Origin of the sequence: Seminibacterium arietis (assembly GCF_042675725.1) — a bacterium.
Taxonomy (GTDB): domain Bacteria; phylum Pseudomonadota; class Gammaproteobacteria; order Enterobacterales; family Pasteurellaceae; genus Seminibacterium; species Seminibacterium arietis.
This window is the reverse complement of record NZ_JBHTJN010000028.1, coordinates 1-57,671: the sequence shown is the minus strand read 5'-3', so window position 1 is coordinate 57,671 and position 57,671 is coordinate 1. Positions and strand designations below refer to the sequence as shown.

Sequence of the window (57,671 nt, the reverse complement as noted above, 5' to 3'; positions counted from 1 at the left end):
AACAATTCATCAACAGATAAAAAAGTATTAGATTTCGTAGTATTTGTTACTTTAGTACGACTAATCCAAACTTTACCGCTGGCAAGTTCAGGAGAAGCTACAGCAGCAAACAATGGCATCGAAGACACTTCTTGACGACGACGCTGATTATTCACACGCAAATGACGTGGCAAACGACGAGGGCGATTTTCACGAAGTTTTTGCGGTGACATTTCAACTACCGAGTTATCCTCTACTATTTCATTTTTTACTGAATTACTTTCGTTTACTTGTTCAGGTTCTGGTTGTTTTTGAGCATCTAAAACTGGCTGAGATTTAGTGTTTTTCTCTGAGTTATCAAGTAGTTTTGTAGGTTTAACATCAACAAGTATTGATTTATTTCCCTCAATATCAACTACTGTATTAACAACAGTTTGATCAGCCAATAATTTTTCTGCTACTTCTTCTTTAGGTACGGAAGTAACATTCTCTGATTGATTAACACGGACTTTCTTACGTAAATCACGTCGTTGGCGACGCTGCTGAGAAGCTGGCTGTGTTGCAGGTTGTTCAAAAGACTGAGCCACTACATCATGTTTTCCAACTTCTGCATTATTTTTTCTTTGCCGTTTATTACGTTGTTCATTACGTAAATTATTTTCATTTGTATCTTTATTATTCGTATTTGCTACATCAGTATTACGTCGATTCGAATTACGTCGTTCTTGATGACGGCGATTACGATTATTCTTTTTACTACTGGTTGGCACTTCTTCCTTAGTTTTTGGTAAAATCCACTCCCTGACTTTTACGATGATACGAGATAACAGTGATTTTTTTTCAACTTTGCTTATTGGCATAGGTGCTGGTGTACTAATAGCCAACGAAACAGCGGCATTTTCCACCGCACTTTCTGGAATTTCACTAGTTTCTTGATTACGATTAATCAGTGAATCCTCTGAAATACTACTATTTTCTTCACTATCGTGTAATTTAGCCAAATTATAACTTAGTTCATTAGTATCTTCTCCCTCACGAACTCTCAGTACACTAAATTGTGGTGTCTGCATAGTTTCATTCGGTGCAACAACAATATCAACATTATGTCGTTTCTCAATACCTTGAATTGCTTTACGTTTTTCATTTAATAAATAAGAAGCGATCTGTACTGGTACGATAGTCTGTACTTGTTTAGTATTTTCTTTTATTGCTTCTTCTTCCAGTAAACGCAAAATAGAAAGAGAAAGAGATTCATTATCACGAATTTTGCCAGTACCTTGACAACGCGGACACACATGATGGCTAGATTCGCCTAAAGATGGACTTAATCGCTGACGAGACATTTCTAACAAGCCAAAACGAGAGATCCGACTGATTTGAATCCTTGCACGATCTTGACGAACTGCATCACGCATCCGATTTTCTACTTCTCGTTGATGTCTAATAGGTGTCATATCAATAAAATCAATGACAATTAGTCCCCCTAAGTCACGTAAACGCAGTTGGCGAGCAATTTCATCTGCCGCTTCAAGATTAGTGTTCAGTGCTGTTTCTTCAATATCACCGCCTCTAGTTGAGCGAGCCGAATTTATATCAATTGCTGTAAGGGCCTCTGTGACATCAATTACAATAGATCCACCTGATGGCAACCGCACTTCTCGCTGAAATGCCGATTCAATTTGGGACTCAATTTGGTAATGACTGAAGAGCGGAACTTCACCTTGATAAAGTTTTACACGATGAATAAAATCTGGACGCACCAATTTAATATGAGCTTTGGCTTTTTCATAAATTTTCGGGCTATCAATTAAAATCTCACCAATATCTCGACGTAAATAATCACGAATTGCTCGAACAATAACATCACTTTCCTGATGAATTAAAAATGGTGCGGGGCGACTTTCAGATGCTTGTTTTATGGCTTCCCAATGATGTAAAAGGACTTTTAAATCCCATTGCAATTCTTCTGGTGATTTACCCACACCAGCCGTACGAACAATTAGTCCCACTCCATCTGGAACATCTAAAGAGCTTAATGCTTCTTTTAATTCTAAACGTTCTTCACCTTCAATACGACGGGAAATACCACCAGCTCGAGGATTATTTGGCATTATCACTAGATAACTACCAGCAAGAGAAACAAAAGTTGTTAGTGCAGCACCCTTATTACCGCGTTCTTCCTTGTTGACCTGAACGATAACTTCTTGTCCTTCAGTAAGGATATCTCGAATATTTGGGCGACCTTGAAAAACATAATCTTCGGGAAAATATTCACGTGCTATTTCTTTCAAAGGAAGAAATCCATGTCGATCAGAACCATAATCGACAAAGGCTGCTTCAAGACTTGGCTCAACACGAGTAATTCGTCCTTTGTAAATATTTGCTTTCTTTTGTTCATGTCCTGGACTTTCAATATCCAGATCAAACAAACGTTGCCCATCTACTAGAGCAACTCGCAACTCTTCTTTTTGAGTCGCATTAATTAACATTCTTTTCATTAAAAAATTTCTCTTCTTTTCATTATAATTTTGATAAAAACTACCGCACTTAGCTTCACAATTAAACTCATGCCTGTCGAAAAAAGTCTGCCTCTCGGCTGTCTGTTATAAAATGGAGCAACTGTGTTACCTTTCCAAACCATACTAAAAAGGAAGTTGGTAAAACAAAGTCAGATAAATATGAATTTGCAAGCTTAGTGGTATTATCAGTTAAAATTTTATGAATTATTAATGTCTTATGCCATATGCCGCATTAAATTCCACATATTAAATTTTTGAGAAATTAACCACTCAAAAATACCCTTTATTATCTAATGATACTTTGCCTTTGGCAAGGTAAATTGATCAATTTTGTGCTATGATTGACATATAAAAATATCTGTAATTAAAAGATGAAGCCAAATGACTAAAAGATGCGATGAAAAAACAATCTCTACTAATGTGCAATTAGTTACGATTAATGATGAACAAGTGGGACAGAGAATTGATAACTTTTTATTGACCAAATTAAAAGGCGTTCCTAAAAGTTTAATTTATCGTATTATTCGTAAAGGTGAGGTTCGAGTTAACAAGGGGAGAATTAAGGCTGAATATAAACTACAAAATAACGACATAGTTCGCATTCCTCCTGTACGTATTACTGAAAAAAATCAACCAGTTTTGTCAAAAAAGCTGAATAAAGTGTCTCAATTGGAACAGCAAATCATTTTTGAAGACGATTATTTACTAGTACTAAACAAGCCCTCTGGTATAGCAGTACATGGTGGTAGCGGAGTAGATTTTGGAGTGATTGAAGCTTTGCGAGTGTTGCGTCCTGAAGCACGTTTTTTAGAACTCGTTCATCGTTTGGATCGTGATACATCTGGTATTCTATTGATAGCCAAAAAACGTTCAGCTTTACGCCATCTACATCAGCAATTACGTGAAAAAACGATACAAAAAAATTATTTAGCTTTAGTAAGAGGTCAATGGCAACCTCATTGTAAAGTTGTCAAAGCACCTTTATTAAAAAATGAATTATCTGGCGGTGAACGGTTCGTAAAAGTAAGTGAAAATGGCAAACCATCAGAGACTCACTTTGCTATTAATGAAAAATATCAAAATGCGACCCTCGTAAAAGCTTCTCCTGTAACAGGAAGAACCCATCAAATCCGTGTGCATGCTCAGCATGCGGGTCATCCTATTGCGATGGATAGCAAATACGGTGATAAACATTTTGATCAACAGATGAGTTTACTCGGGCTTAGTAGACTGTTCTTGCATGCCCATTCAATCTATTTAGAACATCCCAAAACTGGGGAAATGCTACACTTACAGGCTCCATTAGAAAAAAAATTGAAAGAGATACTATCATTATTACGAGAGCATAAAAAGTAGAAAATATTAAAATACATTCCGTTATGATCGCTAATCCCAATAATTTTTCAAAAAACAACCGCACTAACTAAGAAGTGCGGTTGTTTTTATACGAAAACATTAAGTCATTACTTAACTAATCCGCCACTAGCTTGTAGATCAGCATGATAAGAAGAGCGAACAAACGGTCCACAGGCAGCATGTTCAAATCCCATTTGTTGAGCTTTATTACGAAACTGATCAAATTCTTCAGGGGGAACATAACGGGAAACAGGCAAATGATGTCGACTCGGTTGTAAATATTGTCCTAGTGTTAACATAGTTACTCCGTTATTACGCAAGTCCTGCATCACAGTTAAAATTTCTTCGTTAGTTTCACCAAGTCCTACCATTAAACCAGACTTAGTTGGAATATGTGGAAACATCACTTTAAATTCACGTAATAATTTCAACGACCATTCATAATCAGCTCCAGGTCGAATTTGACGATATAAGCGTGGTACATTTTCTAAGTTATGATTGAATACATCTGGTGGATTAGATTTTAATTTTTCTAAAGCCTGCTCAATACGCCCACGAAAATCAGGTACTAAAATTTCAATTTTAATATTAGGATTTAATTTACGAATCTCCGCTACACAATCAGCAAAATGACCTGCACCACGATCAGGTAAATCGTCACGGTCAACAGAAGTAATCACAACATAACGCAAGTTCATATCTTGAATAGTTTCTGCTAATTTTCTAGGTTCTTCAGGATCTGGAGGTAATGGTTTACCATGAGCCACATCACAGAATGGACAACGACGAGTACAAATCGCCCCTAATATCATAAAAGTTGCAGTACCGTGATTAAAGCACTCATGCAAATTAGGACAAGAAGCTTCTTCACATACTGAGTGCAATCCATGCCGTCTCATTCCATTTTTTATATCATTAATTCTTGCCGAATTCGCAGGCAATTTAATTTTCATCCATGACGGTTTTTTTAATAACTCCTGATTAGGATCTATATTTTTTACAGGAATAATTGAAGTCTTAGCGGCATCACGATATTTTACACCGCGTTCCATTTTAAAAGGAGTTGTCATTATTTTTACACTATTTTATTTAACACTTGTTAATAAGTTGTTATTTTATTATAGCCTAATATTCGCGTAAAGTATGTAACTAATTTTGCTGAAACTAAACTACATTTAGCTTGATCTTTCGTAATAAAATCAGCTAACTGACACATTTCAAGTCCCGCATAGCCACAGGGATTTATAATTGAGAAGGGTGAAAGATCCATTTGAATATTTAATGCTAAACCGTGAAAAGAACAACCTTTACGGATTCGTAAACCAAGCGAACAAATTTTTTTATCCCCTACATATACACCTGGTGCTTCAGGTTTTGAACAGCTCCTGATACCATAATCCGACAACGTTTGGACAACGGTCTGTTCAAGTGCTGTCACTAACTGCCGAACGCTGAGTTCTTTTCGTTGTAACTTAAACCGTTTTACATCAATTAGCACATACATAATTTGCTGACCAAGACCATGATAAGTAATCTGTCCCCCACGATCTGATTTCAGTACAGGGATACTTGTATTTTGCAATAAATGTTCAGGTTTACCTGCCACTCCCTGCGTAAATATAGAAGGATGCTCCACTAACCAGATTTCATCCACAGTATCCTTGTCACGATTATCAGTAAAATTTTGCATTGCATGCCAAATTTCTTGATAATCACGAACGCCTAATTGACGAACAATAACTTCAAAATCCATTTAAAGCACCATTTTCACACCATCAATTTTTGCCAACTCCACATAAAGGATTTCAACCTGCTCAATATTTTCCGCAATAATATCCACTGAAACAGAATTATATGTGCCTTTTGAACTAATATTTTGGCGTGGATTATAATCTCCTTTAGCGTATTTTTGAATTACCAAAAGAGTATCATCTATCAATCCATCACGATTTTTCCCAACAACTTTGAAAGTAAAAGCACAAGGAAATTTCAATAAGTCTTTTAATTTCTGTTGAGGAATTTCGTCTAGTTTTACTATTTTTTCCATTCTACATTTCCAATATTCAGCAAACTCAAACCGCACTTTAAAGTGCGGTTAATTTTAATCAATTTCAAGTTCAATTAAAGAAATTTTTTACTGTTAAGACTAACCAATCCCAAGCTTTACCAAAAAAACTGCCTTCTTTAACATCATTCATGGCTTGCAAATTAATATCAGCGATCGTTTTGCCATCTAGTTGGTAAATTACTTTTCCAACTGTTTGTCCTTTAGTTAAAGGTGCTTCCAAATATTTATTTTCTAGTTCATAACGAGCTTTTACATCAGCTTGGCGACCTTTTGGCAAAGTAATAAAAGCATCTTGCAGCACACCTAGCTCAACTTTGCTACTGTCACCATAATACACTTTTTGTTCCAAAACTATTTTACCCGCTTCCAATGCTTTAAAAGTATCAAAATTTGCAAATCCCCATTGTAATAATTTCTTACTTTCAATTTCACGTCCTTTATAAGTTGGCACGCCCATTACTACAGAAATTAATCTCATGTTATCTTTATTAACTGCCGAAGCCACTAAATTATAGCCTGCCTTATCTGTATGACCCGTTTTCATGCCGTCAACATGAATTGTTTTGTCCCATAATAATCCATTACGATTTGGCTGTTTAATTTTATTAAAAGTAAATTCTTTTTCTGCATAAATTTTATATTCATCAGGTAAATCACGAATAATATGAGAACCAATGATTGCCATATCCCGTGCTGAAGAATACTGTCCTTCGCTATCTAGACCATGTACAGTTTCAAAATGAGTATTTTTCAAATTAAAATCAGCGACATATCTATTCATCGTATCAATAAAATTTTTCTCTGATCCTGCAATATACTCAGCCATTGCAACACAAGCGTCATTACCAGATACGATAACAATTCCTCGATGTAAATCTGCTACAGAAACCTGCTGATTTAGATTCAAAAACATCTTAGATGAACCTGGGAAATTTTTCCCCCAAGCACTCTCTCCAACCGTCACAATATCAGAATTATTAATTTTTCCTTGCTTTAAAGCATCACCGATCACGTAACTAGTCATCATTTTGGTCAGTGATGCTGGATATTGACGCTGATCTGGATTTAATGCTGCCAACACCGTTCCAGAATGATAATCCATTAAAATATAAGTTTGAGCATTTAATTGTGGCGTGCTAATACTATGTTGAATCTCTTCTGCCATTAAGTTAGTAGGTAATATCAACATTGAACTTATCAATGCTAATTTTGTTTTTCTGTAAACTTGTTTAAACATAATACTTCCCAGTTATTTAACTTTAATTAAAAACAAACACAATAACCTGTGCTGATCTATCAATTTGTCTAAGCTGTAATTTTAATTGATTAGCTTGTTCTTTGCTCATGATTTGACTGAAATAAACATCATATTTCTTACCTCTTTGTATAATTTCAGTCTGAATTTGATTAAGTTTCAACTGACTAATCATATTTTCTGCTTGTTTCTTACTATCTAAGTTCATCAAATGCACTCTATAGTGGTAAACTTTTTCTGTACCATTAGCATTATTTTTAACTGTTGCTTCTTGACTGTTCGTTAAATTTTTCAAGTCAAGTCTTTGTTTAGCATCATTATTTTTTGCATATTTTGCTAATACTCTTGCTGCTGGACCTGAAATTTTCCCTGTCGGATGAATATGTAAAATTTCTAACCGCACTTTTCCAATCCCTTTACCAATAATACCAATTTCTCTCGCTGCAACTTTGGAAAGATCAATAATACGATCCTTAACAAAAGGTCCCCTATCGTTAATTCGCACAATTACTTTCCGCCCATTTCTTAAATTAGTAACAAGGACATATGAATTATGTGGCAAGGTTTTATGAGCCGCAGTAAAAGCATTCTGATTATGACGCTCACCAGAAGAATTTTTTCTACCATTGAATCTATTATGATAATAGCTCGCAATACCTTCTTGAGTAAAATTTTTTACTTCTTTTGCTGTTTTAGTATAGTAAACAACACCTTTGATTTTATAACTATAAGATTTGTTGCCTACTTTCATGTAAATTAACGGATGCCCTGCAATACCGTACAACTTTTGTGGTTCGACTTTTGCTTGTACAGAAAGTCCCAGCCCCATTAGTGCAAATGATAGCAATACTCGATAGAAAACTTTCCATATGGTCCCATTCCGCTTTGCTGTGACATTATTAAATAAAATTTGTTCCATATTATTTAGTTCCCTTGAAAAAATGCTCTTTATGAGTATGAATGGACATAATCAATCCAAACCCAGCCATTAGAGTAACAAAAGAAGTCCCACCATAACTAAACAACGGTAGTGGAACACCAACTACTGGTAAAATACCACTTACCATCCCAATATTAACAAACACATAAACAAAAAATATTAAAGTCAATGCACCAACTAAAATTCGACCAAACGCAGTTTGAGCATTAACGCCAATAATTAATCCTCTTGCAACAATAAATAAATAAATTGCCATCAGCACACAAAAACCAATCATGCCATGTTCTTCACTTAACACAGCAAAAATGAAATCAGTATGAGGTTCAGGTAAAAACTCTAGCTGTGATTGTGTCCCTAGCATCCAACCTTTTCCCCATAATCCCCCTGATCCGATTGCGATTTTAGACTGTAAAATATGATACCCTGCTCCAAGAGGATCTTTTTCAGGATCAAGTAATGTTAATACCCTTGTTCGTTGATAATCATGCATCAAATAAAACCACATAATAGGAGCAAATCCCGCTAAAAGAACACCTGCTGCTAAAATCAACCACCAACTCATACCCGCAAGAAATACCACAAATAACCCTGATGAGCTTACTAAAATAGCAGTTCCTAAATCAGGCTGAATAGCGACTAGTAGGGTTGGCACAACAATAAGTAATAAAGCAATAAAAGTTTCTTTTAACTTTGGTGGTAATGCCCGTTTTCCTAAGTACATTGCTACTAGTAACGGTACAGCAAGTTTCACTATTTCAGAAGGTTGAAAACGGATTACGCCTAAATCAAGCCAACGCTGGGCACCTTTGCTAGTTGTACCAATCAAATCAACTAAGATTAGTAAAATAATTCCTACACCAAATATATAAGGTGCAATTCGTTGATAAAAACGAGGTGATAACTGAGCCATTACAAACATCGTAATAAATCCTAGCACTACTTGAATCAAACGATTACGGAACATAACTTCATTTGCTCCTGAAGCACTATATAGTACAATCAACCCATAAATAGAAATCACGACCAAGCCAATGAACAAAAGCAAATCAATATGCAATCGTAACCATAAAGAATGCCATAGATTTTTTTTCTCTTCTATCACTGCAATTCTCCTTTTGGTCTTGATTGTGATTGTTGTATAGTAGAATTTTCTACCGCACTTTTTGACATATTTTCTAACTGTGACACTTGAGGCAAACGTTCGTTCAAATAATAATCCATAATACTCCGTACAACAGGTCCAGCATTGCTACCTCCTCCGCCTGCATTCTCTAGAATTACTACTACAATGAGTTTAGGATTTTCGTAAGGAGCATAAGCAATAAACCATGCATGATCATGTAGTTCTTTTACTAAATTTCCTGCGTCGTAGTTTTGATTTTCTTTCAAACTAAAAACTTGAGCAGTACCAGATTTTCCAGCCACATGATAATTAGTCCCTATAAAAGGTTTTCTTGCTGTGCCGTTGGAAGCATTAATTACATTATACATACCTTGTTTAGCTACATTCCAATAGCTTTGCTTTGGTTCTACAATATCTTCATACAATAATGGATCTTTATAAGGAATAGCTGTTGAACCTTCTATTGATTTCATGAGGTGAGGCGTATTTACTTTACCATTATTTACTAATATTGCTAAAGCTTTTGCTACTTGTAATGGTGTCGCAACCCAGTATCCTTGTCCAATGCCAACTGAAATTGTGTCACCTTGTAGCCAAGGCTTTTTATGGCGTTTTTGTTTCCACTCTCTACTTGGCATAATACCATCTGTTTCTTCTTGAATATCAATCCCCGTCGACAGCCCAAAGCCAAATTTTTTCATCCAACCAGATAAACGATCAATTCCCATGTTGTATGCAAGCTGGTAAAAATAAGTATCTGATGATTCTGCGATAGCTTTATTTAAATCCGTATAACCATGTCCAACTCTTTTCCAATCTCGGAAACGTTTAGTAGAATTTGGTAAAACCCAATAACCTGGATCAAATACAGTTGTAGATGGCGTGATAATCTTTTCTTGTAGTCCTGCTACAGCAATAAATGGCTTCACTGTAGATGCTGGAGGATAAGCACCTTGCGTAACTCGACTATATAGTGGACGATTGGGATCATTTAATAAACGTTTATAATCTTGGCTAGAGATACCCCCAACAAATAAATTGTTATCATAACTTGGTACAGAAAGCATTGCTAAAATACTACTATCTTTTGGATCTAACACAACTACTGCACCTTTACGATCACCAAGTAAATTCATAATATAACGTTGTAATTCAAGATCAATTGTTAAATGAATACTTTTACCTGCAATCGCTGGCTGTTCTCGTAATTTTCGAATGACCTTACCTCGATTATTTACTTCTACTTCTTCAAACCCTACTGTACCATGCAATTGTTCTTCGTAATAACGCTCAATACCAAGCTTTCCAATATCATGTGTACCTGCATAATTAGCAAATTTTTCTTCCTTTTTTAACTTTTCTACATCTCTATCATTAATTTTTGCTACATAACCCAAAATATGTGTAAGAGATTCTCCATATAGATAGTGACGTTTAAAATAAGGTTTCACTTCAATGCTAGGGAATCGATGCTGATTAACTGCAAAACGAGCTATTTGTTTCTCTGTCAGATCGGCTTTCAATAAAATTGAAGTATAACGGGAAGAACGACGTCGCTCTTTTTTAAAGTTTTCAATATCTTCTTGAGTCAACCCAACAACATTAACTAACTCTTCAAAAGTGCGGGCTAAATTTTCTACTTTCTCAGGTACAATATAAAGACCAAAAAAAGTAAGGTTCTCCGCTAACAATTTGCCGTAACGATCATAAATCAATCCACGTGTAGGAGGTAGTGGCAATAATTTAATACGATTTCCATTAGAACGAGTTCGATAACCATCAAAATTAGTCACTTGCAAGTGATAAAGATTAGTAAATAAAATTGTCGATAATCCTAATACTCCCAAAAAAGAAATTAATGCCCGTCGTGCGAATAAATTGCGTTCTGCTTTTTTATCTCGAATAGGCTCATGACTAGGTTGTGACAACCATTTTCTTAAATTCATTAACTCTCTCTTTCGGTATTCTTTATATTACTATTGATATTTATTCTCTATGATAGGGATGATTTGCTGTCAATGACCATGCACGGTACAAGCTTTCAGCTACAATAATTCGCACTAAAGGATGTGGTAAAGTTAATGGTGATAATGACCAACTTTGCTCCGCTACAGCTTTACACTCAGGAGAAAGTCCCTCAGGGCCTCCAATCAATAAGCAAATATTACGTCCATCATTTTTCCAAGATTCTAACTGCTGAGCTAATTGATAAGTTGTCCAAGGCTTCGGTGGAATGTCAAGTGTGACTATTTTACTTTTTCCACAAGCCGCTAACATCGCTTTTCCTTCTTGTTCTAATATCCGTTTAATATCTGCATTTTTACCTCGCTTTCCCGCTGGAATTTCTATTAACTCTAACGGCATATCTTTCGGGAAACGACGTTGATAATCTTCAAATCCAGCCGTCACCCATGCAGGCATTTTTGTTCCAACAGCAATTAATTGGATTTTCATTTAGCTCCAAAGTTTCTCTAGTTGATAAATATCACGACTCTCACGTTGCATAATGTGTACCATCGCTTGCCCAAAATCTACTACAACCCAATCTGCTGTAGTTCGACCTTCTTCACCAAAAAACTGAAATCCCGCCTCTTTACTTTCATTAATTAATTTTTGTGCCAAAGAGGCAATGTGGCGATTTGATGTTCCCGTACAAATGATCATGTGATCAGTTACGGAAGATTTTTCTCTTACATCAAGAGATAAAATATCTTGAGCCTTCAAATCTTCTAATTTATTAATCAAGAAACAAACTAAATCCATAATGTCTACTATTATAGTATTTGATAAAGGAGTAGATTTTAACACGAGATGAGTAAGATATAAACTACGTTAATTATCACCGCACTTCATACTAATAACGACAGTAACGATTTATACTATTTTCTATAATGATGTTGATTAAATTTCTTACAGACTGGTGTTGAATTAACTTTTCCTTGCTTAAGACGATAAGGCTTTGGTAAATCTGTTAACAGCGAATCACTGTCATATTGACTAACTGGGATATTGTGTCCAATATAATTTTCGATATTTGGAAGATTCATCGCATATTCTTCACAAGCAAAACTAATTGAGATTCCGCTTTCTCCTGCTCTACCAGTTCGTCCAATACGGTGAACATAATCTTCACAATCATCAGGCAAATCATAATTAAATACATGGGTCACATCTGGAATGTGTAGTCCTCGAGCAGCCACATCTGTTGCTACTAAAATATCTAAATCACCATCAGTAAATTGCTTCAATAGCGTTAAACGCTTTTTCTGTACAACATCACCTGTTAGTAACCCAACTCGATGACCATCAGCAGCTAAATAACCCCAAATTTCTTCGCAACGATGCTTAGTATTAGCAAAGACAATACAACGTTCTGGCCATTCCTCTTCTAATAGAGTCATTAATAATGCCATTTTATCCTGATTAGAAGGATAAAATAGTTCTTCTTTTATACGATGCCCCGTTTTTTGTAAAGGCTCAACCTCGATATATTCAGGTTCATTCATATCTTCAAAAGCCAGTTCTCGGACTTTGTAAGAAAGCGTGGCAGAAAACAGCATCGTCAAACGTTGTGAAGGAGCTGGACATTTGCGTAATAAGTAACGAATATCTCTAATAAAACCAAGATCAAACATACGATCTGCTTCATCTAATACTACAACTTCAATAAAATCTAATTGCACGATACCTTGTTTAATATAATCGATGACTCTACCTGTCGTTCCTATTAAAATATCAACACCTTGTTCGATTACTTTCAGTTGTTTATCATACCCATCACCACCATACGCTAAACCTGTCTTTAATCCAGTAGAGTTCGATAAAAATTTTGCATCTTGCTCAATTTGCACTGCTAATTCACGCGTAGGAGCTAATATTAAAGCTCTTAACTGTTTTGATTTTCCAGTCGTATTTTCTACTAAATGATGAAAAACTGCGGTTAAAAATGCGATTGTTTTTCCTGTACCTGTTTGTGCTTGTCCCGCAACATCGTTTCCTCGTAATGTAATTGGCAAGGAGAGAGCTTGAATTGGCGTGCAATAATGAAATCCATTTTGTTGTAAAGCTGTCAAAACTGTTGAATTCAAAGGTAAATCAGAAAAAGTTGTTTGTGTTAAATGATTGTTAGTTTGCATAGTTTTCTATTATTTTGATTTTAAATAAAAATTTACTTAGCATAGCATGAACTTATATTTTGAAAAAGAACTAAAATATGAATAAAAAACCCTCGTTGTCAAAACGAGGGCTAATATTAAAAGCTATAATAGGTAAGAGCAAATGGAATTACATCATTCCACCCATACCGCCCATGCCACCCATGCCAGCACCTAAATCTGCTTTATCATCTTTTGGTAACTCAGTAACCATACATTCTGTAGTGATCATCAGACCAGCTATAGAAGCAGCAAATTGAAGAGCTGAACGAGTAACTTTAGTTGGATCTAAAATCCCCATTTCCACCATATCGCCATACTGTTCTGTACCAGCGTTGTAACCAAAGTTTCCTTCGCCATTTTTTACCGCACTTGCAACTACTGATGCTTCTTCACCTGCATTTGCAACAATTTGGCGGAGTGGAGCTTCCATTGCACGTAATGCTAGTTTAATACCTACATTTTGGTCTTCGTTATCACCTTTTACAGTATCAATAACTTTTGTTGCCGCACGAACAAGAGCGACACCACCACCTGCAACCACACCTTCTTCAACAGCTGCACGAGTAGCATGTAATGCATCTTCGACACGATCTTTTTTCTCTTTCATTTCTACTTCAGTAGCAGCACCTACTTTGATTACAGCTACACCGCCAGCAAGTTTTGCAACACGTTCTTGCAATTTTTCCTTGTCGTAATCAGAAGTACTTTCCTCAATTTGTTGACGAATTTGTGCTACACGTCCTTTAATTTGGGACTCATCACCAATTCCATCAATAATAGTTGTATTATCTTTATTAATTACTACACGTTTAGCTTGACCAAGCTCTTCTAAAGTTGCTTTTTCTAGCTCCATGCCAATTTCTTCAGAAATAACTGTACCTGAAGTCAAAATTGCAATATCTTGTAGCATTGCTTTACGGCGATCACCAAAACCAGGAGCTTTTACTGCTGCTACTTTTACGATTCCACGCATTGTATTTACTACTAGAGTCGCTAACGCTTCACCCTCTACATCTTCCGCAATAATCAATAATGGTTTACCTGATTTTGCGACGGCTTCCAATACTGGTAATAATTCACGAATATTAGATATTTTTTTATCTACTAACAATAAAAATGGATTTTCTAATTCTACTGTTGCTGTTTCTGGCTTATTAATGAAGTAAGGAGATAAGTAGCCGCGGTCAAATTGCATACCTTCAACTACATCCAATTCATCTTCCAAACCTGTTCCATCTTCTACAGTAATTACGCCTTCTTTACCTACTTTTTCCATTGCTTGAGCAATCAATTTTCCAACCACACTGTCAGAGTTAGCTGAAATTGTACCAACTTGTTCAATTTCTTTTGATGTTTCACAAGGTTTAGATAGATTTTTTAATTCTGCTACTACTGCATTCACTGCTTTATCAATACCGCGTTTCAAGTCCATCGGATTCATGCCAGCTGCGACAGCTTTCAATCCTTCATTGATCACTGCTTGAGCTAATACTGTTGCAGTTGTTGTGCCGTCACCTGCAGCATCATTTGCTTTTGATGCAACTTCTTTAACCATTTGAGCTCCCATATTTTCGAATTTATCTTCTAATTCGATTTCACGAGCTACTGATACACCATCTTTAGTGATTGCTGGAGCACCAAATGCTTTATCTAAAATTACATTGCGTCCTTTTGGACCTAAAGTTACTTTTACTGCATCTGCTAATACATTAACCCCTGCTAGCATTTTTGCACGAGCTTCATTACCAAATTTTACATCTTTCACTGCCATTTTTTAATCCTCTTGTAAATTTGTAAATTGACTGAAAATTAGGGTGTTTTTCCACCGCACTTTACGTTCAAAATTATTCCACGATAGCTAAAATATCGCTTTCAGAAACAATTAGTATTTCTTCGCCATCAATTTTTTCTGTTTTCACACCGTAACCTTCGTTAAAAATTACAGTATCGCCTATTTTTACATCAAGAGGCTGTACAGTTCCGTTTTCTAAAATACGCCCTTTACCCACTGCCAATACTTTTGCTCTAGTAGATTTAGTTGCTGCTGAACCTGTCAACACAATACCGCCTGCAGATAAGGTTTCTACTTCTTCACGTTTGATGATCACACGATCATGTAATGGTCGAATATTCATATCAATGTCCTTTTTTAAATTTAATAATGATTTAAAATCAGACTTTATATGGGGTTCATATTTTATGTTTCAAGTAAAAAAATAAAATTATTTTTTTATCTTTATTAAAAAACTAACTCATTAATAAATTTACTAAAATTTCTATTGCATACTAAAACATAAAATGTTTTCAACTTTACTTAACAATTGAGATAAGCACAGCAACAACTAACTACTACTATAAGTTAACTAAACAGCATTATTTCGTCAAATCAATTCGGTACAGAGCAAAGCCTAGCTCATCATTTGCTGTAAATTCCATTGGATATTGTGCATTTTCCTTAATGAAAGCTTTGGCTTTATCGCTTGGTGATGTTTCGAACAAAATGTTAAGTTTAACTTTACTGTTAATCTTCGCTAGTCGCCAATTTTTATCAGATTTTGGATTAACATGCCCATTTATCTTACTTTGCTCACTAATGTAGTTTGCTAAAATTTGACGATTTTCATCTGGTGCAGCGAAAACAATATGACTATCTCCAGTTCCAGGGAATTTATTACCATAAGCTCGATAATTGTTAGTCGCAATTAAAAACTCAGCTTTTGGATCAACGGGTTTTCCCTGATAAGTCAAGTTCACTACTCTTTCAGTCTGTGGATTTATCATTTTACACTCACCGTTATAACGAGGAGGTTTCGTAATATCAAATTGATAATTTACCCCATCAATGACATCAAAATTATAAGTTCGGAATTCTTCCCAATCTAACAAACTTTGAGGCTTATCTGTATTTGGATCAATCTGCTTAAACATTCCCGCACTACACTCAAGCCATTCTTTTAGTTCTGCACCACTTACTTTTACTACAACTAAAGTATTTGGATAAAGATACAAATCTGCTGCATTGCGGAAAGTTAATTTACCTTTATCTACTTCAGTATAGCTTGTCGGATCATTTTTACGACCACCTGCCTTAAATGGAGCTCCTGCACTTAAAATAGGAATTCCTGCAAGATGTGGCATTGCTTTAACAGCCTGTTCTACGTATGCTTTTTGTGCCTGATTCACAATTTGAATTGTTGGATCATCTTGTACTAATGCTAAATAGCTATACATATTATCAGTTGCATTACCAATTGGCTGAGCAACAAAATTACGAGTTGCTTCATGAACTGGCTGCAAAAGTGCGGTGATTTTTGGATGACTTTTTACAGTAGCGGTTTTTGATGCACCATCATAAATTGGTCGTAAAACTGCTTTACCATCTGTAACAATCCATTTTCCATTTTCTTTTACAATAGTTAGATCCACTACACTAATATTATTTCCCCAATATCCTGCCATACTTTCTGGTATACCTTTCACAGTCCCTTTTTCAACATTGGCATTGGGTGATTTTATAAATTCTTTATTTGGAAATAAACGGTGTGAGTGTCCAAAAATTACCGCATCAATACCTTTGACATCTGCTAGATAAAATGCAGAATTTTCTGCTCCCTCGTGGTAAGGTTCATCTGATGGACCTGTATGGGCAAGAGCAATGATAATATCTGCTCCCGCTTTTTTCATCATTGGAACGTATTTTTTAGCTGTTTTGACAATATCACGAGTTTCTACTTTTCCATCTAAATTTGCTTTATCCCATACCATAATTTGTGGTGGTACAAAGCCTACATAGCCAATATTAACTATATTTTTAACACCTTTTTCATCAATGACTTCTTTTTTCTGAATAAAATAAGGCTTAAACATTGGCTCTTCTGAGCCAATTTTTACGACATTTGCATTCACAATTGGAAATTGTGCTTGTTTAATACAATCATCAAGATATTTCAAACCATAATTAAACTCATGATTTCCCAATGTACCTGCGTCATAATTCATCTCATTTAATGCTGCTATTGCAGGATTTTCTTTACCTTCTTTATAGCCAATCGCATATTGATAATCAGCGATTGGATTCCCTTGAATCAAATCACCGTTATCGACTAAAACAGAATTCACTGCTTCTTTGCGAGCTTGATCGATTAATGTAGCTGTTCGAGCAAAACCAAATTTTTCTGTTGGGGCATCTTTATAGTAATCAAAATCAGTTAAAAAACTATGCACGTCTGTTGTCGCAATAATACGTAAAGTAGTTGGATTTTTCGCTACTGCACTCGCGTAACGCCCTGTAGTCAACACTAGAATTCCAGCAGCACCCAATTTCAAAAAATGTCTTCTGTCCATTTTTTATTCCTTTGTTGTAGAGAGTAAAAAGTCTTCGTTTGTGAAAAACTATAATATAAAATTTACTGCGAAATAGATAAAAAACATAAATTTGTGAAATCCATCACAAAATATTTTTAAGTAATCGATTGCTCTTTAAGATTAGGAGAAATAATATGATAGGTTTTGATGAGAAAAGTTATTTTATTAAAAAATTTCAATAAAATAACCGCACTTTAACACAGAGATTCTGTCTTTTAAGTAACAAGTGCGGTTATTTTTTCTTATATTTATTACTGTTTTGCAACAATTTTATTATCAAAATAACTAATAGTAATCAATTTTCCTGGTAACAAACTGCCAGATAAAATTTGTTGTGCTAGAGGATTTTCAACTTCTTGTTGAATCGCCCGTTTTAATGGTCTTGCCCCGTAAATAGGATCATATCCAACTTCACCAAGGTGATCTAACGCCGCATCACTGAATTGAATCTGATAACCATGACTTTCCATTCGTTTAATCAAACGTTGCAACTGAATTTGTGCAATAGCTCGAATATTTTCTTTTCCTAGTGGATGGAATACCACTGTTTCGTCAATACGGTTAATAAACTCAGGACGGAAATGCATTCCTACTACCGACATTACTGTTTGTTTAATTTTATCGTACCCTTCTGATTGATGTTCTTGGATTAAATCTGATCCCAAGTTTGATGTCATAATAACAACTGTATTACGGAAATCGACTGTACGACCTTGCCCATCAGTTAAACGTCCGTCGTCTAGTACTTGTAACAAGATATTAAATACATCTGCATGTGCTTTTTCTACTTCATCAAGTAGCACAACAGAATATGGACGACGACGAACAGCCTCCGTTAAATATCCACCTTCTTCATAACCTACATATCCTGGCGGTGCCCCAACTAAACGAGATACACTATGCTTTTCCATAAACTCTGACATATCAATGCGAACCATTGCTGTTTCATCATCAAACAAGAAATTCGCAAGAGTTTTACATAGTTCTGTTTTACCAACCCCCGTAGGTCCCAAAAAGAGGAATGATCCAATTGGACGATTTGGATCAGATAATCCTGCTCGGCTACGACGAATCGCATTTGCAACCGCAACTACAGCTTCTTGCTGACCAATTACTCGTTTATGTAATTCTTGCTCCATTCGCAATAATTTTTCTTTTTCTCCCTCCATCATTTTCGCAACAGGAATACCCGTAGCACGAGATAATACTTCTGCAATTTCTTCTTCCGTCACTCTATAACGAAGTAATGTCATTTCCTTGTTTTCTGCACTTTCTGCTGCTGTAAGTTGTTTTTCAAGTTCTGGAATACGACCATATTGCAATTCCGACATTTTGCTCAAATCTCCAGCACGACGAGCTTGTTCCATTTGAGTACGAGCATTTTCTAGCTCTGCTTTAATGTGCTGTGTACCCGATACAGCTGCTTTTTCAGCTTTCCATACTTCTTCTAATTCAGCATATTCTTTTTCTTTCTCTGCTAATTCTTGTTCTAGCATTTCTAACCGTTTACGACTGGCGTTATCATCTTCTTTTTGCAATGCTTGTTGCTCTAATTTTAATTGAATAATGCGACGATCTAAACGATCTAACGGTTCTGGCTTAGAATCAATTTCCATGCGAATACTTGAAGCAGCCTCATCAATCAAATCAATTGCTTTATCAGGTAACTGACGATCAGAAATATAGCGATGAGACAATGTTGCCGCAGCTACGATAGCTGGATCCGTAATTTGTACATGATGATGAATCTCATAGCGTTCTTTTAGTCCACGTAAAATTGCAATCGTGTCTTCCACTGATGGTTCATCAACAAACACCTTTTGGAAACGACGTTCAAGTGCGGCATCTTTTTCAATATATTGACGATATTCATCAAGAGTTGTCGCCCCAACACAATGTAATTCACCGCGAGCAAGAGATGGTTTCAACAAGTTCCCAGCATCCATTGCTCCATCTGTTTTACCTGCCCCTACCATAGTATGAATTTCATCAATAAATAAAATCACTCGCCCTTCTTCTTTAGCTAGCTCATTTAATACTGATTTTAACCGCTCTTCAAATTCTCCACGATATTTTGCTCCTGCAATTAATGCTCCCATATCAAGGGAAAGGACACGTTTATTTTTTAATCCTTCAGGTACTTCACCATTGACTATACGCTGTGCAAGCCCTTCAACGATCGCTGTTTTCCCCACACCAGGCTCACCAATTAATACTGGATTATTTTTAGTTCGCCGTTGTAAAACTTGAATAGCACGACGGATCTCTTCATCTCGCCCAATCACAGGGTCAAGCTTACCACTTTCGGCACGTTCAGTTAAATCAATCGTGTATTTTTCTAGTGCTTGACGATTTTCTTCTGCATTTTGATCATTCACTTTTTCACCTCCACGCACTTGCTGAATTGCTTGTTGCAAATTTTCTTTTTTCACACCGCACTTACGTAAAATATCACCTAAACTACTTTTTTCTTCTACCGCTGCTAATAAAAATAATTCAGATGAAATAAACTTATCTTGCTTTTGCTGTGCTAACTTATCACACAAATTTAATGCATTTACTAGATGCCGTGATATTTGTACATCTCCACCATTTCCTGAAACTTGTGGTAAACGATTTAATTCCGTGTTTAATTCATTGCGTAATAACACAACATTCGCACCACTCGCAGTCAAAATTGATGATACAGAACCACCTTGCTGATTTAAAAGTGAAATCAGTAAATGAACAGGCTCAATAAATTGATGATCTTTGCCTAAAGCCAAAGAATGTGCTTCTTGCAATGCTTGTTGGAATCTAGTAGTAAATTTACCAATATTCATAAAATCCTCCGAGTTTTGTATTAAAAACATACATTCACCCTATGTAAGTAATAGCTAATTTGAGAATTTCAAGCAGAAACGTAAATTTTTTTAGAGAAACCTATTAAAAAATAAAATTTAATAGGTTTCAAGACAGCCACTAGTCAGAATATGATGCTGTGTAGTTCTCATAACCGAGCATTAAGTGAAACCAATCAGTAGAGCAAAATTGAATCCCCAAGCGACAGATTTCTTTTTGGAAAGAACGATGTAATCGTTGTAAGTTTTTATGCTTCCAATGATTACCGTTTTTCTTACTACACTTGTCAAAATCTAATAACCAGTAATTTTCAGCAGATGTTCCCCCATGTTGCACTAAAATATTATGAGCGTTCAAATCTGTATGGCAAATCTGCAACTGATGCAAACGGCTAATCAAGTTACCAATTTGTTGCCACCCCTGAGAAGATATTTTTTGATGTTGTAAAAATGCAGTAAGATCCTGTGCATCTTCAATCTTTTCCGTTAAAATATCCGCACGATAATAGTTAAATCCACATTTTTCAACTTTTGCACCAATAGGTTTAGGGACAGGAAAGTTTTGTCGATACAATTCATCAAGCAAATAGAATTCAGCAAAACTGCGAGTTTTTGTTAATCCGTTAAATTGATAACGATCTTTATTTAATTTTTTCCAGAACCCACCTCTATAATAATGACGTAAAGCACAATTTATACCAAATAAATCCAAAGTTTCAATAAACCACGTTGTGCCTCTCCCCTTTGCTGAGCCAATAATGCGGTTCTCAGCTTGCCAAAAGTGCGGTGTAAAAAATTGCTGTTGATTTTCAAGTTGATGATTATAATTAAAAATGAAAAAGCAATTTTGTTGTTTTAATTCAAGCATGTTGGATTAATTTCTTATAGAATAATAAAAATATTCTACTTAAAAATCATCACAATGCCACTATTTATTAGTGAACAGGAAACATTATGAGCCTTTTTTCTTCACAGCAGCCACCAGAATCTTTATGTATTTTACGCCTATCCGCAATTGGTGATGTTTGTAATGTATTGGCAGTTGTACAGCAAATTCAACGTTATTGGCCACAAACAGAAATCACATGGATTATCGGTAAAGTAGAATATCAGCTTCTGCAACACGTTAACGGTATAAATTTTGTCATCTACGATAAAAAGAGCGGTTGGAAAGGAATATGGAATTTGTGGAAGAGCCTAAAAAGAAAAAAATTTGATGCTTTGTTGAATATGCAAACTGCAATACGAGCATCTATCTTATCACTTGGCATTAAAGCAAAATATAAAATAGGTTTTGGTAAAAAACGCTCTAGAGAATGGCAATCACTGTTTGTAAATCAGCAAATTTCAGATCCTGAACAACTTCACGTACTAGATGGTTTTATTGAGTTTGCCAAATTTTTAGGTGTACCAGTAAATAATTTGAGCTGGGATCTAGCTACACAGGAAGCAGACAAAGAAAAAATGAAGGTTTACTTAAACCCGAAATGTAAGAATTTGCTCATTTCTCCCTGTTCTAGCAAAGCAGAGAAAGATTGGTTACCAGAACGCTACGCCGAAATTGCAAACTTAGCTCATCAACAACAAATCAATGTCATATTTTGCGGTTCGCCGTCATCACGAGAAATGAAAACAGTACAACAGATTATTGATTCATGTAACTTTATTCCTAAAAACGCTTGTGGCAAAACAACTCTTCAAGAATTGACCGCACTTATTAGCTTGGTCGATTTAGTTATCGCACCCGATAGTGGTCCTTTACATATAGCGAATGCACAAAAAACAACTGTGATTGGATTATATGCCTATCATAATCCTCTACGTACTGGTGCGTATTGCCAGCTACAAAATATAATCTCAGTTTATGAACAAAACGTGATTAAAGAATTCAATAAGCCGTCAATTGAACTTCCTTGGGCAACAAAATTAAAAGGAAAAAATTTAATGGCTCAAATCCAAACTCAAGATGTTATTTATAAAATGAAACAAATTGGATTCTTATAAAAAATAGAAAGACTATTGTGTAATCAAAGATACTAAAGCAGTGGCTATTGTTGAATATCACTCTCTGGAAAAAGAAATTAAAAAATATATTGTAGTAATCTTATCTTTTGTCTCGAAACGATTTCGGAGTAAGATTTAATTCTTTTTTAAATACCGCATAAAAATATTGTAGCGATGGATAACCACAGACTTCAACAATTTCTTGAATTGGCAAATTAGTAAAATGTAATAATTGTTTAGCTCGTGCCAATTTTTCTTCATGAATAACTTGGTGGATAGTTTTATTCATTTCTTCTTTAAATCGTTGTTCCAAGTTAGAACGAGAAACTCGTAGGTGATCTAAAACTTGTTCAGTTTTAATCCCTTGTGTTGCATGATTGCGAATAAAATGCATTGCTTGGATAACAAGTGGATCCAATAAAGAACGATAATCTGTTGATCGCCGTTCTTCAATTTTAACTGGTTGAACTAAAATAGGTTTATTGGGAACTGATTGACCAAGCAAGCGTTTATGCAACAATTTTGCAGCTTGGCAACCAATTTGTTTGGTACCTTGCACTACAGAAGAAAGGGAAACACGAGATAAGTATTGAATCAATTCTTCGTTATCAATACCAATGATACAAAGTTGATCTGGTACAGCAATTTTTAAGTATTCACACGCTTGTAATAAATGTCTTGCACGAGCATCTGTAACTGCAATAATACCAGTATGAACAGGTAACGTTTTAATCCAATTGCAAAGTTTTTCTTGTGAGATTCCCCAATTGTAAGAATGAATTTGATCGCCTAAGTAAAAATTTGGTTTGTGTTCGTACTTTTCCATTAATTGAATAAAGGCGTTTAAACGCTCCACTGACCAATGTTTTTTCTGTTCAGTAGGATAACCATAGAAAGCAAATTGATTAATACCTTTTTGTTTAAGATGCAAAAAAGCTTTTTCAACTAAGGCATTATTATCAGTGGCAATATAAGGAACATTAGGATAGTCTGAAAGATTTTGATAAGAGCTACCTACACCAATGATCGGAACTTCAATAGTTTCGAGCAGTTCAATGGTCTCAGGGTCATCGTAATCCGCAATAATGCCATCAATAGATAAATTTTTGATAGTATCACTATGGTAGATAAATTCATCTTCCATAAAAATATCCCACAGACATTGTGAGGCTTGAATATATTGTCCGATTCCTTCGATAACACCACGGTCATAAATTTTATTTGCATTAAATAACAACGCTACTTTAAATCGTTGATCCATGTGTATCCCCTCTTTTTATCAAACTATAATTAGCCGATATAATTCCAACGATATAAAACTATTAAAGTAATACATACCCCAATGAAACTACTAATACGGTAAAAAATCATAAATAAAAAGGAAAGTCAATAATTTCTTTATAAAAAAACAAGTGACCAGATTATTACAATAGTTTGTAAAAATCTGATCACTTTTCAATCTAATCTAATTTTTTTTCTTATTCATGTTATCTACCCATACAGCAAGGAGTAAAATAGCACCTTTTACAATATATTGCCAAAAAGTAGGAACATCAAGCATACTCATTCCATTATCAAGTAATGCAATGATAAACGCTCCGATCACTACGCCATAGATAGTACCAATACCACCAGCTAAACTTGCCCCACCAATAACACAAGCAGCTATAGCATCAAGTTCAGCATTTTGCCCTGCTGAAGGTGCTCCTGCACCTAAACGTGAACTTAAGATCAACCCAGCAACAGCAACAAGCAACCCGTTAATCGCAAAAATCATTAATTTGACTTGTTCTACTGCGATACCAGATAAACGTGCAGCATCAATGTTTCCACCAATCGCATAAATATGGCGACCAAAAGCGGTTTTCCGTGCGATAAATGTGCCTGCAATAGCAAGTATAGCTAGTAATAAAACGGGGAAAGGTACACCACGGTAATCATTCAGCAAATAAATTGCACTTAATACCACAATCGCTACCAAACCGTACTTAATTATTTCTTTGCCTATATTTGGAGTTGTTAAATTGAGATGTTGCCGAATTTTACGTTGATAACTTCCCCAAAGAATGAAGCAGAACATTCCAATTGTGCCTAATAGCATTCCAACAGTATTAGAAAGATACCCTTGACCAAGGATAATCATATCTTGACTAATAGGGGAAACTGTTGTTCCATTAGTTAAGCCAACTAAAATACCTCGAAAAGCAAGCATCCCTGCAAGCGTGACAATAAAAGATGGTACTTTTTGATAAGCAACCCACCAACCATTCCACGCACCTAGCATTAAACCTAATACTAAAGTAACAACAATCGTAAGTGATAATGGCCAGCCCCACCAAACATTCGTAATCGCTGCAAATCCACCGAGTAAGCCCATTATAGACCCTACAGATAAGTCAATTTCTGCAGAAATAATCACAAAAACCATACCAATCGCTAAAATTCCAGTAATAGAAGTTTGACGTAGCAAGTTAGAGATATTTCTCGCACTTAAATACCCGCCATCAGTAGCAAAATAAAAAAAAGCCATAATAACGATAATAGCAATTAACATAATATGCATTTGTAAATTGATTGATTTAAACTTATTCATGAGTCATTCCTTAAGTGCGGCTTCCATCACTTGTTCTTGAGTTAAATTATGATTGATTAAATCAGCCTTAATTTTACCTTGATGCATCACAAGCACTCTGTCGCTGATACCTAACACTTCAGGTAATTCTGATGAAATCACGATCACCGCCAAGCCTTGTTGAGCAAGCTGGTTAATTAATTTATAAATTTCGTATTTCGCCCTCACATCAATTCCTCGAGTCGGCTCATCTAAAATTAAAATGTGCGGATTTAGCAACAAACATTTAGCTAAAATAGCTTTTTGCTGATTACCGCCACTTAACCGCCCGATAGCTAATTCTGGTGACGATGTTTTCACTTTCAGCTTGTCAATAGATTGCTGAATAATGGTTTGTTCCAAAGGTTCATTAATCACTTTCTTGCCGAAACAAAATTGTGGCAAAGCAGACAAGGTAATATTTTTGCCTACGCCCATGATCGGCACGATACCGTGTTTTTTACGATCTTCTGGCACCATCACAATTTGTTGTGCAATGGCATCCGCACAATTGTTGATGTTCACTTTTTGATTACGAATAAAAATCTCGCCTTGGCGTTTCCCTTGATAAGATCCAAACAGACATTGTGCCATTTCAGTTCGCCCAGAACCAACCAAACCTGCAACTCCTAAAATTTCGCCTTGACGCAAATAAAAAGAGGCATTATCCACCCGTTTAATATGAGTATTGGTTGGGTGCCATGCGGTTAACTTTTCAATCCGTAAAATTTCTTCGCCAATATAGTGAGGTTCATGTGGATAAAGTGAGGTAATTTCACGCCCCACCATCATAGTTATAATATCATCTTCGCTCATGCTAGTAGCTGAGCGTGTACCAATATGCTCGCCGTCACGAATCACGCAAATTTGATCAGAAATGGCTTTTACTTCGTTCAATTTATGGGAAATGTAAATACAGGCAATATTATGTGCTTTTAGGTCTTTAACTAGCTCAAGCAGAATAGCGGTTTCTTTTTCTGTCAAAGATGCGGTCGGTTCATCTAAAATCAATAAACGCACTTGTTTGTTTAAGGCTTTGGCAATTTCCACTAACTGTTGCTGCCCTAAACCTAATTCCGCTACTTTGGTATTCGGGTCAATATCCAACTGCACTTGTTCTAATAAAGTTTTGCAACGCAGATACATTTCGTTATCGTTAGTCAAACCAACTTGAGTGATTTCATTGCCTAAAAACATGTTTTCCAACACAGTCATATTTTTCACCAAAGTTAATTCTTGATGAATAATAGAAATCCCTTTTGCTTCAGTCTCTCTAATATTTTTTGCTAGCAATTTTTCACCAGCAAAATAAATATCACCTTCATAATCTCCTACTGGATAAATACCACAAAGTACCTTCATTAAAGTGGACTTTCCCGAACCGTTTTCGCCACATAAAGAAAGAATTTCACCCCTTGCCAAAGAAATTGAAATTGCATTCAATGCGGTAACATCGCCAAATTTCTTAGTGATATTCTTCATTTCCAATAATTGCACCATGATCACAATCTCCCTTTGATATTTGCTAAAAGTGCGGTCAAAATTCACCGCACTTTGCTAATCACAACTTATTTATACACTGCCTCTTTGCTGTGGAAGCCGTCTTTGATCACGGTGCTGTCAATATTGTCTTTTGTCACTACAATAGGATCTAATAAGAAAGACGGCACCTCCTTCATACCATTATACAGTTTCGCGTTGGAGGTTAATTCACCTTTTTTACCTAATGCCACTGCAATTTCCGCTGCTTTATCCGCTAAGTTAGTGATAGGTTTATACACAGTCATAGTTTGTGTACCATCCACAATACGTTTAATCGCTGCTAAGTCAGCATCTTGCCCAGAAATAGCCACTTTGCCAGATAAACCTTGAGCAGTAAGGGCTTGAATAGCACCGCCTGCAGTGGCGTCATTAGAAGCGACTACTGCGTCAATATTGTTTTTGTTAGCTGTCAGAGCATTTTCCATAATTTGCAAGGCTTTCTCCGCTAACCAACTATCTACCCATTGATCGCCAACTACCTTTATTTTGCCACTATCAATTAAAGGTTGTAACACTTTCATTTGCCCTTTTCGGAACAATTTTGCATTGTTATCCACAGGAGATCCACCCATTAAAAAATAGTTACCTTCTGGTTTTTGCTCAATAATCGTTTTAGCTTGTAATTCACCAACTTTTTCATTATCAAATGAAACATAGAAATCAATATCAGCGTTGTTAATTAAGCGGTCGTATGCTAACACTTTTACACCGTCTTTTTTCGCTTCTGAAATCACATTGCTTAATACTTCACCATTAAAAGGAATAATAACAAGCACATCAATATCTTTATTCAACATATTCTCAATCTGAGAAATTTGTGCAGTAGCGTCACCATTCGCTGATTGAACAAAAACTTTTGCACCAAGAGTTTCCGCTTTTTTAACGAAAATATCACGGTCTTTTTGCCAACGTTCCAAACGTAAATCATCAATAGACATACCTATTTTAAGATCTTTTGCAACAACAGATTGTCCAAAAAACATTAGTGTTGCTACTGTAACTGCTAATAAGGTTGATTTGATTTTCATAGTTCACCTCAATGAATTTAATAAAGATTATTGAGCGATAACTTTTTGCTCGCCTCAGAATTTACATTCCTTAATTGAATAGTTCAATTATTAGATTTCATAATAGTATTACGTTTTCTCACTTTTGTGATCTGATACACATTAACTAATAATCTAAATTGAAAAACGAAATATCGTAATTGAAGGCATTTGTAGTTTTCGTCATTATGCTATGGATTTCAGTATTTACTACATAGAGGAGAATGAACTATGTCTAACTATTTCAACAAAATAGGAAAAGTACAATATGAAGGTGCAAATTCAACCAATCCGTTTGCGTTTAAACATTACAATCCACAAGAAGTGATTTTAGGTAAAACCATGGAAGAACATCTGCGTTTAGCAGTATGTTATTGGCATACTTTTTGTTGGGAAGGCAATGATATGTTTGGGGTCGGATCGCTTAACCGTAGCTGGCAAAAAGTCTCCAATCCGTTAGAGGCGGCAAAACAAAAAGCGGAAATTGCCTTTGAATTCTTGCAAAAATTAGGCGTGCCATATTATTGTTTCCATGATGTAGATATCGCTCCAGAAGGGAACTCTTACGTAGAATATATGAAAAATTTTAATACAATTGTGGATCTTTTAGCACAAAAACAAGCGGAAACTGGCGTAAAATTGTTATGGGGAACAGCGAACTGCTTTAGTAATCCACGTTATATGTCAGGTGCAGCAACAACCCCCAATCCAGAAATTTTTGTGCGAGCTGCCGCACAAGTATTCAATGCCATGAATGCAACCAAGCGTTTAGGGGGGGAAAACTATGTGCTTTGGGGTGGACGTGAAGGTTATGAAACTTTACTTAATACGGATTTACGTCGTGAACGGGAGCAAATTGGTCGTTTTATGCAAATGGTGGTGGAACATAAACATAAAATCGGCTTTAAAGGCACGTTGTTGATTGAGCCGAAACCGCAAGAGCCAACAAAACATCAATATGATTATGATGTTGCCACCGTTTATGGTTTCTTAAAACAATTTGGTTTGGAAAAAGAAATTAAAGTAAATATTGAGGCTAATCACGCAACATTAGCAGGTCATACTTTCCAACACGAAGTTGCAACTGCTGCGGCACTTGATATTTTGGGTTCTATTGATGCAAACCGTGGCGATCCGCAATTAGGTTGGGATACTGACCAATTCCCGAATAGTGTAGAAGAAAATACGCTTGTACTTTATGAAATTTTAAAAGCTGGTGGCTTTACAACTGGCGGTTTCAACTTTGATGCAAAAGTCCGTCGTCAAAGCACCGATCCTTATGATCTTTTCCACGGTCATATTGGAGCCATTGATGTACTTGCGTTGTCATTAAAACGTGCCGCGAAATTACTTGAAGATAAAACTTTAGAGAAGATCGTTGAACAGCGTTATGCAGGCTGGAGTAGTGAATTAGGTCAACAAATTTTAAGCGGTCAATCATCACTTGAAGCGTTGGCAAAAGTGGCGGAAAATTTAGATCCGCAACCGGTTTCAGGACAACAAGAATATCTTGAAAATATTGTCAATCATTATATCTATCGTTAATCTTAAAAGTGCGGTGAGAATTTTTAAAAATTTGACCGCACTTTTCGTGATCAGGAACGAGGTAATAAGGAGCCTTTATGTATATCGGAATTGATTTAGGCACATCCGGTGTCAAAGCGATTTTGCTGGATGAGGAGCAACATATTCTTGCCACCGCAAGCCACGCGCTTACTATTTCTCGTCCGCAGCCGCTTTGGTCGGAACAACATCCGCAAGACTGGTGGCAGGCGACCAATCTTGCCATGTTGGAGTTGGCAAATCAACAAGATCTTAGCCGAGTAAAAGCGATCGGGTTAACCGGACAAATGCATGGCGCCACTTTGCTGGATAGCGCAGATCAAGTCTTGTCGCCCGCGATTTTATGGAATGACGGACGCAGTTTTGCCGAATGCGCCGAGTTGGAACAATTGGTACCAACCGGTCGCGAAATTACCGGAAATCTGATGATGCCGGGCTTTACTGCGCCGAAATTAAAATGGGTGGCGAAACACCAACCTCGCCTTGCCGACCAAGTGGCGAAAGTGCTGCTACCCAAAGATTATTTACGTTTATTGATGACCGGCGAATATGCCTCCGATATGTCGGATGCGTCCGGAACCATGTGGCTGGATGTCGGCAAGCGGGATTGGAACCAAGATTTACTCCATGCTTGCGGGCTGGATATCGATAATATGCCACAACTGTTTGAAGGCAATCAAATCACCGGTTATTTGCGTAAAAGTTTGGCGCAACAATGGAAAATGAAAGAAGTGCCGGTAGTGGCGGGCGGGGGCGATAATGCGGCGGGTGCCATTGGCGTCGGATTATATCAAAGCGGACAAGCAATGTTATCACTTGGTACATCTGGTGTTTATTTTGTAGTCACTGATAAATTTACCGCTAATCCAAAAAAAGCGGTACATAGTTTTTGCCATGCATTACCAGATCGTTGGCATTTGATGTCCGTGATTTTAAGTGCTGCTTCAGCAGTAGATTGGGTAAAAAAAGTAACTGGCATAGGTGATATTCAAACACTATTCCGTCAAGCGGAACAAAGTGCGGTTAATTCTGAAGCGATTTTTTTACCTTATCTGTCTGGAGAAAGAACCCCACATAACGATCCTTATGCCAAAGGCGTGTTTTGGGGATTAACTCATAATGATGATCAAGCAAGTATTGCGAAAGCTGTAATTGAGGGAGTAAGTTTTGCCTTAGCTGACGGAATCGAAGTACTACACCAAACTGGTGTAGTAGCAAATAATATTTCATTAATTGGAGGTGGAGCAAAAAGCACTTATTGGTGTCAATTGTTGGCAGATATAAGTGGCAAAACGCTTGAATACCGCACTGGTGGCAATGTCGGTCCAGCATTGGGTGCAGCAAAACTAGCACAAATTGCACTCAATCCAAAACAAGATATAGCACAGTTTTGTCAGCCCTTACCATTAGTGGCTGTTTACCAACCTCACCAAGAAAAATATAAAGAATACCAACAAAAACATGAAAAATTTACTAGGTTATACTATCAACTAAGTGATTTTTAATTACACATAGTAAAAAGAAATTCTTGCTGACTTTCCCCACAATAGATAAAAGAGAGGTGCATTTTAAAAATTCACACCGCTCTTTTTATAGCAATCTAAAAATGAATATTCATTCCTACGGTAATATTACGCCCCATCTGTGGCACAAAAGGTAAAAACGAAGCATGAGAATACACTTTCTCATTTAACAAATTATTACCCTGAATAAAAATTTGATAATCAATATTATTGACTGTCTTATTATATTCAAGATTCATATTTACCATATTATATCCATCTGTTGGGTATTCTGTTATTATCCATTCAAAATTCCCATTCTTATCAGTAATAATTGACCCAACTTTATCCTGTTTTTTTCTTGGAGCTGTTACTTTATCTTGTTTGAAAACATGAATATATTCTACAGAAGCAAGAATATTATCGGTAAATTGAATATTTGTACGTAATCCTAACCGTGCAGGAGGCACTCTTGGAGCATTCTGATTTGGCTGAGACTCAGCGATTCCTCCACCGAAAGCTCCCTTGCTGTGATAAAAATCTGGTAAATTAGACAATTTACCTCTGATATAATCTCCAAAAATTCCCACAGAAAATTCAGGAGTCACACTGTAATCAATTTGTCCTTCTACGCCATAATATTTAGCTTTTGATTGGGTATAACGATTCAGCGATAAATTTCCTTCTCTATTTAAAGTTTGGCTAAAAATACGATTATCGAAATCATTGTAATATAAACTCGCCTTGTAGCTTAACTTATCTCCTTCATATGAGATACCCATTTCAAAATTATCTGAAACTTCTTTTTTTAGATCTTTGTTACCATATTCAAATGAATTCGTTGCAATATGATTACCATGATAGTAAAGCTCCATTGGTGTTGGATGTCGCTCATTATGAGAATAAGATAAATTAAGCATATATTCTGAAGAGACATTCCAACTTATTGATAATGCATAGGAATTGGCTCTATCATGATAACCACTTAAATCAGGTAACGGTAAATTTCCTATTCTAATTTTTTTCAACGCTTCAACATCATAGTCTATTTTGATTTTCTGTTCTTCTGTTCTCGCCCCTAACTCAAATAAAAAATCTTTATAACGTAATTGTTCTACAGCAAAAAAACTTAACTGAGTATTTTTATTCTCAATTAGAGCCCATCCACCAACGCGATCTCCTTCCGTAATTTTGGTAGAGTCAAATGGTTTTTCTTTTGGACACACTTCTCCATAAGGGCAATATTTTCTCCGCTTAGGTGGTAAACGAGGAATATTCGCACTCATTATTTGAGATTGATATTGCACGCCCCAAACACCAGTCAAATTAGCAATTGGCGTATGAAAAAATTCAGTACGAAAGTTATAACCATCATTTTTAAACAAATTAACTGGAACGTGACCATCTGATTCATCATGTTTATAATCCGTTGTAGAATAACTCAACTTAATTTTGTCTAATCCTTTAACTACTTGATTCAATTCTGCTTTTACATCATATCGTTTTGATTGAGAATTCACAGTAGGGCCACCTAAACTTGGGTCATGGTCATGCCCATAAGGATGATCAGGACTATGATCGTGATTGTGACCATCATGTGCATGACTACTTCCACAGTGAAAATGAGGGTTATCCAGATCTTTATCCGAAATTAAATGTTTATAAAGTAATAAATAATAATTTTTATCTGTTCTCAAAGGTAAACCATACACATGTCCCGCACAACCATCCCATTCGTGATTATGTCCTGGAATACCATAAGATTCACGACGCTCATTATAAGAAGCCCCGATATACCCATTTTTACCAATAAAAGAAACGCCATAATTACCTGATTTAGTTCTATTGTAAGTATCTGGTACATAGTCTAATACTTTACTTAAATTGAATGATGGCACATGATAATTGTCTGAACGACGAACTAATCCTTCAAACCGTAACGCAATATTCTTCCCAACACTACCCGTTATACCCGCCGTACCAAGTTTTTCATTACTATTGTTGTTGTACCGCCAATTTAAATCTACATCATATCCTTTTTCAGGAATCGAAGTTGGAATACGATTATCAATTACATTGACTACTCCAGCGGGTGAAGCATTGGCATAAAGCAAAGTTGAAGCACCACGTACAATTTCTACTTGCTGTGAAAGTAAAGTATCAACACCTATTGCATGATCAGGAGAAATCTGCGACATATCCACTACATCTGATCCATTTTGCAAAACTTTCAGCCGCACTCCTTCTTGCCCACGAATTACAGGTGCTGATGCACCTCCACCAAACTGGCTACTATGCACACCTAATTCACCATTTAAAGCGTTCCCTAGCGTACTGGAACGAGCCTTTAACTTTTGTTTATTTACGACAATATCATTAAATTTAGGTGCACCTGAAAGAGGATCTGAACTAAACGTAAAGGGAGTGCTTTCCACTTTAATTTCATCAAGTTGAAAAACATCAACTTGTTCATGATCTTGATGAGCTAATACTAAAGTTACTGAAAAAAGTCCTGTTAAAAAAACAGGAATTGAGCTGAGTTTCATAAAAATCCATAAAAATTATGCAAGTAAAGAATAAAATAGAAATAATTTGAAATTTGATAAAAGTTTAAATAACTTATGTTTAGTTTCAGATTATTTCTACTGCTATATTACACAACTTATTTCTCAGTGAAAAATAAGTAAAACCTAGGTGCCAAATAATACGTATAAATTAAAAAAAGTAAACAAATTTATATTTAATTTGATAGAAATTTCACAAATTCGTTAAATTCAATGATAAGGTTAATCGTTTTTTTCAAAAATTTTAACCGCACTTTAGCGTTAGAGTTGTTATTTTTAGCTAAATGATCAGAACTTTGATATAATTTAGCTAATTTTTATAAAAAATAGAGAAAATTTATGTCAAATGAAACTCCTGAAATTTTTTATGGTGCAGACAGTATTAAAGTATTAAAAGGACTTGATGCTGTACGTAAACGTCCTGGAATGTATATCGGTGATACTGATGATGGCACAGGATTGCACCATATGGTATTTGAAGTAGTAGATAACGCAATTGATGAATCCCTAGCTGGTTTTTGTAAAGATATTATCGTAACTATTCACACTGATAATTCTATTTCAGTACAAGATGATGGGAGAGGAATCCCAGTAGACATTCATCCTGAAGAAGGCGTTTCAGCAGCTGAAGTCATTATGACTGTACTACACGCTGGAGGAAAGTTTGATGATAACTCTTATAAGGTTTCGGGCGGTTTGCATGGTGTCGGCGTATCAGTAGTGAATGCTTTATCTGATAAATTACAATTAACTATTCGCCGTCAAGGACATGTTTATGAACAATTTTACCATTTAGGTGATCCTGTTGCCCCTCTCGCTGAGGTTGGCAATACTGAGCAAACTGGAACGTGTGTCCATTTTTGGCCAAGTCCTACCATTTTTAAAAATATTCAATTTGAATACAATATATTAGCTAATCGCCTACGTGAGTTATCTTTTTTAAATTCTGGTGTTTCTATTAAATTGATTGATAAACGAAACGATAGAGAAGACCACTTCCACTATGAAGGTGGTATTCAAGCGTTCGTTGAATATTTAAATAAAAACAAAAATCCAATTCATCAAAAGACTTTTTATTTTTCCATAGAAAAAGACAATATCGGCGTAGAAGTCGCATTACAATGGAATGAAGGGTATCAAGCAGAAAATATCCATTGTTTTACTAATAACATTCGCCAACGTGATGGTGGAACTCACTTAGCAGGGTTTCGCAGCGCATTAACACGCACGCTAAACAACTATATGGAAAAAGAAGGACTAAATAAAAAAGGTAAAAGTGACAAAGATCGCGTAGAAACTTCGGGTGATGATGCAAGAGAGGGCTTAGTCGCAATAGTATCAGTTAAGGTCCCCGATCCAAAATTTTCCTCGCAAACTAAAGATAAATTAGTTTCTTCAGAAGTAAAAAGTGCGGTTGAATCTGCGATGAGTGAACGGCTACAAGAATATTTGGAAGAAAATCCGCAAGATGCCAAAATTATTGCAGCTAAAATTGTAGAGGCTGCTCGAGCTAGAGAAGCAGCTCGGAAAGCTCGTGAAATGACTCGAAGAAAAGGTGCATTGGATATTGCGGGGTTACCAGGCAAATTAGCCGATTGCCAAGAACGCGATCCCGCACTATCTGAGCTTTATTTGGTGGAGGGTGATTCTGCAGGGGGATCTGCAAAGCAAGGCCGTAATCGCAAAAATCAAGCGATTTTGCCATTGAAAGGAAAAATACTCAACGTCGAAAAAGCTCGCTTTGATAAAATGCTTTCTTCCGCTGAAGTAGGGACTTTAATTACAGCTCTTGGTTGCGGTATTGGACGTGATGAATATAACCCAGATAAATTGCGTTATCATAGCATTATTATTATGACCGATGCTGACGTAGATGGTGCCCATATCAGTACTTTACTATTAACTTTTTTCTATCGCCAAATGCCTGAATTAATTGAGCGTGGACATATTTACATTGCTCAGCCCCCACTCTACAAAGTTAAAAAAGGCAAAAATGAGCAATATATTAAAGATGATGAGGCTATGGCTCAATTTGAGCTAAATATTGCATTAGAAGGCGCTGAATTACACACTAATGAAAATGCTCCAGCAATGAATAGTGCAATGTTAGAAAAATTGATTTCAGAATATAACAATGTGCAAAAAATAATTAGCCATTTATCTCGCTATTATCCAGAAGCTCTATTAAAAACGCTCGTTTATCAGCCTGAATTGACATCAACTTTAATGCAAAATGAAAATTTATTGACTGAGTGGGCAGAAAATTTAGTAAAACAACTTGTGGCACAAGAAAATGGGGGGAATCATTATAACTATCGCTTAATGTTTAATCCTGAACGTCAATTACACGAAGTGGTGTTAACTGTACGCACGCATGGAATAGATTATGATTATTTCTTAAATTTCCAATTTGTTCAAGGTAGTGAATATACTCGCATTGTTAAACTGGGATCGCAATTAAACGGTCTACTAGAAAAAGGTGCCTATGTGGCACGCGGAGAACGTCAATATCAAGTAAATAGCTTTGAACAAGCAGTAAATTGGTTAGTAAAAGAATCACGTCGAGGCTTAGTAGTTCAGCGTTATAAAGGGCTGGGTGAGATGAATCCTGAACAGCTTTGGGAAACTACAATGGATCCCGAAAATCGCACTATGTTACAAGTCCAAATTAAAGATGCGGTTGTTGCAGATCAACTTTTCACTACTTTAATGGGAGATGAAGTTGAACCACGTCGAGAATTTATTGAAACTAATGCCTTGCGAGCAAATTTAGATATTTAAATATTAAATTACCATAAAAAAGACCGCACTTTCAGTATGGTCTTTTTTTATTTATACTATATAATTGTTTTCATTTGTATTTAGCAATATACTTGCCAAAAAAGTTTGTTACCTCAGAGATTTTTATACCAGCATTAATCCTATAACTTTTTGAGTTTCTGCTATTTTTTAACCGCACTTTGGGGAAATAAAGATTTAAAGTATTTGTAAGATAAGAGTTATTCACTTTTATCAGAAGTAGGTTTTTAATTTAACAAAGTTTAGGAACAATCTATGATAATTGATAAACGCCTAATCAACATGGTGCCAAGTAGCAAAAAATGGATTAGAACAACAGTAATATTTCAGTGGATTGCACTGCTAGCTGGAATAATTTCAACATCCTCTTTTGCTTTTTTCTTTCAACAAGCTTATAACGGGCTATTAACGCTATCAAGTGCAACTCTTTTAGTTATTGTTTTGCTTTTAGCATTGATGTTACGCGTTTGGGCTGGTAAAAAAGCGATTCGCTCTTCTTGTTTTGCTAGTTCTAACTTAAAACACCTTTTACGCTCAATGATTTACCAAAAATTATCATCAATGCCACTCAGTCAATCACAGCAACAATCTACATCTTCTGTGATTCAAATTGCTTCGGAAGGCGTTGAATCTATTGAAGTTTATTTCAGTCGCTATCTTCCGCAACTTTTTTACAGTTTACTTGCTCCTTTTACTTTATTCTTGTTTTTAATTTTTTTTAATGCACCAACAGCAATCATTTTGTTAATTTGTGTGCCATTAATTCCCTTATCTATTATGGCTGTAAATAAAATTGCTAAGCGATTATTAAGTAAATACTGGTCTCTTTATGTGCGATTAGGTAGCAGTTTTTTAGATAATCTACAAGGATTAGTCACACTTAAGATTTATCAAGATGATGATTTTAAAGCACAAAAAATGAGAGATGAAGCTGAAAGCTTCCGAGTCATCACGATGAAAGTACTTACTATGCAATTAAATTCAATCTCTGTAATGGATTTATTGGCCTACGGTGGTGCCGCAATTGGAATTTTAACCGCACTTTTACAGTTTCAAAGTGGAAATTTAAGTCTCTTTGGCTTAATTGTGTTTATTCTATTGTCTTACGAATTTTTTATCCCTTTGCGACTATTAGGCTCTTTTTTCCATGTAGCAATGAATGGTAAAGCTGCCTCTGATAAAATTTTTGCCCTACTTGATACGCCAGTACAGGAAAATAAAAGTGCGGTGGATTTTAAAACAAAAGATGGAATTGAAGTAGAAATACAGCAATTAAATTTTGCTTATTCTGAACAAAAACAAGTAATTAAAAACCTCACTCTAACAATTAAACCAAAACAACTTACAATTTTTGTTGGTAAGAGTGGTTGCGGAAAATCCACTTTAGTGTCGTTATTAATGGGGTTTTACCAGGCACAAGAAGGCAAAATTTTGTTTAATGATCAAGTCGCTACTACATTTACGAGAGAGTCTTTCTGTCGCCACGTAGCACTGGTTAGTAATAACAGCTATGTGTTCAAAGGCACACTGCGAGAAAATATGCTAATGGCGAATCCAACTGCGACTGATGATGAAATTTACCAAGCACTGAATCAAGTAAATTTAGCCAATTTTGTTCGTGAAAATGGTGGACTAGATATGATTTTATTGAGTCTTGGCAAAAATCTTTCTGGTGGTCAAATTCAACGTTTAGCCTTAGCACGAGCATTATTACATGATGCCGATCTCTATATTTTTGATGAGGCCACAAGTAACATAGATATTGAAAGTGAAGAGATCATTTTACAATTTATTCAACGTTTAAAACGTAATAAAACTATTGTCATGATTTCTCATCGTTTAGCAAACGCAATGTTAGCTGATCAAATTTATGTACTACAACAAGGAGAATTGATCGAACAGGGTAATCACTCTGAACTGATGGCTAGCAAAGGTATTTATGCGGAAATGTTTAATCAACAAAAAGAATTAGAAAATTTGCGTTCAGGAGATAAAAATGCGTAAAAATGGCTTTGTAATTATGTGGCATTTACTGAAATTAGTTACGCCTTTAGCTCATATTATGGCTTTTACGATTTCAATGGGAACTCTGGTTTTTTTAGCAGCAATTTTTATTATCACTTTAGGGGCTGTCGGTGTATCACAATTACTCGGTTTTGATACTTATCTAAATTTTACTCAAATTCTAACCGCACTTATTGTAATGGCTGTTGCTCGTAGTATCTTACGTTATTTAGAGCAAATGTCGGGACACTATATTGCTTTTAAACTATTGGCACTATTACGAGATAAAGTCTTCTCAGCGTTACGAAAACTCGCATTCGTTAAATTACAAGGTAAACAATCAGGGCAACTATTATCATTAGTAACTAATGACATTGAGCTACTAGAAGTATTTTATGCACATACTATTGCACCAATTGCAATTGCATTTATTACTTCATTAATTTTACTGATCATTTTCTCTCATATATCTATTTGGTTGGCACTAGTGGCATTAGTTGCTTATTTAACTATCGGTTTTATATTGCCAATTTTTACAACTAAACTAGCTCGTGAAGATGGAAGAGCTTATCGTAAATTAATGTCTGAAATGAATGATCATTTTTTAGATAGTATTCGTGGAATGAAAGAAATTCAGTTATTTAATTATACTGAAGAACGATTAGCAGAAATTCAACAACGCACAAAAAAAATAGATCAAGCTTTTTTACGTATTAAAAACCAAGAGTCAAAAGTAAAAAGTCTCACTGAAATTGCTGTTTCTGTCTTTAATATATTGATATTATTAGTTGGTGGTATTCTTTTTTATGACGGAAAAATTGATTTTAACGGATTTATCGTGTCAGTAGTATTGCTGATGTCAAGTTATGGACCTGTGATAGCATTAAGTAATCTTTCAAATAACCTATTACAAACTTTTGCAAGTGGTGAACGTGTATTAGGTTTATTAGCGGAAGAACCCATCTTAAAAGATGTTACTGATGGTAGAAATATTGAAAATATTAATGAAATTGAAGTAAATAATATTAGCTTTTGCTACCAAAACGAACCTATCTTAACTAACTTTTCTTTACAAGCAAAAAAAGGTGAGATTCTCGGTATTCATGGGCGTAGTGGTAGTGGTAAAAGTACATTATTAAAATTATTAATGCGTTTTTATGACCCTCAACAAGGACAAATTTATATTAATAAAGAAAATTTAACTTCATTGAACACCTTAAATTTACGAGATAATATGGCTTACATTACACAACAAACATATGTTTTTAATGAAAGCATTTATGAAAATATTTTAATGGCTAGACGGAGTGCAAGTCGTGATGAGGTCATTGAAGCAGCAAAAAAAGCGTCAATTCATGATTTTATAATGAGCCTACCACAGGGATATGAGACCATCGTTACTGAATTGGGCAATAGTTTGTCCGAAGGTGAAAAACAACGGATTGGTATCGCTCGTGCATTTTTGCATAATGCACCAGTGATTTTACTTGATGAACCAACTAGCAATCTAGATAGTTTAAATGAAGCAATTATTTTAAAATCACTACTAAAAGCCAAACAAGATAAACTGATTATCCTCGTCAGTCATCGTACTTCTACAATGGCAATTTGTGATCGAGTAATAGAAATTGAATGTGGTCGAGTAAGCTAGGATAGATGAATCCAATTTATTAAAGCAAAAATAAAGTTAAATTAGAACTGAATATTGTTTTTGGGAGAAAAATATGTTTATTGAAATACTCGGCTACGTTGCTATGATATTAGTATCTGCCTCTTTTTTATTAAAAGATATTATTAAACTACGTTTTGTTAATTCATTAGGAGCAGCTTGCTTTGTTATTTATGGTTTATTAATAGGATCTATTCCTGTAATTGGGTTAAATGTATTTATTGTCTGCGTTAACTCATATTACATTATTAAAAACAAAAAAATTAATAATCTAAAATAACAAAAAGTGCGGTATAACTATTTTATACCGCACTTTTTTATCACTATACTTTTATCCTATTTAATGCGTTGTTTAGCTTCAAAAATAGCCTCAGCAACTCGCAATGGTGATACGCCACCTTTTGCACAACGTTTGTCTAAACAAGATTGAAGCGATAAAATTTCATACACATCATCATCAACAACTTCACTAAACTGACGAAACTCTTCAATCGTTAGATGCTCTAACCCCTTATGAACACTGATAGCATACACTACAACCTCACCGACAATGTGATGAGAATCGCGGAAAGGAACACCTTTAGCCACTAAATAATCGGCCAATTCTGTAGCATTAGAATAGCCTTTCAAGGCTGCTTCTTTAGTGCGGTCAACATTTACCTTAATATCTTCTAATACAAATGTTGCTATATCTAAACAATCTTGCCATGTATCTAGAGCATCAAAAATACCCTCTTTATCTTCTTGCATATCTTTGTTATACGCTAACGGCAAACCTTTTAGTGTCATCAATATACCTGTTAATGCTCCTACAACACGTCCTGTTTTACCACGTATTAGCTCACAAGCATCAGGATTTTTTTTCTGTGGCATTAATGATGAACCTGAAGTAACACGATCAGAAAGCTCAACAAAATCAGATTCACCGCTGTTGAAGATAATCATATCTTCTGCAAAACGAGATAAATGAACCATACTAATTGAAGCTGCCGAAAGTAATTCAACAATGTGATCACGGTCTGATACACTGTCAAGACTGTTTCTAGTAGCAAAAGCAAAATTTAAATTCTGAGCAAGTCGCTCACGGTCAATACCGTAGGCTGTACCTGCTAATGCCCCACTACCTAATGGACAGCTATTCATTCTATGATAAGCATCAAATAATCGAGAATAATCACGATCTAGCATTTCTACATAAGCCATACACCAATGTGCAAACGTAATGGGTTGAGCACGTTGTAAATGCGTGTATCCAGGCATGACAGCGTGTCTATTATTTTCTGCGGTTTCCACTAATTTACCTTGCAAAGTGCGGATCGATTTTTGTAATTCTTTTACCCTCTGCTTACACCACATTTTAATGTCTAACGCGACTTGATCATTACGGCTACGTCCTGTGTGTAACTTTTTACCTAAGCTACCAACTTTATCAATAAGCCTACTCTCGACCCAGCTGTGAATATCCTCTGAGTCGTCTTGTAAAATACCTTGAGGGTTTGATTGTACCTCGCACAACAATTCATTAAGTGCCGTTTCCAACTGCTGTTGCTCTTCTACAGTTAGCACATTAACACTAACTAACGCCTTAGACCAACCAATTGAACCTATAATATCTTGTTCTGCTAAACGGTAATCAAACCGTAAAGAGTCATTAAAATCTTTAAAACGTTTATCTGCTGCTTGAACAAAACGCCCACCCCAAAGAGCCATAAATATATCCTTAAATTTAAATTAAAAATTGAGTAATTTCACCTTGAAATTGACTAATTATGAAATTATTATGCATAATTAATCATAAATCAACGTTTATTTATCATTTAGGACAAGTTTAATGAAAAAAATACCACATTTTACTGAGATATATTCTCAACTAATCGCTATTCCTACTGTTAGTAGCCTTGATCCTGTTTTCGATCTATCCAATAAAGCACTCATTGAATTATTAGCAGATTGGTTAATAAGCTTAAGCTTTCGTACAGAAATTTTACCTATTAAAAATAGTCGTGCTAAATATAACTTACTTGCCACGTACGGTGAAGGAGAAGGCGGGCTATTACTTTCTGGACATACAGATACAGTGCCTTTTGATGAGGGGCGTTGGACTATTGATCCTTTTAAATTTACGGAAAAAAATAATAAATTCTATGGATTAGGTACTGCAGATATGAAAGGCTTCTTTGCTTTCGTAATTGAAGCGATTCGACATATTGATCTAACAAAACTAAAAAAGCCACTTCGCATTTTAGCTACTGCTGATGAAGAAACTACTTTTTTAGGGGTGAAAACTTTTGTTAAACATAGTCATATTCGCCCTAGTTGTGCCGTAATTGGTGAACCTACATCACTAAAACCAATTCGAGCTCATAAAGGACACATCGGTGAAGCTTTACGAATTACAGGAAAGAGTGGGCATTCTAGCGATCCTGACAGGGGAATTAATGCTATTGAGATTATGCATCAAGCGACTACTTACTTAATGGAACTTCGAAATGAGTTAAAGCAAAAATATCATCACGCCGATTTTGCTATACCTTATCCCACAATGAATTTCGGATCTATCCATGGTGGAGATGCAGTTAATCGCATTTGTAGCTGTTGTGAATTACATTTTGATATTCGTCCATTACCAAATATCAAGTTAGAGGATCTAAATCAGATGCTCCAACAAAAACTAAAACCAATTTTTGAACAATGGGGAGACTTAATTTCCATTCGCTCTTTACATGAGCCTACCCCAGGCTATGAATGCGAACACTCTGCCCAGATAGTACAAGTTGTAGAAAAATTATTAGGCCAAAAATGTGACGCAGTCAATTACTGCACTGAGGCTCCTTTTATTCAACAGCTTTGTCCTACTCTCGTTTTGGGTCCAGGATCAATCGAACAAGCTCACCAACCTGATGAATTTTTAGCAACTGAATTTATTAAACCCACACAGGAATTACTCACTAAATTAATTTATCATTTTTGTGCAGCTGATTAGAGAATAAGTCATTATTAGCAAATATAGGACTGAAAAATGCTCAGTCCTCATAATGTTACAGAGACAATTTTCTGTTCTAATTATTATCAACTCAATGACAGAATAAAAATAGATCATTGAGTTAATAGTCCATTTACTGTAAACTACTTTCCCGTCTTGTTGTATTATCATATTTTCATCTCGATCAATTAGGTTTTTATATGGCAACCAATTATATTTTCGTCACAGGTGGCGTGGTTTCTTCTTTGGGTAAAGGAATCACGGCAGCTTCATTAGCAGCAATTTTAGAGGCTCGTGGTTTAAATGTAACAATAATGAAACTCGATCCTTATATCAATGTTGATCCTGGCACAATGAGCCCAACTCAACATGGTGAAGTATTCGTCACTCAAGATGGAGCAGAAACAGATTTAGATTTAGGACATTACGAACGTTTCATTCGTACTAAAATGACTAAACGTAATAATTTCACTACAGGTAAAATTTATTCTGATGTTCTACGTAAAGAACGTCGTGGCGATTATCTGGGAGCCACGATTCAAGTTATTCCTCATATTACTAACGAAATTAAAGCTCGTGTAATTGAAGGTGGTGCAGGTTACGATGTCGCAATTGTAGAAGTAGGCGGAACAGTAGGTGATATTGAATCATTACCATTTTTAGAATCTCTACGTCAACTAGCAGTACAAGTGGGACGTGAACGTACTATTTTCATGCACTTAACTCTTGTGCCTTATATTCCAACAGCTGGAGAAATAAAAACTAAACCAACTCAGCATTCAGTCAAAGAATTGCTATCTATTGGAATTCAACCTGACGTATTAATTTGTCGCTCTGATCGTATGGTTCCCCCGAATGAACGGGCTAAAATTGCTCTATTCTGTAACGTCCCTGAAAGAGCAGTTATTTCTTTGAAAGATGTAAATTCCATCTATCAAATTCCAGCATTATTAAAATCTCAAGGGTTAGATGAATTTATTTGCCAACGCTTCAATTTAAATTGCCCTGAAGCTGATTTATCTGAGTGGGAAAAAGTACTTTATGAAGAAGCTAATCCTATAGGAGAAGTAACTATCGGCATTGTAGGCAAATATGTGGAATTACCTGATGCTTATAAATCTGTAAATGAGGCTTTAAAACACGGCGGACTTAAAAATCGCTTAACAGTGAATATTAAGTATGTGGATTCACAAGATGTGGAAACTAAAGGAACAGATATCTTAAAAAGTTTAGATGGCATTCTAATCCCAGGAGGGTTTGGTCATAGAGGCGTAGAAGGTAAAATTCTAACTGCACAATATGCTAGAGAAAATAATATTCCATTTTTTGGCATTTGCTTAGGTATGCAAGTTGCATTGATCGAGTATGCTCGTCATGTAGCTGGATTGACAGAAGCAACTTCATCAGAATTCGACAAGAATGCTAAACAACCAGTCATCGCTTTGATTACAGAATGGCAAGATGCTGAAGGAAATATTGAAATGCGTTCTGATAATTCTGATCTTGGTGGTACGATGCGTCTAGGTGCTCAACAATGTCACTTATCCGAAGGTAGCCTTGCTCGTCAACTGTATGGTAAAGAAACAATTGAAGAGCGTCACCGTCATCGCTATGAAGTAAATAATGTACTATTGCCACAAATTGAAAAAGCAGGTTTAAAAATTACTGGCTTATCAGCGGATAAAAAGTTAGTCGAGATTATTGAAGAACCAAATCACCCTTGGTTTGTAGCTTGTCAGTTTCACCCTGAATTTACTTCAACGCCACGTGATGGACATCCATTATTTTCTGGCTTTATTAAAGCCGCAAAGGAAAATCAGAAAAAACAATCCACATAACGAAATAACGTTATTATATTTTAAAGCTGTCTAAGATCTTGCTTGACAGCTTTTTGTTTATATAAAATTTATACTTGATAATAGTAAACATTGAAAGAAATTGTCACCAAATTTTCACCGCACTTAATAGTTATATTAAGTTCATTGTATTTTTTGTTATACACAAAATAGGCTTCTTACATCTATAGTAGTTTTTATAATCACTATAGGTACTTTTTAGAAAAGTTTTATTTTCTTTAAAAATAGATAAAAATCAAAGAAAAGTCATTTTTAACAAGACAAAGAGATAAAATAGCTTTACTATATCGCTGAGAACTAAATTTGATTTTGAATTAACTTAAAAGAGGAAAAACAAATGGCAAAAATCGTTAAAGTAATTGGTCGTGAAATCATTGATTCACGTGGCAACCCAACTGTTGAAGCGGAAGTGCATTTAGAAGGTGGTTTCGTTGGTTTAGCCGCTGCTCCATCTGGTGCATCAACGGGATCTCGCGAAGCACTAGAGTTACGTGACGGTGATAAATCTCGTTTCTTAGGCAAAGGTGTTTTAAAAGCAGTTTCTGCAGTGAATAACGAAATTGCTACCGCACTTGTTGGAAAAGATGCAAGCAACCAAGCTGAAATCGACCAAATCATGATTGATTTAGACGGTACAGAAAACAAGTCTAAATTTGGTGCAAATGCGATTTTAGCAGTTTCTTTAGCGAATGCAAAAGCGGCAGCAGCGTCAAAAGGTAAAGCATTATATGAATGGATTTCTATCCTAAATGGTACAGAAGGTCAATACTCAATGCCACTTCCAATGATGAACATCATCAATGGTGGTGAACACGCTGATAATAATGTAGATATTCAAGAGTTTATGATTCAACCTGTAGGTGCTAAAACTCTACGTGAAGCACTCCGTATTGGGGCGGAAGTATTCCACAACCTTGCTAAAGTATTAAAATCCAAAGGATTGAGTACTGCAGTAGGTGATGAAGGTGGTTTTGCACCAAATTTAGAATCCAATGCTGCTGCCTTAGCTTGTATCAAAGAAGCAGTAGAAAAAGCAGGTTATGTACTAGGTAAAGATGTAACTCTTGCTATGGACTGTGCTTCATCTGAGTTCTACAACAAAGAAAATGGTTTGTATGAAATGAAAGGTGAAGGTAAATCCTTTACTTCTCAAGAATTTACTCACTATTTAGAAAATTTATGTAACGAATATCCAATTGTATCTATTGAAGATGGTCAAGATGAATCTGACTGGGAAGGCTTCGCATACCAAACTAAAGTGCTAGGCGAAAAAATACAACTCGTCGGTGATGACTTATTTGTTACTAATACTAAAATTCTTAAAGAAGGTATCGAAAAAGGTATTGCTAACTCTATCTTGATTAAATTCAACCAAATCGGTTCATTAACTGAAACATTAGCCGCAATCAAAATGGCTAAAGATGCGGGTTATACTGCTGTTATTTCACACCGCAGTGGCGAAACTGAAGATGCCACTATTGCTGATTTAGCAGTAGGTACAGCAGCTGGCCAAATCAAAACTGGATCTATGAGCCGTTCAGACCGCATTGCGAAATACAACCAACTGATTCGTATCGAAGAATCATTAGGTGATAAAGCTCCGTTTTTAGGTTTAAAAGCAGTTAAAGGTCAAGCCTAAAATAAATATAATTTTTAAATAAAAAATACCGCACTACATAAAAGTGCGGTATTTTTTTATTACTTTTTTAGACTATAATTCATTCAACTTTAGTAACTATATTTATCCCGTATTTAAAAAATAAATTTTATTTTTACGATCTCGATCCCAATTAATGACTTTTTATCATGTCTAATTAAATTTCCTTTGTTATTGTTGTATATGAAAATGCTATTCACAAATATTAATAGCGACTTAACAAGATAGGATAGGATTCATTAAAATAATAGCATTAAAGGAATACTATTTATGAGGGGATTTACATTATTAGAAATGCTAATTGTATTACTTATTATTAGTATTACAGTTACTTTTGTTTCGCCAATGTGGCAACAAACTAATACACAAACAATCCTTAATAAAGAACAACAAAAACTTTACTTATTTTTACGCTATATTCAAACTCGTGTAGAAAATTCAAATGATATTTGGTTCCTCATTCCAAATCGCGATCTAAATAAAAAAACGTGGTGTATTACCGCTCAAATTAAAAGTGATAAATTATGTGATTGCCTATTACCACAAACTTGTTCCAAAGATGTAAATGCACATTTTTATTATCCTTATTTTCCTGAAAAAACTATGCTAATCAGCAAATCTTATTTTCCTAAAGAAATAACTAGATTAAGCGGTATTCGTAATACCGCTTCAACAGTTTGTTTTATTTTAGAAGCAGAAAAAAGTCGCACTTTATTCTCATTCTTTAATGTAGGTAGCTTGAAATTAAAAGATTATCAATCACTAAGTGCATGTGTAAATGATGAGGAAGATTAATGAAAATTTATCATGGACAAACATTATTTAGCTTAATAATTTCAATTAGTTTATCTACATTATTAATGCTAGTGATCATTCACTTTTATAGTCAAACTCAACAACAAAATAAAGAGATGATATTGCGTTTACACTTACAAAATGAAATACAAAGAGTAAATCAACTCATTGGAAAAGATTTACGACGAACAGGATTTAGAGCATTATCAGAAAAATTATCAAGTAATAATTTATCTTTATTCGAACAAGATGAAAATGGTACTGCCGTTGTTATTGCTCAAGCAGATTATGAACAAAATAATAGTTGTGTATTATTTTTCTATGATTTAGATGGAACAGGTTGCATAGGTACAACCTATAAAGGAGGTACTTGTATACAAGAAAACAAGAATAGTGCACAAAAAATTGAGAGAGAATTATTTGGATATAGATTAAATAAAAAAATGCTAGAAACTCGGTTAACTTATAAAAATGCAATTAATCAAAAATGCAATAAATCACAATGCCAAAGCTATACTCATCAACCAGCTTGCAATAGTGGAGGATGGGTAGACTTACTTGATGAAAATGAAATTGAAATCATTAAATTACAATTTAACTGGCTTATAGAAAATACTGCGATAGAATCAAAAATTGCTGGCAGATTAAAAAAGTACCCTCAAATTGAATATGAAACAAATATTATAATTCCATTACTTAATCAGGGTATAAATAAATGAAAAATACGGGCGTTGTTACATTAACTTTGTTAATTTTATTAACTTCTTCTCTATTAATTATTATCATATTAAACAATGATATTTTACACTTATATTCAACTACTATTTCTCAACGTAAAATATACCTTGAACAGAGTTTAAAACTCCAGAAGATTAGTAATATAGAGAAAGAAAAGTATTGCCATAATTTAAATATCAATACTGATAAAAATACTTATCAGATAAAATTTAATAATGATAATACGCTGTCTCATTATATCTGGTGTCGTAAAGAATCGTTATTTTACCACCCTCCCAAAAAAGCAATTAATAAAAATTCATTTAACTATTACATAAATAAAGAGGCTATTTCCAAATTTAAACATAAATTTATCGAAATGAATTCAAATTTACTTAAAAAAAATCAAGACTCTTTATATTGGTTTAATGAAAATCAAAATGAATGGGAAATAAAAGGGAACATTAATGCTGTAATTATTGCAGAAGGAGATTTAACTATTACAGGTAAAGGAAAAATTAGTGGAACGGTTATCACTCAAGGTAAATTAATAACAGCAGATTCAGTAAAAATAGTGTACAAAAAATCAACTGTTAACAATATAGTACGAATTTATAGTTATTGGCAATATGCGGAGAAAAGCTGGCATGATTTTGAACCATTATAATACTATGAATTACAAGGGAATGAATTTTCTTTCCTTGTTAGTGACTTTAGTTCTATTTAGTGGTATTTTCTTAGCGATAAATCGCTGGATTTCCTATCAACAAAAAAGTGCAGTAGAAATTTATCAACGTTATCAAGCTGTTCAAATAATTGAAAACCAAAAACAGAGATTATTCTTAGGATTGGATTGTGAACCAAAAGTAGAACAAAACCAATTGACTTTTTTCATTAATTGTTCTGCTAACAGAGTAACTGTTCGTTATCCAGCTGGGGAAGTTTCAATATAAATAAAAGGAAAACATGTGTTTACTGTTTATTACTCTAACCAATTAGAAACACTAAAAGAAATTCTTATTCATGTAATGACTCAAGATTTACTTAAGGATCCTCTTCAATCAGAGGTCATTTTAGTTCAGAGTAATGGAATGGCACAATGGCTACAATGGCAAATTGCAGAACATTGTGGGATTGCGGCTAATCTAACTTTCTCCATGCCTGCAAGTTTTATTTGGCAACAATACCAAGAAAATTTTCCTAATATGAGTTCAAGTAATGCTTTTAGCAAAGAAAACATGACTTGGCATTTAATGCAACTTATTCCTGATTATCTATCTCAACCAGAATTTCAACCTCTGTATAATTATTTAGCATCATCTCATCATGCTGAACAACAAAAACGTTATCAATTAGCAAACAAAATCGCAGATTTATTTGATCAATATTTAGTTTATCGCCCTCATTGGATTACAGCTTGGGAGGAAAATAAAGATAATAAAATCGCATTTCATAACAAAAATAGATTGAATTTAGATTCATTTCAATTAGAAGAGCAAATTAATCAGCACAGTGAATGGCAAGGCATATTATGGCGAGCATTAGTAAATAAAATTAAGGAAAATAGTACTCAAAAAGAACAATTATTCCATCGGGTTGACTTAAATCAGAAATTTTTAGAATTATTAAAACATAAAAAGCCAAATAATTTACCACAAAGAATTTTTATTTTTGGTATTCCTACTCTACCTAAATTTCATTTAGAAACATTATATGCAATCAGCCAGTATTGTGAAATTCATTTATTTTTCTATAACCCTTGTAGAGAATATTGGGCAGATATAGTCGATCAGCATTATTGGCAAAAATTACAAAAACGTTACCGCACTTCATTTACTAAAAATGATAACAAAATACCCACTCTATCCCCTATACAGATAAAAAAATTAGAAAATGATGAGATTGAATACTATGAAGATGAAAAATTACAAATTGGTCACCCCCTATTATCCTCTTGGGGGAAATTAGGGCGAGATTTCTTACATCTATTAACTGAATTACAAGCAGATCGTGAAATTAATGCTTATGTAACAGAAAGTGAATCTGATTTATTACATCAAATTCAAACAAAGATTCTAGATTTAATTCCTAATGGAAAACAGCCTCTGTTTTATCAAAAAGATGATCGTTCTCTCACTTTTCACTCTTGTTATAGTGCAATGAGAGAAGTAGAGGCACTACATGATTACTTACTCCATTTATTTAATCAAAATCAAGATGATAAAAATGCCATTACACCAAAAGATATAGTTGTTATGGTCGCAGACATTGATAAATATACGCCTTATATTCGATCTGTTTTTGGTCAGCGTTGCCAAAATGATAGTATTAATCAACAAATCCCTTTTTCAATTTCTGATAATACGTTATCAGAAGACAATATTATCATTTCTGGATTTTTAAATTTACTAAATTTAAAAGAAAGCTTATTCACCGTTGATAATGTTTTAACACTTCTAGATATTCCCGCAATTCATCGTCGTTTTAATATTGAAGTAGAAGATTTAGCTATCATTAAAACCTGGATTGAAAAATCAGGGATACGATTCGGTTTGCAAAAAGCTACAACAGAAACCTACAAAAATTATAATGCTTGGCAAGCGGGGATTGAAAGAATGCTTCTCGGTTATGCTATGCGTGAAGAACATGGTATATGGCAAGATACTATTGGATTTGACAGCACTTATGGGCTACAAGGACAATTAATTGGAAATTTGTCTCAATTCATAGAACAACTTTATTTATGGCAACAACAACTATCTGGCCAACATAGTGCGATTGAGTGGGGACAATATTTATATTCTTTAATTGAAAACTTCTTTATTCATGATGAAAATACTCAACAAACTATATGGTATTTGAACGATATTATCCAATCATTCGTTAAACAATTACAAGAAGTTAATTTTAATGAGAAAATTATTGCAGAAGTTGTAGCTGACATTATTGAAAAGAATTTAACAACAAGTCATCACAACTTAAAATTTCTAGCGGGAAAAGTTAATTTTTGTACATTATTACCAATGCGTTCTATACCGTTTAAAGTAGTCTGTTTATTAGGCATGAACGAAAATGATTATCCCCGCCGTTATACCCCCAATAGTTTTGATCTAATGCAGTATAATCGTCAGAAAGGAGATCGTAACCGTCGAGATGATGACCGCTATCTATTTTTAGAGGCATTACTATCAGCACAAAAATATTTTTACATCAGCTATATAGGACGATCTATCATTGATGATCAAGAAAAAGAACCTTCGGTATTAGTTAACCAACTAATAGATTATATTGTAGATAATATTGATCAATCAAATGATAATCAGAATATGAGATCATTGCTAGTTACTCAGCACAGCATGACTGCTTTTAGCCAACAAAATTTTATTGGAGAATACCGCTCTTTTAAAAAACAATGGTTACCTTTAGCACAAAATAACAAAGACAATTCTTTGAATTTCATAAAAAAATTGGACACTGATGCTTTCAACGAAATAGTAACAAGCCACATGAATGAAATAGAATTGACTAAACTAATTCAGTTTATATGTCATCCTACTAAATTCTTTTTTGAAAATATATTGGGAGTTTACTTTTATCAGGAAGAATTAATTCCTGAATGTGAAAATTTTACACTAGATAACCTAGAATTATATAAAATCAATAATGAGCTTATTTACTATCCTAATAAAAATAGAGAGATTTTTTTTGAAAAGCTGAAAATAAAAGGTAGCATGCCTCAAAGCTCTTTTTCTCAAGTTTATCAGAATGAAATAGAAAATGAGATCGATGATTTTAAAGAGAATATCAACATTTATTTACAAAAATCATCATATGATAAACCTTTTAAATTAAATATTGACCAAAGTAATTGTTGTCTAAAAGGAACAATCGATTGTTTATATGAAACAGAAAACGCTAAATTTAATAGAGTAACTTGGAGAGTAGGAAAAGTTAAAGATTACGATTATATTTATACATGGATACATCATTTAGTATTATGTGCAATTGATGAAACTCAAAATTTCAAATCAATAATTCATTATGGAAAAGATAAAGCAATTGAATTTAATTATATTGATAAAAATACCGCACTTCAACAATTACAAACTTATGTTGATGCATACTTACAGGGGCAAAAACAACTATTCATAGTAATTAATAAAGATATAAACAATTATATAAAAATCATAAATAACAATAATACTAAAGAAAATAGTTCAGAAAATGATAATTTAGATAAATGTAATGCACATTTATCTAAAATTATATTTGGTGATCAATATACGGCTCCAGATCGTTATTTACAGCGTGTTTTTGCTCACCAAAAACCCAATACAGAGCAAATTATAGAAATCAACGAACGAACTTTTGAATGGTTTAATAGTATGATACTAAATATAAAAAAATAATGAATACTTGATTTAGTTAATCATAAATTTTACAAATATCACGCTGTATATAACGTTTTATTAGGTTGATTCGGTATTTCTCTTGCAAGTTTAGGTACTAAATAACCAGAACTGATTCTTTGCAATTCTTTATAAATTTTAACCGCACTTTTATCATCAATATAAAAATGGCTAGCACCTTCAACTTTATCTAATAAGTGTAAATAATAAGGCAAAATTCCTATAGAAAATAATTTACTATTTAATTCTTTTAAAATTAATGGATCATCATTAACTCCTTTCAGCAATACCGATTGATTAAGTAAAGTAACATCAGATATTTTTAAATTGTAAATTGCTTTAGACAGTAATTCATCAATTTCATTTGGATGATTTATATGTGTAACTAAAACGATTTTAAACCGACTTTTTTTTAAAATTTGACAAAAATAATTTGTAATTCTTTGCGGTATTACGATTGGTAGACGAGTATGAATACGCAATACCCGTAAATGAGGTATTTTCTCAAGCCGTTGTATCAACCAATCTAATTCATGATCTTTCGCCATTAATGGATCTCCGCCAGAAAAAACTACCTCTTCAATCTCACTGTGAGCTGCAATATAATCCAATGATTTTATCCAATTTTCTTTATTTCCTTTATTTTCAGCGTAAGGAAAATGGCGTCGAAAACAATAACGACAATTAACTGCACAACTATTTTTTACCATTAATAACAATCTATTATGATATTTATGTAAAATATTAGGGGCTACATTCTGTTGTTCTTCTAGCGGATCTTTACTAAATCCTACCATAGGTAAAAACTCTTGTCTTGATGACATAACCTGTAAAAAAAGAGGATCCTTAGGATTATTTTTTTCTATTTTTTGCACAAAAGGTCTAGGCACTCTCATAGGAAATAGCTTACGTGCTGCAATATCATCAACAAAATCTGTAACTGTTAAATTTAACTCTTTCAACAATTCCTCAGGATCTGAAATTGCATTAGCTAACAAATCTGTCCAATTTTCTTCTCTATTTAAGCAATTTTGATGTAAAATACGCATTTAAAAACAATCTCTTTTATTTGAGGATAATATGGCTACATATACTACCAGTGATTTCAAACCAGGTCTAAAATTTATGCAAGATGGAGAACCTTGCGTTATTGTTGAAAACGAATTTGTCAAACCGGGTAAAGGACAAGCTTTTACACGTACTCGCATCCGAAAGCTCATTTCAGGCAAAGTATTAGATGTCAACTTTAAGTCAGGAACATCTGTTGAAGCGGCTGATGTTATGGATTTAAATTTGACTTATTCTTATAAAGACGAGGCTTTTTGGTATTTTATGCACCCTGAAACATTTGAGCAATACTCTGCTGATGCAAAAGCTATCGGCGATGCAGAAAAATGGCTATTAGATCAGGCTGATTGCATTGTCACATTATGGAATGGTGCTCCAATTACAGTAACCCCACCTAACTTTGTTGAATTAGAAGTCGTAGAAACTGATCCAGGTCTGAAAGGTGATACTGCTGGTACAGGAGGAAAACCTGCTACATTAAGTACTGGTGCAGTAGTTCGCGTTCCTTTATTTATCCAAATTGGTGAAACTATTAAAGTTGACACTCGCTCAGGTGAATACGTATCTCGCGTAAAATAAGACTTTAATACAGAAAAATCAAAAGACTGATTACGATACAATATCATCGCAATCAGTCTTTGTCGTTCTTCCTCTATTACATTTAGCTCTTTTCTTCTAACCATTGCTCTAGTGCAACGACATCATTTAACCAATTTTTTCCCAGAAAATCGATCCTAGAGTCAAGATTAGAATCCCAATCTACTAAGTCGCAGTTTTGTAATTTTGCTGAAATTGCTTGAATTCGTTTTAATCCAACAGAAGAAGCGGCTCCTTTGATTTTATGTGCAATAGACGCAACTTCTTGTTTTTGCTTTGGATCTTTTTGATATGCAACATAACAATTGAGCATTTGTTCCATATATTCCGCCATTGTCTTTTTGAACAAACTCAAATTATTTTTCACAAACTCTCTGCCCAACATAGTAACTAACTCATTAAGTATAGATAAATCAAATGCATCATCTTGTTCACTACAAGGCTCTTCATATAAATCTAAGTCTATTTTTGGTAGCGACAATGCTGAATGAAAATCATCTCCAAACTGTTCTAATAAACATTGTGTTAGTTCATCTTTTGATAGCGGTTTTCTAAGCACGCCATCCATACCTTTTTCTTGATATTCTTCCTTGCTCCGCATTACATTTGCCGTAAAAGCAATCAATGGCGGCAAAAAGTCATAAACACCGTTTATATATTTCTCACGTAAATAAGTAGCAATATCAAAACCAGACATATCAGGTAATTGAATATCAATTAAAACAAGATCATAATAATTCTGCTCAAAAAGAGCGATCGCTTTTTTGCCCGTCATAGCTACATCAACAGAATACCCCAGTTTTTCTAACATAGATTTAGCGACAATTACATTAACTTCAATATCTTCAATTAATAATATTTTTAACGTTGTAGGAATTTGAGTTGTTTTTTCTGTTTCAGTTGGATTGACTATTTCTTCCGCTTTTAATATCAATGTAAAAGTTGAACCTTTTCCGACCGCACTTTTTACTGTCAGATCGCCTCCCATTAAACGAGCAATTGTTTTTGATATAGTCAAACCTATACCACTACCTGCTGGTCTAGATTGCTCTGACCTAACTTGGTAATACATAGTAAAAATCTTATCCAATTCATTTTCTGGAATGCCAATCCCTGTATCGGACACAGAAAAAGAAAACGTATCTTTTGTAAGATAGCGAATTTCTAGCGTAATAGTACCTTGACGTGTAAACTTGACCGCATTACTAATTAAATTCCATAAAATTTGACTTAATCTAGCTGAGTCTAACTTAACCCAATTAGGCAAATTCGGTTCACAAAGAATTTCCAGCTTTAAATGATTTTGCTCCGCCATTAGCGTTGAAAAATTAATAATATCATTTAAAAAACGATGAAAATCTGTTTCTTTCTCATTTAATTTAATATTCTGTGTATCAATTTTTTCTAAGTCGATAATATCACTAAAAATATGAGCAAGAGACACCGCACTCATATTGATTGTCTTAAGGTAATTACGTTGTTGTTTCTCTAAAGAACCATCAAGTAAAATTTGGCTCAATCCAATAATACCATTTAGAGGGGTTCGCAACTCATGACTTATTGTCATCATTAATGCTGTTTTATTACGAATATTCTGTTCCAACTCATTCAGTGCAACAGAAAGTTTTTTTTCAGTGACAACTCTTTCTGAAACTTCTTTACGCAAATTGTAAACAAGTTTTGCTAACTCAAAACGAGATTTTTCCAACCTCTCAACTAATAAAGTAAAAAAATAGATAATAAATGGAGCAGAAATCAAACCAAATACAATAGAACGAATAATATCAATCCAATAAATTTGACCAATAAAACACAGACTAAACAGCATTTGAACACAAATAGCTGACACAGCAAGTACACAAATACCTAATAAAGAAAATTTAACTCGCCCTAAACGAATAACCCAATCTACATACCGCTGAGTAAAATATTCAAAATTTTTCATATAAAATAATTAACAACACATCCACACAAGGTTCTATTATTCTTTTCTTAGCGTGAGAAGTAAACAAGAAAATAAAAATAAGACTGAGTTTATCGTTTATCTCAGTCTTTAGTAATTGAATGAGTTTTTATTTATGCAGATAGTTATTTCTGTATTAAGTATTACTTTTTAAGCTTATCTAACTCCAAAAGAAATAAACCTGATTCGAAAAGGAAATTAAATACAGAATCTATTACGTAATCCTTAGTTATACCTGAAGCAGTGCTTAATGAAAATCTAAAGACAATCTTTTTTTCTGAACCGTTTTCTACTAAGGCAGCCTTTAAAGAGTAAGCATTATTTAATTGTAGAACATCTTTATATGTAAGATTCGGATAGTTATTACTTAATGGTAAAGGCAAAAATAAATCTAACGTCTTATCTTTTTTCGTATTATTATTCAGAAAAGCGGGAATAAATTTTGACCTTACAAAAATCGTACCTTCTGACAAAATACGCACTTCCTCAAAACGCGCTTCCTTAGGGGATTTTTTTTTATTATGGTTTTCTAATAGACTAACTAAGTCTTGATCAGAAAACTCAGTATAAACTGCCTCACTTCTACTTTCTCCATAAACAGGAGTGACAAAAAAAGAACAGAATAAAGAAGATAACAAAATTATCCTAATAAAATAGCCATACACTTTCATAGTATTCAGAAACCCCATTTCAGTAACCAGATATAGATTCACTAACTTTCGAAAAATCATTTAACGAAATTTCAATAAAATCAAGCACATTAGACTCGCTTACACCCGACGAAGAATACACATTCAAAGAGGAAGCAATCGAAACACCATTACCATCATAATTAAGAAAAAATCCAGCAGAAGATTTAAAAAAATTTGACAAATTAAAATCATTCCATTTCTTATAGTCTATACAACTTATATCCATTTCATAATTTTTATTTTTACCATCGTTACAAATAGCTTCATATTGCATTAACGTGAATTTTTTGGAGAAAAATTTTCTACCATAACCCAAAACATACAGATGCTTCTTGCCAGCTTTTATAGTACTAAAAAAAATAAGATAACGTTTATCCCCTATATCAGTAGGTATAACATTATAATATTTGCTTTCTAACAATCTAACTACTTGTTGTTTAGAAAATTCAGTATAAACTACTTCTTTCTTAGTCTTATTTTCGGCATAAGCAGAGCTATATAAAATAGCAGTAAAAAATAACAAGAATGCTTTAAAACAGCCTATTCTTTTAATCATAAATACTCTCTCCTCATCCGAAATCAACCTCTTTGTATAAAAAACATCTTTATAAATAGAATTTAACTTTGAAATAAAATTTAAAAAGACTTATTTATACGCCTATAAATAAACAAAATTAATAAAATTCATAAGGTTGAGGACAGATCCCATAAGATGGAATATTAATTGCTTTAGTAGAGCCTAATACATTGTAATAGCAAATTTTATTCAAACCACTTATTTGCTCCCCCTTAAGAAAACCCATCGTAGCATAAGCAGTAGTAACGACTCCCAATGCACACAGACTTAAAATTATTGTTTTCATAGTTATACGTTTCATAATAAAATTCTCCAAATTCATATTTATTAATATTCAGTAATTGATTTATCTTTCTTGCTTTACAAGAAAGATAATAGCATAATGCTATTAATTGATTATTTTTTATTCTACTTTAGATGATAGCAAGTAACATAATAAATGCTAGTGATA

General features: G+C 34.5%; 44 protein-coding genes (1 of these 44 running past the window's edge). 17 read left to right on the top strand and 27 right to left on the bottom strand.

All coding sequences use genetic code 11. The annotated features are described in order from the left end of the window. A protein-coding gene (gene rne, locus ACFQ02_RS09170; RefSeq protein WP_380822120.1) for a ribonuclease E crosses the window boundary here: on the bottom strand, window positions 1–2,477 show its 5' portion. 499 nt of this gene lie to the left of the window's left edge; only the first 2,477 of its 2,976 coding nucleotides appear in the window; its start codon is at window positions 2,475–2,477; its stop codon lies beyond the left edge, outside the window. 402 nt (window positions 2,478–2,879) lie between these two features. Between rne and rluC the strand changes: the two genes are divergently transcribed. Further along, a complete protein-coding gene (gene rluC, locus ACFQ02_RS09165) occupies window positions 2,880–3,854 on the top strand; it encodes a 23S rRNA pseudouridine(955/2504/2580) synthase RluC (RefSeq protein ID WP_380822118.1) in 975 nt (324 codons plus the stop codon). A gap of 107 nt (window positions 3,855–3,961) precedes the next feature. On the opposite strand, the gene lipA is transcribed toward rluC, so the two are convergent. From lipA to ACFQ02_RS09090, 15 genes are all read right to left on the bottom strand, one after another. Next, window positions 3,962–4,924 (bottom strand): lipoyl synthase, encoded by a 963-nt coding sequence (gene lipA / locus ACFQ02_RS09160; protein WP_380822116.1) that lies wholly within the window; start codon window positions 4,922–4,924, stop codon window positions 3,962–3,964. 29 nt (window positions 4,925–4,953) lie between these two features. Further along, the gene (gene lipB / locus ACFQ02_RS09155) at window positions 4,954–5,607 is read right to left on the bottom strand and encodes a lipoyl(octanoyl) transferase LipB (RefSeq protein ID WP_380822113.1); all 654 of its coding nucleotides are present in this window, start codon (window positions 5,605–5,607) and stop codon (window positions 4,954–4,956) included. Then, on the bottom strand, window positions 5,608–5,901 hold the full coding sequence (ybeD, locus tag ACFQ02_RS09150) for a DUF493 family protein YbeD (RefSeq protein ID WP_380822110.1): 294 nt from the start codon (window positions 5,899–5,901) through the stop codon (window positions 5,608–5,610). 70 nt (window positions 5,902–5,971) lie between these two features. After that, on the bottom strand, window positions 5,972–7,159 hold the full coding sequence (locus ACFQ02_RS09145; protein ID WP_380822107.1) for a serine hydrolase: 1,188 nt from the start codon (window positions 7,157–7,159) through the stop codon (window positions 5,972–5,974). Between the two features lie 22 nt (window positions 7,160–7,181). Further along, a complete protein-coding gene (locus ACFQ02_RS09140; RefSeq protein WP_380822104.1) occupies window positions 7,182–8,096 on the bottom strand; it encodes a septal ring lytic transglycosylase RlpA family protein in 915 nt (304 codons plus the stop codon). A gap of 1 nt (window position 8,097) precedes the next feature. Further along, window positions 8,098–9,216, bottom strand: a complete 1,119-nt coding sequence (gene rodA, locus ACFQ02_RS09135; RefSeq protein WP_380822192.1) for a rod shape-determining protein RodA — start codon at window positions 9,214–9,216, stop codon at window positions 8,098–8,100. Next, window positions 9,216–11,186 carry a penicillin-binding protein 2 gene (gene mrdA / locus ACFQ02_RS09130; protein WP_380822101.1) on the bottom strand — a complete coding sequence of 657 codons (1,971 nt, stop codon included), beginning with the start codon at window positions 11,184–11,186 and terminating at the stop codon, window positions 9,216–9,218. The genes rodA and mrdA overlap by 1 nt, the downstream gene beginning before the upstream one ends. A 40-nt stretch (window positions 11,187–11,226) precedes the next feature. Next, window positions 11,227–11,694: a 23S rRNA (pseudouridine(1915)-N(3))-methyltransferase RlmH gene (gene rlmH / locus ACFQ02_RS09125; protein ID WP_380822098.1), complete on the bottom strand. Its 468-nt coding sequence runs from the start codon at window positions 11,692–11,694 to the stop codon at window positions 11,227–11,229. Continuing rightward, window positions 11,695–12,003: a ribosome silencing factor gene (gene rsfS, locus ACFQ02_RS09120; RefSeq protein ID WP_380822094.1), complete on the bottom strand. Its 309-nt coding sequence runs from the start codon at window positions 12,001–12,003 to the stop codon at window positions 11,695–11,697. Between the two features lie 116 nt (window positions 12,004–12,119). Next, entirely contained in the window at window positions 12,120–13,376 is a 1,257-nt protein-coding gene (gene rhlB, locus ACFQ02_RS09115; protein WP_380822091.1) for an ATP-dependent RNA helicase RhlB, read from the bottom strand. A gap of 148 nt (window positions 13,377–13,524) precedes the next feature. After that, window positions 13,525–15,168 (bottom strand): chaperonin GroEL, encoded by a 1,644-nt coding sequence (groL, locus tag ACFQ02_RS09110; RefSeq protein WP_380822088.1) that lies wholly within the window; start codon window positions 15,166–15,168, stop codon window positions 13,525–13,527. A gap of 73 nt (window positions 15,169–15,241) precedes the next feature. After that, the gene (locus ACFQ02_RS09105) at window positions 15,242–15,532 is read right to left on the bottom strand and encodes a co-chaperone GroES (RefSeq protein ID WP_380822085.1); all 291 of its coding nucleotides are present in this window, start codon (window positions 15,530–15,532) and stop codon (window positions 15,242–15,244) included. 238 nt (window positions 15,533–15,770) lie between these two features. Further along, the gene (gene cpdB / locus ACFQ02_RS09100) at window positions 15,771–17,741 is read right to left on the bottom strand and encodes a 2',3'-cyclic-nucleotide 2'-phosphodiesterase (RefSeq protein ID WP_380822082.1); all 1,971 of its coding nucleotides are present in this window, start codon (window positions 17,739–17,741) and stop codon (window positions 15,771–15,773) included. Between the two features lie 272 nt (window positions 17,742–18,013). Next, entirely contained in the window at window positions 18,014–20,584 is a 2,571-nt protein-coding gene (clpB, locus tag ACFQ02_RS09095; RefSeq protein ID WP_380822079.1) for an ATP-dependent chaperone ClpB, read from the bottom strand. 139 nt (window positions 20,585–20,723) lie between these two features. Beyond that, a complete protein-coding gene (locus ACFQ02_RS09090) occupies window positions 20,724–21,470 on the bottom strand; it encodes a 3-deoxy-D-manno-octulosonic acid kinase (RefSeq protein WP_380822076.1) in 747 nt (248 codons plus the stop codon). Between the two features lie 86 nt (window positions 21,471–21,556). Between ACFQ02_RS09090 and ACFQ02_RS09085 the strand changes: the two genes are divergently transcribed. After that, complete coding sequence (locus ACFQ02_RS09085) at window positions 21,557–22,606, top strand: glycosyltransferase family 9 protein (RefSeq protein WP_380822073.1); 1,050 nt, start codon at window positions 21,557–21,559, stop codon at window positions 22,604–22,606. A 100-nt stretch (window positions 22,607–22,706) separates the two neighbouring features. On the opposite strand, the gene ACFQ02_RS09080 is transcribed toward ACFQ02_RS09085, so the two are convergent. From ACFQ02_RS09080 to xylF, 4 genes are all read right to left on the bottom strand, one after another. Beyond that, complete coding sequence (locus tag ACFQ02_RS09080) at window positions 22,707–23,867, bottom strand: XylR family transcriptional regulator (RefSeq protein WP_380822070.1); 1,161 nt, start codon at window positions 23,865–23,867, stop codon at window positions 22,707–22,709. Window positions 23,868–24,071: 204 nt separating this feature from the next. After that, on the bottom strand, window positions 24,072–25,199 hold the full coding sequence (locus tag ACFQ02_RS09075; protein WP_380822067.1) for a sugar ABC transporter permease: 1,128 nt from the start codon (window positions 25,197–25,199) through the stop codon (window positions 24,072–24,074). 3 nt (window positions 25,200–25,202) lie between these two features. Next, entirely contained in the window at window positions 25,203–26,717 is a 1,515-nt protein-coding gene (gene xylG / locus ACFQ02_RS09070) for a D-xylose ABC transporter ATP-binding protein (protein ID WP_380822064.1), read from the bottom strand. A gap of 68 nt (window positions 26,718–26,785) precedes the next feature. Next, a complete protein-coding gene (xylF, locus tag ACFQ02_RS09065; protein ID WP_380822061.1) occupies window positions 26,786–27,787 on the bottom strand; it encodes a D-xylose ABC transporter substrate-binding protein in 1,002 nt (333 codons plus the stop codon). Between the two features lie 249 nt (window positions 27,788–28,036). Here xylF and xylA point away from each other — a divergent pair, with 249 nt between their 5' ends. Both xylA and xylB read left to right on the top strand, forming a co-directional pair. Then, window positions 28,037–29,350 carry a xylose isomerase gene (gene xylA / locus ACFQ02_RS09060; protein ID WP_380822058.1) on the top strand — a complete coding sequence of 438 codons (1,314 nt, stop codon included), beginning with the start codon at window positions 28,037–28,039 and terminating at the stop codon, window positions 29,348–29,350. A gap of 77 nt (window positions 29,351–29,427) precedes the next feature. After that, complete coding sequence (gene xylB / locus ACFQ02_RS09055) at window positions 29,428–30,873, top strand: xylulokinase (protein WP_380822056.1); 1,446 nt, start codon at window positions 29,428–29,430, stop codon at window positions 30,871–30,873. A 95-nt stretch (window positions 30,874–30,968) separates the two neighbouring features. On the opposite strand, the gene ACFQ02_RS09050 is transcribed toward xylB, so the two are convergent. Beyond that, window positions 30,969–33,416 carry a TonB-dependent receptor gene (locus tag ACFQ02_RS09050; RefSeq protein ID WP_380822053.1) on the bottom strand — a complete coding sequence of 816 codons (2,448 nt, stop codon included), beginning with the start codon at window positions 33,414–33,416 and terminating at the stop codon, window positions 30,969–30,971. Between the two features lie 357 nt (window positions 33,417–33,773). On the opposite strand from ACFQ02_RS09050, the gene gyrB reads away from it, so the two are divergent. The 4 genes from gyrB (at window position 33,774) to ACFQ02_RS09030 (ending at window position 40,186) form a co-directional block, all read left to right on the top strand. Beyond that, on the top strand, window positions 33,774–36,215 hold the full coding sequence (gene gyrB / locus ACFQ02_RS09045; protein ID WP_380822051.1) for a DNA topoisomerase (ATP-hydrolyzing) subunit B: 2,442 nt from the start codon (window positions 33,774–33,776) through the stop codon (window positions 36,213–36,215). A 273-nt stretch (window positions 36,216–36,488) separates the two neighbouring features. Next, window positions 36,489–38,237, top strand: coding sequence for an ABC transporter ATP-binding protein/permease (locus ACFQ02_RS09040; protein WP_380822048.1), 1,749 nt, complete (start codon window positions 36,489–36,491; stop codon window positions 38,235–38,237). Continuing rightward, window positions 38,230–39,888 carry an amino acid ABC transporter ATP-binding/permease protein gene (locus ACFQ02_RS09035; protein ID WP_380822045.1) on the top strand — a complete coding sequence of 553 codons (1,659 nt, stop codon included), beginning with the start codon at window positions 38,230–38,232 and terminating at the stop codon, window positions 39,886–39,888. The genes ACFQ02_RS09040 and ACFQ02_RS09035 overlap by 8 nt, the downstream gene beginning before the upstream one ends. A 73-nt stretch (window positions 39,889–39,961) precedes the next feature. Next, on the top strand, window positions 39,962–40,186 hold the full coding sequence (locus tag ACFQ02_RS09030) for a YgjV family protein (protein WP_380822042.1): 225 nt from the start codon (window positions 39,962–39,964) through the stop codon (window positions 40,184–40,186). 56 nt (window positions 40,187–40,242) lie between these two features. On the opposite strand, the gene argH is transcribed toward ACFQ02_RS09030, so the two are convergent. Next, window positions 40,243–41,616, bottom strand: coding sequence for an argininosuccinate lyase (argH, locus tag ACFQ02_RS09025; RefSeq protein ID WP_380822039.1), 1,374 nt, complete (start codon window positions 41,614–41,616; stop codon window positions 40,243–40,245). A gap of 121 nt (window positions 41,617–41,737) precedes the next feature. Between argH and argE the strand changes: the two genes are divergently transcribed. The 8 genes from argE to recC all read left to right on the top strand — a co-directional run bounded on the left by argE (window position 41,738) and on the right by recC (window position 52,323). Next, complete coding sequence (gene argE, locus ACFQ02_RS09020) at window positions 41,738–42,889, top strand: acetylornithine deacetylase (protein ID WP_380822037.1); 1,152 nt, start codon at window positions 41,738–41,740, stop codon at window positions 42,887–42,889. A 200-nt stretch (window positions 42,890–43,089) separates the two neighbouring features. After that, complete coding sequence (gene pyrG, locus ACFQ02_RS09015; protein WP_380822034.1) at window positions 43,090–44,727, top strand: glutamine hydrolyzing CTP synthase; 1,638 nt, start codon at window positions 43,090–43,092, stop codon at window positions 44,725–44,727. Window positions 44,728–45,082: 355 nt separating this feature from the next. Further along, complete coding sequence (eno, locus tag ACFQ02_RS09010) at window positions 45,083–46,384, top strand: phosphopyruvate hydratase (protein ID WP_380822030.1); 1,302 nt, start codon at window positions 45,083–45,085, stop codon at window positions 46,382–46,384. 288 nt (window positions 46,385–46,672) lie between these two features. Continuing rightward, window positions 46,673–47,197, top strand: coding sequence for a Tfp pilus assembly protein FimT/FimU (locus ACFQ02_RS09005; protein WP_380822027.1), 525 nt, complete (start codon window positions 46,673–46,675; stop codon window positions 47,195–47,197). Next, the gene (locus ACFQ02_RS09000; protein WP_380822024.1) at window positions 47,197–47,916 is read left to right on the top strand and encodes a hypothetical protein; all 720 of its coding nucleotides are present in this window, start codon (window positions 47,197–47,199) and stop codon (window positions 47,914–47,916) included. The genes ACFQ02_RS09005 and ACFQ02_RS09000 overlap by 1 nt, the downstream gene beginning before the upstream one ends. Beyond that, on the top strand, window positions 47,913–48,581 hold the full coding sequence (locus tag ACFQ02_RS08995) for a DUF2572 family protein (RefSeq protein WP_380822021.1): 669 nt from the start codon (window positions 47,913–47,915) through the stop codon (window positions 48,579–48,581). The genes ACFQ02_RS09000 and ACFQ02_RS08995 overlap by 4 nt, the downstream gene beginning before the upstream one ends. 19 nt (window positions 48,582–48,600) lie before the next feature. Next, window positions 48,601–48,867, top strand: a complete 267-nt coding sequence (locus ACFQ02_RS08990; protein WP_380822018.1) for a DUF5374 domain-containing protein — start codon at window positions 48,601–48,603, stop codon at window positions 48,865–48,867. Between the two features lie 15 nt (window positions 48,868–48,882). Next, entirely contained in the window at window positions 48,883–52,323 is a 3,441-nt protein-coding gene (gene recC, locus ACFQ02_RS08985) for an exodeoxyribonuclease V subunit gamma (protein WP_380822015.1), read from the top strand. 38 nt (window positions 52,324–52,361) lie between these two features. Here the strand turns inward: recC and epmB are convergent, their stop codons facing one another. After that, complete coding sequence (gene epmB, locus ACFQ02_RS08980) at window positions 52,362–53,372, bottom strand: EF-P beta-lysylation protein EpmB (RefSeq protein WP_380822012.1); 1,011 nt, start codon at window positions 53,370–53,372, stop codon at window positions 52,362–52,364. A 31-nt stretch (window positions 53,373–53,403) separates the two neighbouring features. On the opposite strand from epmB, the gene efp reads away from it, so the two are divergent. Continuing rightward, entirely contained in the window at window positions 53,404–53,970 is a 567-nt protein-coding gene (efp, locus tag ACFQ02_RS08975) for an elongation factor P (protein WP_380822009.1), read from the top strand. Window positions 53,971–54,052: 82 nt separating this feature from the next. Here the strand turns inward: efp and ACFQ02_RS08970 are convergent, their stop codons facing one another. The 4 genes from ACFQ02_RS08970 to ACFQ02_RS08955 all read right to left on the bottom strand — a co-directional run bounded on the left by ACFQ02_RS08970 (window position 54,053) and on the right by ACFQ02_RS08955 (window position 57,521). Next, window positions 54,053–55,933, bottom strand: a complete 1,881-nt coding sequence (locus ACFQ02_RS08970) for an ATP-binding protein (RefSeq protein WP_380822006.1) — start codon at window positions 55,931–55,933, stop codon at window positions 54,053–54,055. Window positions 55,934–56,094: 161 nt separating this feature from the next. Further along, window positions 56,095–56,622: a hypothetical protein gene (locus tag ACFQ02_RS08965; protein ID WP_380822003.1), complete on the bottom strand. Its 528-nt coding sequence runs from the start codon at window positions 56,620–56,622 to the stop codon at window positions 56,095–56,097. 19 nt (window positions 56,623–56,641) lie between these two features. Beyond that, complete coding sequence (locus ACFQ02_RS08960) at window positions 56,642–57,199, bottom strand: hypothetical protein (RefSeq protein ID WP_380822000.1); 558 nt, start codon at window positions 57,197–57,199, stop codon at window positions 56,642–56,644. Between the two features lie 118 nt (window positions 57,200–57,317). Further along, on the bottom strand, window positions 57,318–57,521 hold the full coding sequence (locus ACFQ02_RS08955; RefSeq protein WP_380821997.1) for a hypothetical protein: 204 nt from the start codon (window positions 57,519–57,521) through the stop codon (window positions 57,318–57,320). Window positions 57,522–57,671 lie beyond the last annotated feature (150 nt).

Bases quoted from the DNA above. Each gene is read 5' to 3' on its own strand.
- lipB (WP_380822113.1), bottom strand. From the start codon at position 5,607: ATGGATTTTGAAGTTATTGTTCGTCAATTAGGCGTTCGTGATTATCAA.
- rsfS (WP_380822094.1), bottom strand. From the start codon at position 12,003: ATGGATTTAGTTTGTTTCTTGATTAATAAATTAGAAGATTTGAAGGCT.
- rluC (WP_380822118.1), top strand. From the start codon at position 2,880: ATGACTAAAAGATGCGATGAAAAAACAATCTCTACTAATGTGCAATTA.
- pyrG (WP_380822034.1), top strand. From the start codon at position 43,090: ATGGCAACCAATTATATTTTCGTCACAGGTGGCGTGGTTTCTTCTTTG.
- ACFQ02_RS09035 (WP_380822045.1), top strand. From the start codon at position 38,230: ATGCGTAAAAATGGCTTTGTAATTATGTGGCATTTACTGAAATTAGTT.
- rlmH (WP_380822098.1), bottom strand. From the start codon at position 11,694: ATGAAAATCCAATTAATTGCTGTTGGAACAAAAATGCCTGCATGGGTG.
- argH (WP_380822039.1), bottom strand. From the start codon at position 41,616: ATGGCTCTTTGGGGTGGGCGTTTTGTTCAAGCAGCAGATAAACGTTTT.
- epmB (WP_380822012.1), bottom strand. From the start codon at position 53,372: ATGCGTATTTTACATCAAAATTGCTTAAATAGAGAAGAAAATTGGACA.
- mrdA (WP_380822101.1), bottom strand. From the start codon at position 11,186: ATGAATTTAAGAAAATGGTTGTCACAACCTAGTCATGAGCCTATTCGA.
- ACFQ02_RS09080 (WP_380822070.1), bottom strand. From the start codon at position 23,867: ATGGATCAACGATTTAAAGTAGCGTTGTTATTTAATGCAAATAAAATT.
- ACFQ02_RS09050 (WP_380822053.1), bottom strand. From the start codon at position 33,416: ATGAAACTCAGCTCAATTCCTGTTTTTTTAACAGGACTTTTTTCAGTA.
- ACFQ02_RS09005 (WP_380822027.1), top strand. From the start codon at position 46,673: ATGAGGGGATTTACATTATTAGAAATGCTAATTGTATTACTTATTATT.
- rhlB (WP_380822091.1), bottom strand. From the start codon at position 13,376: ATGCAAACTAACAATCATTTAACACAAACAACTTTTTCTGATTTACCT.
- argE (WP_380822037.1), top strand. From the start codon at position 41,738: ATGAAAAAAATACCACATTTTACTGAGATATATTCTCAACTAATCGCT.
- ACFQ02_RS09105 (WP_380822085.1), bottom strand. From the start codon at position 15,532: ATGAATATTCGACCATTACATGATCGTGTGATCATCAAACGTGAAGAA.
- ybeD (WP_380822110.1), bottom strand. From the start codon at position 5,901: ATGGAAAAAATAGTAAAACTAGACGAAATTCCTCAACAGAAATTAAAA.
- ACFQ02_RS09040 (WP_380822048.1), top strand. From the start codon at position 36,489: ATGATAATTGATAAACGCCTAATCAACATGGTGCCAAGTAGCAAAAAA.
- xylB (WP_380822056.1), top strand. From the start codon at position 29,428: ATGTATATCGGAATTGATTTAGGCACATCCGGTGTCAAAGCGATTTTG.
- clpB (WP_380822079.1), bottom strand. From the start codon at position 20,584: ATGAATATTGGTAAATTTACTACTAGATTCCAACAAGCATTGCAAGAA.
- ACFQ02_RS08965 (WP_380822003.1), bottom strand. From the start codon at position 56,622: ATGAAAGTGTATGGCTATTTTATTAGGATAATTTTGTTATCTTCTTTA.
- ACFQ02_RS09030 (WP_380822042.1), top strand. From the start codon at position 39,962: ATGTTTATTGAAATACTCGGCTACGTTGCTATGATATTAGTATCTGCC.
- xylG (WP_380822064.1), bottom strand. From the start codon at position 26,717: ATGGTGCAATTATTGGAAATGAAGAATATCACTAAGAAATTTGGCGAT.
- cpdB (WP_380822082.1), bottom strand. From the start codon at position 17,741: ATGGACAGAAGACATTTTTTGAAATTGGGTGCTGCTGGAATTCTAGTG.
- lipA (WP_380822116.1), bottom strand. From the start codon at position 4,924: ATGACAACTCCTTTTAAAATGGAACGCGGTGTAAAATATCGTGATGCC.
- gyrB (WP_380822051.1), top strand. From the start codon at position 33,774: ATGTCAAATGAAACTCCTGAAATTTTTTATGGTGCAGACAGTATTAAA.
- ACFQ02_RS09075 (WP_380822067.1), bottom strand. From the start codon at position 25,199: ATGAATAAGTTTAAATCAATCAATTTACAAATGCATATTATGTTAATT.
- ACFQ02_RS09000 (WP_380822024.1), top strand. From the start codon at position 47,197: ATGAAAATTTATCATGGACAAACATTATTTAGCTTAATAATTTCAATT.
- ACFQ02_RS08990 (WP_380822018.1), top strand. From the start codon at position 48,601: ATGAATTTTCTTTCCTTGTTAGTGACTTTAGTTCTATTTAGTGGTATT.
- ACFQ02_RS08960 (WP_380822000.1), bottom strand. From the start codon at position 57,199: ATGATTAAAAGAATAGGCTGTTTTAAAGCATTCTTGTTATTTTTTACT.
- groL (WP_380822088.1), bottom strand. From the start codon at position 15,168: ATGGCAGTGAAAGATGTAAAATTTGGTAATGAAGCTCGTGCAAAAATG.
- ACFQ02_RS08995 (WP_380822021.1), top strand. From the start codon at position 47,913: ATGAAAAATACGGGCGTTGTTACATTAACTTTGTTAATTTTATTAACT.
- ACFQ02_RS09145 (WP_380822107.1), bottom strand. From the start codon at position 7,159: ATGTTTAAACAAGTTTACAGAAAAACAAAATTAGCATTGATAAGTTCA.
- ACFQ02_RS09140 (WP_380822104.1), bottom strand. From the start codon at position 8,096: ATGGAACAAATTTTATTTAATAATGTCACAGCAAAGCGGAATGGGACC.
- eno (WP_380822030.1), top strand. From the start codon at position 45,083: ATGGCAAAAATCGTTAAAGTAATTGGTCGTGAAATCATTGATTCACGT.
- ACFQ02_RS08970 (WP_380822006.1), bottom strand. From the start codon at position 55,933: ATGAAAAATTTTGAATATTTTACTCAGCGGTATGTAGATTGGGTTATT.
- efp (WP_380822009.1), top strand. From the start codon at position 53,404: ATGGCTACATATACTACCAGTGATTTCAAACCAGGTCTAAAATTTATG.
- xylA (WP_380822058.1), top strand. From the start codon at position 28,037: ATGTCTAACTATTTCAACAAAATAGGAAAAGTACAATATGAAGGTGCA.
- ACFQ02_RS09085 (WP_380822073.1), top strand. From the start codon at position 21,557: ATGAGCCTTTTTTCTTCACAGCAGCCACCAGAATCTTTATGTATTTTA.
- ACFQ02_RS09090 (WP_380822076.1), bottom strand. From the start codon at position 21,470: ATGCTTGAATTAAAACAACAAAATTGCTTTTTCATTTTTAATTATAAT.
- ACFQ02_RS08955 (WP_380821997.1), bottom strand. From the start codon at position 57,521: ATGAAACGTATAACTATGAAAACAATAATTTTAAGTCTGTGTGCATTG.
- xylF (WP_380822061.1), bottom strand. From the start codon at position 27,787: ATGAAAATCAAATCAACCTTATTAGCAGTTACAGTAGCAACACTAATG.